Below are 57,671 nucleotides of genomic sequence, written 5' to 3'. Positions count from 1 at the left end.
GCGGGGAGCACAGGGCTGTTGTGATGCGATCGGCCGCGACTGGGGGCTCATCCCCGCGTCCGCGGGGAGCACGTGGTCACGACGCCCTACGGTTTCCGTCACGCGGGCTCATCCCCGCGTCCGCGGGGAGCACAATTACTACGTCGTGGTGAATGGCATCACAAAGGGCTCATCCCCGCGTCCGCGGGGAGCACCCGAGTCGTGTGCGGATGCGGTGGTCTTGGTTGGGCTCATCCCCGCGTCCGCGGGGAGCACGACCACGAAGGCACCTCACTGCTGTACGTGTCGGGCTCATCCCCGCGTCCGCGGGGAGCACTACAGTCTGAGCCATGTTCGCTCACCGATCGAGGGCTCATCCCCGCGTCCGCGGGGAGCACGTGTGCGACGGGCCGCTACCGGTCGCGGAAGCGGGCTCATCCCCGCGTCCGCGGGGAGCACCCGTTCTCTGCGTAGGAACCGACCTGCACACCGGGCTCATCCCCGCGTCCGCGGGGAGCACCCTCTTCGGCGCTAGCGATAGATCGGGCACCCTGGGCTCATCCCCGCGTCCGCGGGGAGCACACGGGCGAGTATCGGAAGAACCAGCGCGGCAGGGGCTCATCCCCGCGTCCGCGGGGAGCACTGCGACTGCGGCCCGACTGGGTGGACGTCGTCGGGCTCATCCCCGCGTCCGCGGGGAGCACAAGCCGCGCACCCCGGAACCCATCAATGCGGTGGGCTCATCCCCGCGTCCGCGGGGAGCACCAAGTGGCCCAAAGCTTCCGATGATGTGCCCAGGGCTCATCCCCGCGTCCGCGGGGAGCACACCGGGCGCTGTCTTTTCAAGACGCGAACGGGCGGGGCTCATCCCCGCGTCCGCGGGGAGCACGCTGCGACCACCCATCCGCTCGGCGAAATCCTGTGGCTCATCCCCGCGTCCGCGGGGAGCACCACGCAGCCGAGCTCGGCCACCCCACAATCGTGGGCTCATCCCCGCGTCCGCGGGGAGCACCGGCACATCTTCGCCCCTCGGATGCGATAGGTGGGCTCATCCCCGCGTCCGCGGGGAGCACCGGCACATCTTCGCCCCTCGGATGCGATAGGTGGGCTCATCCCCGCGTCCGCGGGGAGCACACATTCGCAACGGCACATCCACATAACGCCACGGGCTCATCCCCGCGTCCGCGGGGAGCACACGTCGGCGATGCAGGCGTGGCGGCAGCGGGCGGGCTCATCCCCGCGTCCGCGGGGAGCACTGGTGTCGCCCACCACCAGGTGACCGTCCACGGGGCTCATCCCCGCGTCCGCGGGGAGCACCTCCCGGTGTATGGGCAGCGAGTGAAATTGCTGGGCTCATCCCCGCGTCCGCGGGGAGCACGGCTTCCCTCGCCGACCAAATACGACACCATCGGGCTCATCCCCGCGTCCGCGGGGAGCACTCCTGGCGTGTCCCCCGTGAGCCGGTCCGGGTTGTTTTAGAGTCCTGATTGCCCTGATGAGGGCGGAGAAGGGACGATGAAGAACATGGCAGGACGGAAGCGTCACTCGGCGGAGGACATCGTGCGCAAATTGCGCCGGGCCGATGAGTTGACCGCGGAAGGCAAGACCGGCGAGGAGATCGCTGCCGATCTCGAGGTGTCGGCGGCCACGTTGTACAACTGGCGGCGCCAGTACGGCGGCATGGACGGCGACGCCGCCAAGGAACTCAAAGAGCTGCGCGAGCAGAACAGCCGACTCAAGCGACTGCTCGCCGATGCCGAACTCGAGAAAGACGCGCTGCGGGAGATCGCCAAGGGAAAATTCTGAGCCCGACCGCCAAACGCGCCGCCATCGACATGCTCAAGGACGTCAAGAGCATGTCAGAACGCATGGCGTGCAAGGTAGTTGGGCTTTCCCGTTCCGCCTATCGACGGCTGCCGCAAGCACACACCCCGGCCGACCCCGACGCCGCACTGCGCGAGCAGCTACGCACGTATGCCCGCAAGAACCCCCGGCACGGGTTCCGGCGCGCGTGGGCACACCTGCGCTTCGACGACGGCATCGAGATCAACAAGAAGAAAGTGCACCGGTTGTGGAAAGAAGAGGGCCTGCAAGTGCGGCGCGCTCCGCGCCGCAAACGCGCCGGCCAGTCATCGGTCCCGGTCGTTGTCGCGGACGCACCGAAAGTGGTATGGGCATTGGACTTTCAGTTCGATTCCACCGTGGATGGGAAGAAGATCAAGATCGCGTCCATGGTTGACGAACACACCCGGATGTCGTTGCTGAACATCGTGGACCGCTCGATTCCGGCTGAGCGGTTGATCGAGGAGTTGGAGAAGACGTTCGCGATCTGGGGTGGCCCGCCGATGGTGCTGCGCATGGACAACGGCCCTGAGTTCATCTCAGAAGCCCTGCAGGCGTTCTGTGCAGGGTCGGTCGGGATCTCCTACATTCCGCCCGGCACACCGTGGAACAACGGGTTCATCGAGTCGTTCAACAACCGGTTGCGCGACGAGTGTTTGAACCGCAACTGCTGGCCCACACTGATCGAGGCCCGCGTGGTCATCGACGACTTCAAAGACGACCACAACCACCGACACCGGCACTCAGCGCTGGGCTACCAAACGCCGGCCGAGTACGCTGCCGGATGCACCCACCAACATCACCCCGTGGGCTGCGAGATCGACTGACGATCACAACAAGGAACTGGCTCTAGAACTGCCTGGACCGGTTATCGGGGACCTGCCACTCCCCCAAACCCGCCGCGACGACACCGAACCCGGGCTCATCCCCGCGTCCGCGGGGAGCACAAGTTCGTCGGCATGGAGTCGATGTTCGGTCAGGGCTCATCCCCGCGTCCGCGGGGAGCACAGCCTGCGGTCCCGAGTTCTTGGCGGACGACGGGGCTCATCCCCGCGTCCGCGGGGAGCACTACACGGTCGCGGCGGCTGGCGCGGACACCTCGGGCTCATCCCCGCGTCCGCGGGGAGCACCGCATGCGGGCGCAGACGTTCACCAAGCCGCTGGGCTCATCCCCGCGTCCGCGGGGAGCACTGCCGACAGTCGGGGCGCTCATGCGCCTACCCGGGCTCATCCCCGCGTCCGCGGGGAGCACCGTCAGCCACGCTACAGCAGAGCATCATAAATGGGCTCATCCCCGCGTCCGCGGGGAGCACCTAGTCGGCGGGCAGCGCCAGCAGCTTCTCCAGGGCTCATCCCCGCGTCCGCGGGGAGCACGGCGACGGCGGATCAGCAGGCACCGGGTCCGTGGGCTCATCCCCGCGTCCGCGGGGAGCACCCGTACAGCACCCGCATCACCAGAATCAGCGACGGCTCATCCCCGCGTCCGCGGGGAGCACACTTTCTGAGCAGCAACTATAGCCCGAAGCGGTCGGCGTTTCCTTCAGACTCAGTTCGACGGTTCGTCTTTTCGCGCCTGCATTCTCCGCGCCTTTCGGTACCGGCTCGCCTTGCTCCATCCGGCCCGTGGTCGAGCCGCACCTTCCAACGACTCTCCCGTATGTGGCCGCCGAACCAAACGCACTCCATCAATGTCTATCGGCTGCCAGTCGTATCGATGGACGAGGAATTCGAGGCGCTGCTCGTTCTGAGCAGGGAACACCATCACTGCACGACCATCCTTGACAAGGTCTTGCACGCGCGCCCACACCAACTCCCGAACTCGCTGGTTGAGTACTCCGACGAAAACACCGGGGCTGATCTCTAGCAACCATCGCGTGAGATGGCCGCGCAGACCAGCTGGGCAAGCTGTAACGATGAGAACTACCACGGCACCTCGAACTCGTCGTCGCCGTGGCTCTGTCCGCTCGCGATGGCCTTGCCGCGGTCATCCCAGAGATAGACCACGTCGGCGTCGTAGTCGGACACCTCAGCGTCGTCACCGACCAGTAGCTGCTTCACATCGGCGGCGCAGCGCGGCAAAAGCCTTGCTGCAAAGACCGCGTCGCGGACCTTACGGCGCGTGACCGCAGGAACATCATCAACACCGTCGTCGGCGGCCACATCGAACGCCACCGGTATGGCAATCTCGGCCTTGTACAGATCCGCGACGTCATACACGAAAGACCGATCATGTCCGGTGTGCACGAATCCCAGCCCGGGCGAACATCCGAGCGCAACAATCACGGCGTGCGCCACACCGTACAAGCAAGTGGTGGCAGCCGAAAGCGCCTGGTTGACAACATCTGACGCCGCGAAGTCGTTGGGATCGTAGTCGCGCCGCTTCCACTCCACCCCCGTCCGTTCGGCATGCTCCCGATAGCTGCGCCGGACTCGCGCCCCTTCCTTCCCACGCAGCTGCTGCATGGTCAGCGCCGACGTATCCTCGCCGGGAAACCTCATCGCGTACATCTTGCGCGCGACGGTCAGACGCGCGTCGCGATTGCTCACCGCCCGTGCCTGAGCATCCAGCAGGCGACTCGAACGCCCCAACGGCCGTCCGTGCGCGTAGTAGCGGACGCCCTGCTCCCCCACCCAAACCGAAGTAGAACCGGATTCCGCCAGCAACACCATCGCCTGGTGGGTGACACGAGTCCCCGGCCCGAGCAGCAGTGCCCCGATTGTTGCCGCCGGGATGTGGATCACCCCACGCTCATCGGTTGCCGTAATAGCATTGTCCGCACGATGCACCGTGCAGCGTTCGAGGTAGATGAACGAAAGGCGATCCGCCACCCTCACCAGCTCCGTGGGTCGAACGGGCGGCGGTCCGGGTACCTCACCCATTACACACGGGAGCCTGTATGCGCCAACGTCATCAGACCGCAGCCATACGCCTTTGCCCGCCCGATTCCGCTAATCAGGGACCCGCGAAGGACATCAGCGTCAGACACCACGAGGATTCCCTCGTAGGTGGCGAACCCGATGGTCACGACCCCCTTGGCGCCAGGCGGCTGTCCCGACTTGCCGAACCGCATAGTGCCCCGCTCCACAATCCGCAATGCTCGGTCGCCGGCACTGTCGTCGGGGATCTCGAATCCGCGACTCTCCGCCCGATCCGTCAGCCATGCCAGTTGGTACTTCTCCGATACGTGCGCAACAGGTTTCGTGTCACCGTCCGGCGTCTTTCTGGCGCTGCGGACGGGATTGGCACGAAGGCGGAACGCGTATCGGCCTCCCGGACGTAAACCGTCCAGAACCGGTAGATAACTTCGCGTCTGCCACATGTCTCCGGTCTGCCATCCGGCCTGCTCTACGACGTGACTCAGGTCAGGTTCGGTGGCGCTGACGATGTACAGGTACGTTTCATCCCTTGTCGGCGAATCCACTCGCCACAGAGGGCGTGAGTCCTTCGGCCCCTGTGCTTTTGGTGGAAAAGCTGATTCGACGGCAGCATGCATGGCCTGCGGATAGGAGAGCAGCTTTCCGGCACCCCGTCGGCGGCGATTGATCGGCATCTTGGTCAGATACATCACGCACCGCCAAGAATTGCCATGGGATCGTGGACGTCTCTGCCGTCCGCGTTCTCCACCGTCACCCAGGTCTCCTCCACATGCCGCCACGCGTACTCACGTCGCCGCGGGTCGAAGCTCACGGGCACGTCGCGCACGGTATCTCCACTGCCCGGCCGGCCGTCGGAAGCGATACGGAGGCTCACCGACTTCCCCTGTTTGCGACGAAATTCAATGGACGCCTGCCACGGGGTGTCCGCCAGGACTTCCACGAGCGGGGCACCCCTCACTTCCAGAAACAACGGCCGACTCGGTGGGCAGGATCGCCGGCCGAGATACAGGGGGTACGTGGGTCGCCTAATTGCATCGGCCAGGGATCGCACCAGGTTTTCATCACCTTCGACGGCCGCGACAAAGATCGCGTCGGCAAGGTAGTACCGATTCGACAGCGGCATCGTGCGCTTGTCATCGAGACTCTTGGCTACTTGGAAGTCTCGCATCAACGTCCCCGGCTGGTCGACACGTACCGCGAATGAGAGGCCGAGAAGATGCTCGATACTCTCGGTACGCCGGATCCCCTGTGCCGCAGCAAGTAGGCCGAGGACACCGCTCTTCGTGGGCTCAGGCCTCGTCTCACGACTTGTGAAGCGGCTCGACGCTCCCCATGCCTGCATCGGGCCGGCGAGGCAGATCGACAACGTGGTCATGCCGATGCACTCAACTCGTCAAGCACGGCGCCCTCCACACGAGCAACAAGGTCACTCAACGCCACGGATTCGCCGAGCGAGGCGGCCCCGGCGTCCGCGTCCGCGATACCGGCACGGAACGTCACCCGGGCAGGACCGTAGGCAGCTGCGATCTCCGCTTCGCGACGCACCAGCTTCTCCGAGGCGAGCGATACCGCGCCCCGGTCCACGGTCGGTGACACGGCCTGCTCGAAGGCACCAACCAGATTCACCGGCTGGTCATCACGGATGGCGACTACCACCACCTCCGGTAGCGTCCTGTTGGCAAAGGTGTTCTGTTTGCCCGTGGGCATAGAGCGCACAAAGGACTCCAGGAACGTTCCGGCAGCGCGGGCGGCTGCAGACGCGTCGCCGAGATTGTCTTCCAGGCCCTTGACGTTGATAGTGGCGTAGCGGTATAGCGTCGACGAGTTGAACTCGATGGTGCCGATCATCCCGGCACCGGTCTCATGCTCAGATTCGTCGAAATCGTCGACGGCGGTGAAGTAGTCGAACTCCTGCTCAACGGCCTGCACACTGATCGCGTGGGCCACCTGCACCGCCGCATCCACGTTCAGCTCGGCATCGTCGGCGATCATCCGACCGAACAAAGCGACATCGATACTGTTGTCGGAGTTGATGATCGCCTTAACCCGCTTCTTGTCCAGCTCCCCGTCGCCGTCGAGGGAAGCGAGCGCAAGCTCGACCAGCGAATCCAGTTGCGTTGCACTGAGAAACAGTAGGTAGCCGGACTCATCAGCCTTCTTCGGCGCACCCTTTGCAACCTTCGGTGCGACCATCTTGATTCCAGCAGCAGTGAACACCTTGGAGGCAAGCTCTCTCGCGGCAGCATCATCGATGCCGTCCCTGCGGGCCGCGATCCGCCGACCGAGCACCTCGGCGACCTTGCGAGTGCGGTATCCGACACCGCTGTCGTCGAGGTTCTCGTTGAAGTGCTTTCGCGTGGCCCGCTTCCACGCCTGACTGGAAACGCGCGCACGTCGGGTTCCGCCAAAGATCGCCGTCTTCGGGCTACCCGTGTCGTCCCGGTTGATGTTGCTCGGCGGAACAGATTGGAGAATGTGGATATCGATGAACATGACGGGGTCAGCCTTCCGTGATCTGGGTTGCGGGAGTGGAGTTTTCTGACGAGTCCGGTTCTCGCCTGACCTGCCGGACGAAGTCTCGTCCCCATTGCAATCGAACCGTTTCGGCCCACCGCCCACCGCGATAGAGCGCAGCAAGGTCATCGGTGAGACGCCCATAGTCGAGTCCGATCGGGGTATCAGCCGACCGCAGCAGTGAGATCATCGACCGGAGGTGTCGTTCGACGCCTACCTCCGTGTCGGCGAGGGCGATCGCTTGAAGTCTTTTCCGGACTGCCGGCTCGTCGTCTGGGGTCATGGCCAGCCGCCGCGCTGCATGTCCCATCGAGACGCCTGCAACCTGCACCGGCACACGCCTCCCCTGTTGGTGGAATGCGTAGAGCCCCAATGCGATACACGTCGCCCGCTCACGCGGAGTCACATGGTCGTCGGATGGCAACTCGGGCACGAGAGCCAGGGTGTTCCCCCACACCTCGGGCGTGGTACCCGGCGGCCTGTTGAGTGACTGCCTCAACCGCGCCAGCCGACCGAGTATGTCGGCATCCCGGGTATCGCTCAGGTACCGCCTCTGTAGCGACGCCACTGAGCCATTCACCGCCATACCCAGATCAGAGAGGCGCTGAGAGGGCCCCTTACTCTCCGGCTGTGTCATTGTCGCCCTTTCCTGTGCTGGCAAATGCCTCTGAGAGTTCACGATTCAGCGCTCTTCGAAAGGTTGACTCGGCCCACGGCGCGTCAATCCATCGCGACTTGTCCTTGTGGTCCTTCACCGATCGCCCGATGAACGCGGGCCGCCCTGCGTCGCGGACCAGTTGATCGGAGAGCTCTCTTGCGATTCCATACAACTGGCGGTGCCAGTTGATAACCAGTTCGTCGGGATCGACCTCGCCGCCGAGTGCGACAACCCACCGTCGGAACGGTTGGTCAACGGCCGCCATGAATTGCATGATCACTCGCTGGCGGTCGCCGTCTCCATCGCCTCCCGATGCGAGCGTCAGATCGCGGGCGAGTGCCCCTAGTGCGCGCGACACCCGCTCGGCTGTGTCGGCAGCGTCGCAGGCCCGCTGCCGAAGCTCATAGGTGGTGAGCCCGGCAATCCGCATGCTCAGGGCGTCATCGACACCAGCACCGATCACACTGGCCTGGTTGTCGTAGCGAAGGCCGTAAACATGAACGACAATCAGTTCGTCGGAGTCGATGACGCTTTGCTGTACGAGGTAGTCGATCCACTTCGTTACACCTGGTGCGTGTCCCGCCGCGCTTCCCCGTGAGTAGTCGTCCACGTCCATGAGCAGACTTTCGACGCCCCGCCACACAGCTCGGCCGGGGTCGAAAGTTCGTGGGTAAAACCGAAGTTCTCCCGCCTTCTTGGACTGGATCTCGCTGTACCGCCACGGCGACCACAACTCGGTGGCGAAACGATTGAACGACTCGAAGGAGTCTCCGTTGCCGATGACGACTCCGGTCACGCGGCCGTCTTCGTAGCGAACGTGGATACGGCGGCTTTGCCAAGTGAGTAGATCGAGTGGCCCATGCGGCTCGATATCCACTCGGGGGAGAACACCGAGATGCTCACGCTCCCATACCGGCACATCGTTGTCGACCATGGTGGGCTCGCCATCGATCACCAACGCGAGACTCAGGAGAAGAGTCTGCGCCAGCGTGTGTCCCTCGACGAGCACTCCTCCGAATTGCCCGACCCACGCGATTCCGATGGGGTACCCCTTACCGCCTTTAGTCCGCGGATCGCGCTTGTCGCCGGTCTTGATGCCCGACGGGTCATACGCCTGCGCGTGCACGATCCATCGCGCGGCCTCCGCAAGTGACAAATCAGCGGCGCCGCTCCCCGCGCGCGTTGTGAAGTACTGGAACTTGGCCGGTACGTCGCTGACGAGGAGCCCGACCGGTTTAAATGCGTCGCTTGATGATTGGAAGTCGGGCACCTGGTAGAAGGGTTTCAGAGGATCCAGGAGGTCAAAACGCGACCGCACCTTTTCGAGGTAGGCCGCGAGTTCGGCAGCCGGCAGCTCTCTGGTGGCCCATAGCTCTTCCCACCGTTCGATCGGCCAATCGCCCCAGTCGACCGCGCGCCGAACGATTGCGAGCAATAGGCGGGTAATGGCGAACTGCTGAGTCGGTAGATCACCCCCGATGGTGGCCAACCGATGCGCGGACACCACAAGTTCCGCGATGGAGTACTCCCTGGTCTGCCCTTCCAGATCGGTCGCGATGATCCAGGGTTCGTCGACCAGATTGAAGGTGTCGATCACGTCAGTTGTTGAGCTTCTCATGTACCAGCCCTTCAGTGTCGTCGTAGCGTAGGCGATAGCCCTGCAATTCAGCTTCGTTATCCACGTTGAGCTCTAGGACCAATTCGCCTGCGAGCCAGCGAGAATCCTGCCATCCGAGGTACATGCGCTTCTCCAGCTCCGCGATCGTCCTCTCCGTTACCTCTGCATTAATGCACAGCGCACGCGGGAGTCGGACGGCCGAACCGAGAACCTTTCGCGCCACCTTCGAGCCGGGCTCGAATTCCGTGACCACCGAATCTCCGCCACATTGCGGTAACAGGTACACCACGTCGCCGACACGGCGGGTGACAAGAACTTCGATACTCTCCTCGGTATCACGAACTTTCGCAAAGCCTTTGGGGTCGTCAACGTCCCCGACGTTCGTGTCCAGCCAGGCGAGCAGGCTCGGTCTCTTCGACGGCCCGCTGATCCGCCATTGCTCGGCCCGCTGCTGCTGGGCGGCTACCTTTGCCCGCTGTTTCGCATCCGCAATATCCAGCGCCGCCCGCCAATCGTCGGCCACGTCGAATTGTTTTGCATATGCACGCTGTACGAGGACCGGGATATCTTGAGGCACAGCGATCACCGGCAGACCCCGGAGCACGGCCGCGGATCTCAGCAGACGCGCCTCGCCGTACACACTGCGCGCGCCGCTCTCCAATTCGGGTGGGCCGGCAAACCACTCACCGACGGCCGTTACCACCAACCGGGGATGCTGATGAGCACCGCGATTGGCCCGCTGGTGCCGGTGCAGTCGACCCAACCGCTGCAGGACCAGGTCGACGGGCGCGAGGTCGGAGATCATCAGGTCGAAGTCCAGGTCGAGGGATTGCTCGATCACCTGGGTGGCGACCACGATCAGCCGGTGGGGCCGCGAACCGTCTCGCCCCAACCTGGCCACCAGTCGCTTCTCGAGTTCTGCTCGATGGTGCTGGACGAACCGTGAATGCACCAGCACCACATCGTCGCCGAACTCCGCGCGCAGTAGCCGAGCTGTCGCCTGGGCTCGGCCAACGGTGTTCCGGATGATCGCGAGACATCCTCCGTCATCGAGGTTTTCGTGGACAAAGCGGACCAGGACATCGTCCTCGTCGTCGAGCCGTTCCAATGCCACCTCGACCGACCGACCAGGCTCAACCGGGTACGTCCGGCGGCTTTCGCCGACCGAGCTGATGATCGGGTACTCGGCGGTGGCCGCAAACTCTCCGGTTCCGTCCCAGCCCCGCCCACGTTCGTATGCCTCCGCCAACTCCAGCCGTTGCGCCGGCGGCAGTGTGGCCGACAGCAGGATGACCGGTACGCGATACGCCGCGAGCCATTCGAGCACTCGCACCAGGTACACCCGCATGTAGTCGTCTGCGGCATGCACCTCGTCGAGAATCACCACTTTGTTGGACAGGGCCAGATGCCGCAGGACAACATGCTTGGCCTTCAAACCGGCGAACAGCAACTGGTCGATGGTGCCGACGACGAAATTGGCGAGCATCGACCGCTTCCGTCCGAAAAACCACTGATGCGCAACGACTTCCACAGCACACCGCGCGGCGCGGGAGTGCCCGCCCGAGTCGATGTCCGTCAGACGCGGACGAAGCCGCGTGAACTCCTCGTTGAGATTCGACTTGCCATGCGCGAGTGAAATACTGGTGACCAGGTCGGAATCCTGGTGCAGTAGCCAACGGTGCACTCGATCGAACATCGCATTCGAGGTGGCCATTGTTGGCAGCGCAACGAATACGCCCGAGCAACCGAAACGGGCGGCGATATGCTCGGCCGCGGCGAGAGCCGCCTCCGTCTTTCCTGAGCCCATTGTCGCCTCGACAATCAACATCCCTGGCTCACTCATGGCTCTCGCCGCGTCAACAACCGTCTGCTGCATCACGTTGGGAGTCGCTCCGGCGGGCAGGTCGAATCGCTGTGTGAGCAGATGGTCCAGGCCGTCAATCGGGTGAGCGGACCACGGTTCGGGAAGCGCCAACAGGTCCCAGGCAGTCGCGGCGGCATCCTCCGACTCCGTCCGGTCCGTGAGTGGAAACAGATCACTACTGGCGATCCAGTCGCACATGATGACGAAACCCGTCCACAGCACCTGCGCGCGGGCCGAAGGCGGTAAGTCCCGCACCTTGTCGAGAACCGGGCCGGCATCAAGTCCCGTCGCGAGGTGGCTGATCAGCTCGTCGCGCGAGGAAGTCCACTCAGGCCCACCGAAATACGTGCTGTTTACGTCCCTGGGGCCGGCCGCACGGGTCGAGGGAGGCACTCCATGATGACCACCGGCAATGACGGCGACCTTCTCGGCCGCGCTGGGTCGATAACCACGGCGCTCGTTCAGAAACGTATGGATCGCGTGGTAGCTGATCACCGAGTGCGGAACCCCTGGACGCTTGCCGCATCCCGGCGGGAAACGCAGACCCGCATCGCGCATCGGGCCGACGAGGTCGATCCCACCCGGCGTGTTCGACATCGACTCGACCTGAATCGCGAACGTCGGGCTGAGCTTGCCGACATCGTGGGTCGCAGCCAGGAACTGCCCGAAAGTGCACGCCTCGTCGTCGGTGAGGCCCTCGCTCAAGAATCGCTTGGTCGACTCCGCCAGCCAACAATGCCAGAGGTAGCCCGCGACCTCGGCCGAGTCTTCACAATGGCGGACCAGCGAGAGCCACTCCCCGGACTCTCGGCGCGATTTCGCCCACGCGGATCGCACTTGGCGACTGAGCATCACACCTCCTTTGGACTCGACCGAAGAAATCTATCGAGGAGCAAAGCAGTCAGGTCTGACATAGCCGAGAAAGTGGTTCGTTCGGTGTACTGCCGATCTATATGCGGCACAGCATGGACACGTGCTGCGAGGCGACTCCGTCAGGACGCATGCGGTCGGCAGCAAGCGCGAACCGAAGTCGCGTCAAGTCCACACAATGACGTTCGGCCGCGAAACCCTCTGCGGTCGCCCAGCGTCCGCACTCGACACGCTTCTCGACAGCCGTGCGGATGGCGTCCTCGATCTCGGGTCTCATAGTTGCACACTAGCGCATGCCCAATTGACGTGCCAATGAGATTGTTCAGTTAGTGGTACTGGCACACCATCCGAGACCCCCGCGTACGCAGGGACAAAAATTTAGACCCTGACGTGCCCAGGAGATCGTTCAGGGTTCATCCCGCTCGGCCGGGAACTGTGCTGCGGTATTCAAGCCTGAGCAGCACGCCATCGATTATGACGTGGACCAACTGGTAACTCCACCAGCGCGTCTCCCCCGCCTCCGTGCCCACCTGCGATAGCAGCACCCACTCGATGTGAACGTGCGCTTCATCGACATAACGCCGAAGGCCGGCCACCCTCGCAGGTGACCGGCCTTGGCGTTGAATTGCGTTGGTAGGCGCGGGTTCTGATCGTCAGATCAGAAGCCCATTCCGCCCATCTCGTCGCCACCCGGCAATGCGGGGGCGGGGTTCTTCTCCGGCTTGTCGGCGACGACGGCCTCGGTGGTGAGGAACAGAGCCGCGATCGACGCAGCGTTCTGCAGCGCCGAGCGGGTGACCTTCACCGGGTCGTTGATGCCGGCGGCCAGCAGGTCCTCGTACACACCGGTGGCGGCGTTGAGGCCGGTACCCTTCGGCGAGTTGAGGATCTTGTCGGCGACGACGCCCGGCTCGAGCCCGGCGTTGACGGCGATCTGCTTGGCCGGAGCCGAGAGCGAGACGCGCACGATGTTGGCACCGGTGGCCTCGTCACCCTCGAGCGACAGACCGTCGATGGCCGGCTCCGACTGCAGCAGGGCCACGCCACCACCGGCGACGATGCCCTCTTCGACGGCAGCCTTGGCGTTGCGCACGGCATCTTCGATGCGGTGCTTGCGCTCCTTGAGCTCGACCTCGGTGGCAGCACCGGCCTTGATGACGGCGACGCCGCCGGCCAGCTTGGCCAGACGCTCCTGCAGCTTCTCACGGTCGTAGTCGGAGTCGCTGTTCTCGATCTCGCCGCGGATCTGGGCCACGCGACCGGCGATGGCGTCGGGATCGCCCGCACCCTCGACGATGGTGGTCTCGTCCTTGGTCACGACGACCTTGCGAGCGGTACCGAGCAGCTCGACGCCTGCACCCTCGAGCGAGAGGCCGACCTCTTCGCTGATGACCTCGCCACCGGTGAGGATGGCGATGTCGGCCAGCATGGCCTTGCGGCGGTCACCGAAGCCCGGAGCCTTGACGGCGACGGACTTGAAGGTGCCCTTGAGCTTGTTGACGACCAGGGTCGAGAGGGCTTCGCCCTCGACGTCCTCGGCGATGATCAGCAGCGGCTTGCCGGCCTGGATGACCTTCTCCAGCAGGGGCAGCAGGTCCTTGATGGTCGAGACCTTGCCCGAGACCAGCAGGATGTACGGGTCGTCGAGGACGGCTTCCTGACGGTCGGCGTCGGTGACGAAGTAGCCCGAGATGTAGCCCTTGTCGAAGCGCATGCCCTCGGTGAGCTCCAGCTGCAGCCCGAAGGTGTTGGACTCCTCGACGGTGATGACGCCTTCCTTGCCGACCTTGTCCATGGCCTCGGCGATGAGCTCGCCGATGGACGGGTCGCCGGCCGAGATACCCGCGGTGGCAGCGATCTGCTCCTTGGTCTCGACCTCCTTGGCGCTCTTGAGGAGGGACTCGGTGACGGCCTCGACGGCCTTCTCGATGCCGCGCTTCAGACCCAGCGGGTTGGCGCCGGCAGCGACGTTGCGCAGACCCTCACGGACGAGAGCCTGAGCCAGAACGGTGGCGGTGGTGGTGCCGTCGCCTGCGACGTCGTCGGTCTTCTTGGCGACTTCCTTGACGAGCTCGGCGCCGATCTTCTCGTACGGGTCCTCCAGCTCGATCTCCTTGGCGATGGAAACACCATCGTTGGTGATCGTGGGGGCGCCCCACTTCTTCTCCAGGACGACGTTGCGACCCTTGGGTCCCAGCGTGACCTTGACTGCGTCGGCAAGGCTGTTGAGGCCCCGCTCGAGGCCGCGGCGGGCCTCTTCGTCGAACGCGATTTGCTTGGCCATGGGTAAGTGATCCTCCGATAGGGGGTGACACCAGGTATTGATGGCCGGAACTTCGGTGCCCGCGACGGACGACCGGTGTGTCATTCGGTACCGGTCTCACCGTCCCGACCTAGCACTCACACTACGCGAGTGCCAATGACCGTTTTAGCACTCGGACCAGGCGAGTGCAAGGTCGGGACGCGGGCGTTCGCCGCCAGCCGAACGACAGTCGACGCGCATCCGATCCCAGGTCGGTTAGGGTCGGTCGGGTGGGGTATCTGCTCGTCATCATCGTCGCACTGCTGGCGATCATCGCCGTCGTCGTGATCTTCAACTTCCTGGGCAATCGCAAACTGCGCAAACTCGAGGAACAGGGCCTCCACCAGCGCACCCACGGCCCGGCCGACCCGTTTTCCTCGGCCGACGACGACTCCGTCTACGGCAACCCGCGCACCCTCAAGCCCGGCGACCTCGTCGAATTCCGCGGCCAGACGCATGCGGTTCGCGGAACCCTGGTGCTGACCCAGGGCAGCTTTCAGTGGACCGAGCATTTTCTCGACACCGGCCTCGGCTCCAAGGCATGGCTGTCGGTGGAGGACGACCCCGATCTCGAGGTCATCCTGTGGCGTGAGCTCAAGGGTGTGACCATGGTGCCGGGCCCGCAGACCATCGAACTCGACGGCGGCCGACGCTACGAGTCCGACGAATCGGGATCGGCGACGTTCACCTCGACCGGGACAACCGGGCTCAACCCGACCGGCTCCCTGCGCTACCACGACTACCAGGCAGGCGACGAGCGTCTGTCCTTCGAGGACTTCGGCGGCGGCTGGGAATGCGCGCGCGGCGAGGTGCTCGACGCGGGTGAGTACCGGATCTATCCGAGCAGCTCTGCTCCTGGAGCGCCGTGAGTCCCGCTTCACCGCCCGACGGCTCGACAGAACTCGCCGTCGCGTTCGCTGACACCAGCGCCGGACAGCTCGGGTATTCGCTGACCGCCCCGGAACAGCCGGCGCTCGCCACGAGCTCTGGCGAACTCGGCGGGATCACTGTCTCGTTGCGGTTGCTCGGTGCGAGTCACCAAGTGATCGTCGACGACGGGAATCAGCATCTGTGCGAGACCGTCGCCTGCTTGCCCGAGGTGACGTCCGCACTTCCCGAGTCCTTCCAGCACCTCGACTACTACTTCGCCTCCCGGGTCGACGCGGTGCATCCCGACGCGCTGGCCGACCTGGTCGACGACCTTCACCGTCGCGTCGCCGACCGCATCGCCGAAGGCATGCCGGCGCTGATCGGACACTTCCCGGGCGCGCCGCACGCGGTCACCGCGATCGTGGCCGACGACGAACCCGACGCGATCTCGTGGCACACCTGGCATACCTATCCGCAAGCCGGTGAAGTCGTGCTGACCACGAGCAGGCTGGGTCGGGGCGCGGTGATTTCGGCGTGAGTGTGTCTCCCCCTGGCGGTTTCGGCGCACCCGAGCCCGATCCGCTCCGCTCGCTGCGTCGTACCCGAAACATCATCATCGCCGTGATCGCCGGGGTGACCATCCTGATCCTGATCGGCTCCTGCGGCTACAACGCCTTCAAGCAGAACAATGCTCGCCAGTACGTCACGTCGAACTATCAGCGCGACGCATCGCTCGACGAGAGCGGAGTGCAGGCCTACATCGCCGACGGCACACCGTCGAAGGTCGCAGACGAGATCAGCGACGCCGAGAACCCCAACGACCGGCGCGAGGGTGATGCCGCCGCAGCGGGCGCCGTGGCCGGATCGCTGTTCATGCAGTACCCCGACTACCTCATCGGCCTCTTCCCCTACGGCAACGACAAGACACGCGTGATGGTCAGTCGCGATTACCGGTCGGGCTACAACCACTATCACAACTACGTCGGCGGATATTGGGTTCCCACACCGAATTTCGGCGGCAACGGGAGCGACAACCGCGGCGGCGGAAGCAACGGAGGCGGAAAATGACCTTCGACGACGATCACCCTCACAGCACGACGGACCACGAAGAACCGGAGAATACTCATGATCTCGATAGGTGACATCGCGCTCAACGCCGCCTACGCCGCGGCCTACTCGGGTGTCGGGGTCCTCCTGATGCTCATCTCCTTCGCGGTCCTCGACGTGCTCACGCCCGGCAACCTGCGCCACCAGTTGTGGGCCGACCGAAATCGCAACGCCGGCATCCTCGTTGCCACCAACCTGCTGTCGGTCGCGATCATCGTCACCGCGGCGATCGTGTCCAGCGAGGGACGGCTCGCGGTGGGGCTCACGTACACAGTGGTCTACACCATCATCGGAATGGCCGCAATGGCACTCACTTTCGTCATCGTCGACCTGTTCACGCCCGGCAAGCTCGGCGAACTCGTCGTCGACACCGAAAGTCACCCGGCCGTGTGGGTACACGGCGTCACCCACGTCGGCACCGCGTTGATCATCGCCGCCTCTATCTTGTGACGCCAACCCCTGAGCATGGATCGCCCCGAAATGCCGCTGCCTGAGCTCCTTCCGCTGCCTGAGGTGCGACGAGCGCTAGCGAGGAGCCTCGAAGGCCTGGTGAGATGACGTCGCCAGACCCTTCGAGGCTCGTCGCTGGCGCTCCTCACACCTCAGGGAGCGGGAGGACGACCGGGAGCGGGCAGGCTACCGGGAGCGAGAAGACGACCGCTACCCGCTGGTCCCGATCCGCGCTCCTGGCCGTCGTCTTTGTCTGCGCTGCTTGTGGTCTCGTCTACGAGCTGGCCCTGGTGTCGTTGGGGTCGTTCCTGATCGGCAACACCGCAACCCAGGCGTCGATCGTGCTCGCGGTGATGGTTTTCGCAATGGGTGTCGGGTCGCTCGCCGCCAAACCGCTTCAGCCGCACTCGGTCACCGCGTTCGCGGTGATCGAACTGGCCCTCGCGTTGCTCGGTGGATTGTCGGTGATGGCGCTGTACGCGGCGTTCGCCTATCTTGCGCTGTACACGCAGGCGCTCGTGGTGGTCGCGTTTGTGTTGGGTCTGCTGATCGGTGCCGAGATCCCGCTGCTCATGGTTCTGCTGCAACGGATTCGGCGGCAGGAGGCGGGCTCGGCGGTCGCCGACATCTTCGCCGTCGACTACATCGGCGCCCTCGTCGGCGGCCTGTGTTTCCCATTCCTGCTGTTGCCGTTCTTCGGTCAGCTGCGGGGTGCGCTCGTGGTCGGCCTGGTGAACGCCGCGGCTGGTTCGTTCTTGGTGTTCGTGGTGTTCCGGCGGTCGTTGAGCCCGATGCGGATGGCACTGCTCGGCACCGCCGCCGTAGCGGTGGTCGCGGCGCTGGTCGCGGCTCTCGTCTACTCGTCGAAGTTCGAGGTCACCGCCCGTCAGGCGCTGTACCGCGATCCGATCGTCGCGGCCGAACGCACGCCATATCAGGACATCGTCATCACCGAGCGTCGTACCGCCGAGGGACCGGACACTCGGCTCTACCTCAACGGCGACCTCCAGTTCTCGTCGATCGACGAGTACCGGTATCACGAGGCGCTGGTGCATCCGGCGATGTCGGGAGCACATGCACGGGTACTGGTGCTCGGCGGCGGCGACGGCCTGGCCCTGCGGGAAGTACTCACCTACCCCGACGCCGGGGACATCACCCTTGTCGAACTCGATCCCGAGATGATCCGTCTCGCCCGGAACGACGAGCGGCTCGTGCGCTTGAATCGCGGATCGATGACAGATCCGCGCGCGCGGGTGATCACCGCCGACGCCTTCACCTGGCTGCGGCAGGCGAACCAGCGCTACGACGCGATCATCATCGACATGCCCGACCCCGACGAATCCGCCACCGCCAAGCTGTATTCGACGGAGTTCTACGCACTGGCCCGCGCGCACCTGGCCGACGGTGGACGGATGGTGGTGCAGTCGGGATCACCGTACTTCGCGCCGAAGTCGTTCTGGTGCATACAGTCCACCCTGCGCGACGCAGGGCTCTGGACGCAGCCGTACCACGTCGACGTACCGTCCTTCGGCGACTGGGGTTTCCACCTCGCCGCGAACGAGCCGGTTCCACTCGCCGTGCACGCTCCCAGACCGCTGCGATTCCTCAGCGCCGACGAACTCGCGTCGGCCGCCGTCTTCCCGCTCGACCGCCCACCCCTCGACATGCCGCCGTCGACGCTCATGGACCCCCGCATCCTACGGTACGCCCAGAGTGAGTGGACTGTTTACTGATTCCCCACCGCCTGGACCCCCCTCCACCCTCCGCTCGCCGACCTTCCACCCACCCCACCTCCGCTCGCTGACCCTGCACCCGCCCCACCTCCGCTCGCTGACCCTCCACCCGCCCCACCTCCGCTCGCCGACCCTGCACCCGCCCCACCTCCGCTCGCCGACCCTGCACCCGCCCCACCTCCGCTCGCTGACCCTCCACCCGCTCCCTGAGGTGCGAGCTTGCGAGCCTCGAAGGGGCTTGGTGAGACAACGATGTCACCGCAGGCAGTGTCTTCGAGGCTCGCAGGCTCGCACCCCAGCCATCGGTAGGCAGGGGCTTCGAGGCTCGCAGCCGGCGGTGGTGAGTGTTTTCTGCCCGAGTCACAGCGCGACCGCGCCGCACCGTCGAAGATGGGTGCATGTCCAGCGGATTGGCGGTGTTGATCGCTGTGCTCGCGACGATCGTCGTCGTCGGTGTCATCATGCTGATCCGGACGCGGCGAGTGGTCGCGACCCCCACCGAGCGTGCGGTGCACACCACCCTGCACACGGCATCGCGGGCCGCGCGGTCGCTGCGTACCGGGCTGACCGCGGAGTCCGCCGCCGAAGCGCTGCCCCACCTCCGATCGCTCACCGCCGCCGACGCCGTGGCCCTCTACGACGACGAACCACGTCGCCTCGCACACGACCCCGTCGACGACGACATCTGGGACGCCGACATGCTCGCCCACGCCGACCGGGCCGCCGCGTCGGCCGCCGACAACCAGCGCCGCGTCCTGTCGACCGACCCGTCGTACTCCGAATCACCGGTCCGCGCACTCATCGCCCAACCCCTGGTCGCCGGGGATGAGCGGCTCGGCGTCCTCGTGGTCGCGACCACGCGCCGACCCGGGCCGGGCATGCTGGGCGCGGTTGCCGAGGTGGCCCGGTACGTGTCGAGCCAGGTCGAACTCGCCGACCTCGACGCCTCCCGCGCCCGCCTCGACCGCGCCGAGGTGCTCGCCCTGCGCGCACAGATCAGCCCGCACTTCATCTACAACGCCCTCAACACCATCGCGTCCTTCGTCCGCACCGACCCCGACCGCGCCCGCGAACTCATCCTCGAGTTCGCCGACTTCACCCGGTACTCGTTCCGCGCGGCCGGCGAGTTCACCCTGCTCGCCGACGAACTGCGCAACATCGACCGCTACCTCACCCTCGAACGCGCCCGATTCGGGCCCGCGCTCGAGGTGCGTCTACACGTCGCGCCCGAGGTGCTCAACGTGGTGGTGCCGTTCCTCGCCCTCCAACCCCTGGTGGAGAACGCCGTCCGACATGGTTTGGGCGGCAAGGGCGGTGGCGTCATCACCATCACCGCCCGCGACGAGGGCACCGACTGCGTGATCACCGTCGAAGACGACGGGGTTGGCATGGACCCGGAGATGCTGCGCTCAGGTGTGCTCGACGCGCTGGAACCGTCTGCGCCAACTACCTCGGGACCGGACCCTTCGGGAGAGACCTCCGAGGGTGCTCACGTGGGGCTCACGAATGTCGACCATCGTCTGCGCGCGGCCTTCGGCAACGATTACGGTCTAGTGGTCGAGACCGCGGTCGGTGCGGGCACCAAGGTCGGGATGCGAGTACCGAAGTTCCGCGCGGGCGTGCACGTTTAGGAGGTGACCGATGGACGATCTCGTGGTCCTCGCCGTCGACGACGAACGTCCCGCGCTCGACGAGCTGTGCTACCTCCTCGAGCGACAAGATGCCGTGGGGACCGTTCTCGCCGCGTCCGATGCCACTGGCGCGCTGCGCGAACTCAACGACCATCGCATCGACGCCATCTTCCTCGACATCAACATGCCCGGACTCTCCGGACTCGAACTCGCCGGCGTGCTGGGCCGCTACACCGAGCCGCCGGCCATCGTCTTCGTCACCGCGCACGACGACAAGGCGGTCGACGCCTTCGAGGTCGGCGCACTCGACTACCTCCTCAAACCACTGCGCGAGGATCGCCTGGCACAGGCCGTGGACCGCGTGACGAGCAATCGGGACAATGCAGATTCCACGCCACAACCGCAGAGCGACAACATGACCGGCACCACCGACACATCGGACGAGGTGATCCCGGTGGAGATGAGTGGCGTCACATCGCTGGTGCGACGCGACTCCATCTCGTGGGTGGAGGCCGTCGGCGACTATGCCCGGCTACACGCCGACTCCGGCGCACACCTTGTGCGAATACCGATGTCCACCTTGGAATCTCGCTGGCAGGATCACGGCTTTGCCCGCGTGCATCGCTCGTATCTGGTCGCTCTCAAGATGGTCACCGGGTTGCGCACGTCGGGGTCGACGACGGTAGTCAGCGTCGGCGAGAACGGCCGATCTCCAGCGGTGGAGCTTCCGGTCAGCCGACGTCAGCTGCGTGAGATCAAGGACCGCATCATTCGAGACCCGCTCCGCACCTACCGCTCTGGGGAACCAGGCGGGCGAACATGACCTCGAATCCGCCACCACGTGAACGGGTTGTCCTCGCGTCCCGACGCGGCGCACGTACCGTCCGGACCCGGGTGGAGGTGCAGGAACAGACCGAGGTCGGCGACACGCTGGTTCGTGGCCTGATGCGTGCCCAGCTCGGGCTCGCACTTCGGCTGGGCGGTAGTCTGCTGGTTCTGATCGTGGCAATTCCGTTGCTGGGACTGGCCTTTCCCTCACTTGGCGAGCTCACCGTGTTCGGCATCCGGTTGCACTGGATCGTCCTCGGTGTCCTCCTCTACCCGATCGTGTATCTGACCGGCTGGCTGTACATACGGCTCGCCGAACAAGCCGAACGCGACTTCATGGGTGTCGTCGACGACGACACCGATTCAGACAGTGACGGCCCGTGAGCCAGCACGTCGACGCCCTGACCGCGGCGGCCCTGCTCGTCGCGGCGGTGGCGACCATCGCGGTCGGCGCCTACGGCGGACGCTTCTCGCGAACCACGTCGGACTTCCTCGTTGCTTCGCGGACGGTCGGGTCGCGGTGGAATGCCGCCGCCGTATCCGGCGAATACCTCTCGGCGGCATCCTTTCTCGGCGTTGCCGGACTTGTCGCGAAGTACGGCGCCGACGCGCTCTGGTATCCGGTGGGGTTCACCGCGGGCTACCTGGGGCTACTGCTGTTCGTGGCCGCACCCCTGCGTCGCTCCGGGGCCTACACGGTGCCCGACTTCGCCGAGTTCCGATTGTCGTCGAAGCCGGTGCGCACCACGGCGATGATCGTCGTGGTGGTGGTCTGCGTGCTGTATCTGATCCCCCAATTCCAGGGCGCCGGACTGACCCTCAACATTCTGCTCGGCGCCCCGGTCTGGGTCGGCGCCGTTGCGGTCGGGGCCATTGTGATCGTCAACGTCGTCGGCGGCGGCATGCGGTCGATCACCTTTGTCCAGGCCTTTCAGTACTGGCTGAAACTCACGGCCATCGCGATCCCCGCACTGGTACTGCTGGGTGTATTCGCCGGGGATCGAGCCCATCTCGGCGAGCCCGCACCGCCTCGCGTCTCGGTCGCCACCACGGTCGACGTCACGACTGACGTGCTGGTCACCGTGAGTGATCCGGCCGGCATGCGCATCTCTGGGATTGTGGATGGCCGCGCGGTCGACGACGAGCCGATCCTCGCGCCTGGACATCACCACATCTCGGCGGGCAGCGTGATCGCTCTCGACGCCGGAGCCGCGACCCCGGTCATCGCCGGCGCGCCGGCCACCGGTTCGGAATGGATCTCCCCCGGCCACGGTCTCGGTGGCGATCACGCTCTCTACCAAGTGCTTTCGCTGATCATTGCGACCTTCCTCGGCACCATGGGCCTGCCACACGTCTTGGTGCGGTTCTACACCAACCCCGACGGCCGGACTGCGCGTCGGACGGCGCTGACCGTGATCGCGCTGCTGTCGCTGTTCTATCTGTTTCCGTTGCTGCTCGGCGTCTTTGCGCGCCTGTACGTCCCTGAGCTCCTGATCACCGGCACGGCCGACGCCGCTGTTCTGCTGTTACCGAGTGCTGCGGTAGGCGGTGTGGGCGGCCAGATCCTGGCGGCACTCGTGGCCGCCGGGGCGATCGCCGCGTTCCTGGCCACCTCGTCGGGCTTGCTCGTCAGCGTCGCCGGAGCATTGGCCACCGACGTTCTGCGCGGCAGGGTTCGTGACTTCCGGCTGGCGGCGGTGATCGGCGGCGTCATCCCGGTGGGACTGTCCCTGGCGGCGACTTCGCTGGAACTGTCACGGACCGTCGGCCTGGTGTTCGCGGTCGCAGCGTCGACGTTGTGTCCTCTTCTGGTGCTGGGTATTTGGTGGCGCGGGCTCACCGCGCCGGGCGCGATCGCCGGCCTGATCGTGGGTGGAGTGTCGGCCGGCGTAGCCACCAGCCTCGCGATCGCCGGGGTCGCCGACGACGACGCATTCAACGGCTGGCTCGCGGTCATCATCGGGTACCCGGCCGCAGTCACCGTGCCGCTCGCGTTCGGGACCATGATCGGCGTCAGTCTGGCCACCCGCAGCCGGGTGCCCGCCGATCTGTCACGCACGTTTGCACGAATGCACGTGCCCGAACGCCTCGGCATGGGCGTCGAGCGACTCCCGGGCGACTGACCTTCTGAACTGGGCAAATGCGATAGTGCCGTGGCCGCAAAATCTAGGGGAAGAACTTCTTCCCCGGGGTATGTAGTCGTCCGCGAGAGTTTTCTGGGGGAGGACTCCAAGGGTAGGGGAAGAAGTTTCTTCCCCTACTTTTGTGGGGCGCACCGGCGGATCGATGGTGCTTCTGCCGGGCCAGATGGACGGGCCAGCGCCACTCACGACGTCCAGACGGCGAGCCCGACATGTGGTGCGGCATGGACGAAGTCGTTGTCCGCGGTCAGCAATGTGAGCCCGTGGGCAATCGCAAGTCGCGCGATCAGAGCATCGATCGTGCCCAACTGGACCCCTGCACTGCGGCACAGGTTCTTCAGGTCGGCAGCGGCGACGTGGTCGTCGCGGTCGGGTGCAACAACCGGCACCGACGCGAACCGTTCGAGGATGACCCCGCGCGTGCGCTCCGGCACGAACCCCTGGAGTAGCTCCTGAATGATGAGTCCGGTGGTGACGACGAGGTCACCACCGACGAGTAGCCGTCGCAGTTCGACGACGTGCGGGTTGTCGAGCTGAGCGTCGCGCCGCAACGCCAGCGACCAGACGCTGGTGTCGACGAGAACGCTCATCCGCGCGAACGCTGCGCCTTGTAGTCGAAGGTCTCGTCGGGATCGAGCGAACCGAAGAGGTCGACGATCTTGGCTTGTTCACGTCGGGCGATGAACTCCTCGAGCGCGCGAGTGACCGTGTCCTTCTTGGTGCGTTCACCGCCGACCCGAAAAGCATGATCGAGCAGTTCCGGGTCGATCGCGAGATTTGTGGCCATCTGTGTACCTCCTTACACATGATCCCACACACTGCGAACGGCAACCGCTCGTCGGCACATTTCGACCGTCCGGCGCACAGCCGGTGGACTTCGGCGTGTGACCCGCGCCACGCATTGCGATGTGATCCACGCCTCAGCAAGTCTGACTCCAGTTACCCGTCACAGCTGGGAGGAAACCCGTGTCGACCGTCGACCAACCACCACCTCAGTCACACCTACCCACCGGCGAGGCCTATCTCGCCATGCAGGAGAGCGATCAGTTCCAGGACCTCAAGCGCACCCTGCGTCGCTTCGTGTTCCCGGTCTCGGCGTTCTTCCTGGCCTGGTACGCGATCTACGTGCTGCTCGGCGCGTTCGCGCACGACTTTATGGCCACCAAGGTCTGGGGCAACATCAACCTCGGACTCATCCTCGGACTGCTGCAGTTCGTGACCACCTTCGTCATCACCGGCCTCTACGTGCGGTTCGCCAACCGCGAACTCGATCCCAAGGCCGAGGCCATCCGCGACCAGATGGAAAGTGAGGTATCGGCATGACCGGCCAGAACACCATGGTGCTCGCCGCAACGGTCGGCAGCCCCGTCGCCAACATCTCGATCTTCCTCGCGTTCGTGGCGGTCACGATGTACGTCGTCATCCGCGCCAGCAAGAACAACAAGTCCGCCGCCGACTTCTTCACCGGCGGCCGCGGCTTCTCCGGGCCGCAGAACGGTATCGCCATCGCGGGCGACTACCTCTCGGCCGCAAGCTTTCTCGGTATCGCAGGCGCCATCGCCGTCTACGGGTACGACGGGTTCCTCTACTCCATCGGCTTCCTCGTCGCGTGGCTCGTCGCTCTCCTGCTCGTCGCCGAATTGCTCCGCAACACAGGCAAATTCACCATGGCCGACGTCCTCAGCTTCCGCCTGAAGCAGCGTCCGGTGCGACTGGCCGCGGCGATCTCCACGCTCGCGGTGTCGTTGTTCTACCTGCTCGCCCAGATGGCCGGCGCCGGTGGGCTTGTCGCGCTGCTGCTCGACATCGAGGGTCGCCTCGGACAATCGATCGTCATCGCCGTCGTCGGCGCCCTGATGATCGTCTACGTCCTCATCGGCGGCATGAAGGGCACCACCTGGGTGCAGATCATCAAGGCCGTGCTGCTCATCGCGGGTGCGGCGATCATGACCTTCATCGTTCTCGCCAAGTTCGGTTTCAACATCTCCTCGCTCCTGGGTTCGGCCCAGGACGCGATCAGCGACTCCGAGTCGAAGAAGGTCGCAAGCCGCGATGTGCTCGCGCCGGGCGCCCAGTACGGCGGATCGATGACCTCGCAGATCAACTTCGTGTCGCTGGCCATCGCGCTGGTGCTCGGCACCGCGGGTCTGCCGCACGTGCTGATGCGCTTCTACACCGTGCCGACCGCCAAGGAAGCCCGACGCTCGGTGGTCTGGGCCATCGCCCTGATCGGCGCGTTCTACCTGTTCACGCTGATCCTCGGCTACGGCGCGGCAGCCCTCGTCGGACCCGATAAGATCCTTGCCGCGGCCGGCGGTCAGAACGCGGCGGCACCGCTGCTCGCCTTCGAACTCGGCGGCGTGGTCCTGTTGGGAATCATCTCCGCGGTCGCCTTCGCGACGATCCTCGCGGTCGTGGCCGGGCTGGCGATCACCGCATCTGCCTCCTTCGCCCACGACATCTACGGCAGTGTCATCAAGCGCGGCAAGGCAAGTGAGGACGATCAGGTGCGGGTGTCGCGCTACACCGTCGTGGTGCTCGGCATCATGGGCATCGTCCTCGGTATCCTCGCCAACGGCCAGAACATCGCCTTCCTGGTGGCGCTGGCCTTCGCGATCGCCGCGGCGGCCAACCTGCCGACCATCGTGTACTCGCTGTACTGGAAGCGGTTCAACACCCGCGGCGCGCTGTGGAGCATCTACGGCGGTCTGGGCTCGACGATCATCCTGATCATCTTCTCGCCGGCGGTCTCCGGTGCGTCGACCTCGATGATCCCGGGCTCCGACTTCGCATGGTTCCCGCTCTCGAATCCGGGCATCGTGTCGATCCCGCTGGGCTTTGCCCTCGGCATCATCGGCACCTTCACCTCACCCGCCGACAAGGGCACTCCGGAGCGCAACGCCGAGATGGAGGTTCGTTCACTGACCGGTGTCGGCGCCGAAAAGGCGGTCGCGCACTAGGTCTCAGCCCGACACGCTGGATCTGCTCGCGTGTCTCTCGTTTGCTCGCAATGTATTGCGCGCGAATGGGAGACACGCGAGCAGTTGCCTTTTCGGCCTATCGCAACCCGACGACATCCACGCTCGTGACCTTGTAGCTGTGCGCGTCTGTCCGCATGCAGAGCACCAGCAGTGCGCCGGGGACTGTCATCACACCGCCCTCGTCGCGTCCGCACGGACCGGGTCGGCTCGTGACGCGACCGTCGGGCGCGATGGTCACGACGGCGTGGGAGCCGTAGTACCCCATGGCGGTCACCGCGGTGTTGCCGACGAGAGTCCACCACTGCTCCGGCGTCAAGTAGTCGCTGAACAACGGCACACGCGCTGAGTAGAGGCCGACGCGACCGGCGGGAAGGCGAAGGAGCATCGCCTGTTCCGACTGGCTCCCCAACGGTGTGATCGCGCCGGACAACGCCCATCCAAAGCGCTGGCGATCGGGGAGGAAGTACTCTGTCCTCGTCCCGTGCGGCACGACTGATCGCGCGTCGCGCGTATTGGTGTCGATGGCGACAATGCCCGTGTCCCAAGTTCTGCCATCGACATTTCCCATCGATACCTCGATGGCCACTGTCGAGCCGGATCGTGCCAACACCGTGACCAAGCGCCTCGTCCACTTCGATGATGGTGACGTCCACGCGGGCATCACGACGTAGCGTTCGGTTCCGTTGTACACGTTCACCATTCGCAACCACCGACCGCTCGCCGAGCAGCGGTCCTCGTGAACGATGACGTGTCCCACGACCGTGAGTTGCGTCGCGTCGGTGCAGTCCGACGCTCCCATCACCCAGCGAACCTTGCCGGTCCCGGGGTCCATCGCCGCCACCGCGGCGTGCTGGGAACTGCGGTCGTCCTTGGTCACCGAGATGACATCGGGGGTCGCGTCGTAGACGTCCCAACCCTCCGTATTCACCCATCGCACCGAGCCTGTCATCGCGTCGACGCCGAACACCCGGCGACCGCATGTCACAGCGATGATCGATGTGAGCCCAGCGCCAGTACTGCGCACTGCCGTACCCGGAACCCCACGAGACCACCAGTAGTCCTGCTGCCTGCCGCGTGATAGCTCGCCACCGCAATTCCCGCCGAGAGCGGCGAACTCGATCGACCACCGACGTTCCCCGGTCGCACCGTCGTAGGCCGCCAGACCGTGGTCGCCGCGCACCACAAATCCGGGACCGGCCGGCAGGACGTCGGTTGTCTCCCGCGCCGGTATGGAATAGGCGACCGTGCCCTCGACGGTCACGGGAGGCGGAGGAACCGGAATCGGCTCCACGACCGTAAAGGCACGCGTGGTGTGCGCTCCGATGACCAACCCGATCCCGAGAAACACAACCGACGTGAGGGCAACGACCATTACGGCGCCACTGACTCGGCGCTTGCGCGGGAGCGACGTCGGGCGCACGGCTCCGATCAACAGCACCAGCCAGGCGGCCACCAGAATGGCGCCCGACCATCGAATCCACGTCACGACCGGCGGCAGGAGCGGAGCGTCGAACTCGCCGGCCGCGGTCGAACTCATCTCACCCAGCCACAGCCACCCGAGGCCCAACGAAGCCACGAGCAGCAACCCGAGAACGAGTCCCGCGAGATCGCGGTCGGCCGACCGACGCCACCACACCACGCCCGCAGTGACCATGACGGCCAGAGCCACCAGTGGCATCGCCACCGCGGCAATCACCAGGTAGACGTCGGTCTGATGCGACGTGAAGTCACCGACCCAGCCGTCGGGATGCCGGTGCGCCACTGCATAACCGGTGAGCACAACGCCCGCCACGGCCAATCCTGTCGCCACGGCGATCGACGCCGGGGTTCGCCACCCGTCCCGTGATCGGTTGCTCGTCGTCGTGATGGCATCGATGATCGAGTCGTCCCCCGGCATCTGCATAGACTAACGGCCGCAGGCGGTTCGGATCACTGCCGAGTCCTCGCTGTGGACAACTCAGAACCGTTGTGCAGCGAGCTCTCCGGAGCCATCCCAACGAAGGTACGCTCTGCTCGTGCAGGACGGGGCAGACACGGAAACATCCATCGCCGATGACGTCTGGGAACCGACCGATACCGACAGAGACATCGAACGACCATGGTCACCGATCCTGTCGGCGTTGGTGATCGGATTCCTGGGCGCATCACTGACATGCCTCGCTTACGCGATCATCGCGCGGCCGACCGGGATGCCTGGTCCGGTGAACGTGGCCATGGACGATGTGCTTGTCCGGACGGGGTGGATGGTCGGTACGGCCACCGTCCTCGTCGGCCTCTACTACTTCGTCGGCAGGGTGAACATGTGGTCGAACAGGACTCGCCACCGAATCGCCGCGCTGTCCACGCCGATCCTGGCCGTCGCGGGTGTCTGTGTCATCATCACCCGATTCCGCGGCACAACCATGGCCGCATTCACCGATACCTTTGATGCCCAGCGAAACTCCGCATCGACGTTGGCTACGGCCGCGGCGACAGCAGCTTGGTTGTCTGCCTGCGCGGCGCTGGCTGTGCTCGTCGTGGTCGCTCTGTTTTCCTACGGTCCGGCACGAGAGGCGATCGGATTGGCTGTCCAACCACCGCCGCGTGAGCACCACCGGCACCGCACTCCTGGCCACCGGCCGCGCTGGACGGTTGCGGTGGCTGTCGCTGCGGCGATCCTCATCTCGATTCCGGCGATCGTCGTTGCCGCCACACAGAGCTCGTCGTCGAATGGGCCGTTGACCGGTGAAACCGCCGCTCCGACAACGATTGGCGGCCGCATTGGCCTCGAAGTCCAGGAACGCTATCGCATTGCTGTCGGCGACGCGGACCGGGTCGTTCCGGCCGGCGCCGGGTTCGTCCGAGTCGAGTACGACTTCACCATGTCCGGAAGACCCGACACGATCGAGGGCTACGACGGCCGCACCGGGGAGCGGCGCTGGTGGCTGTCAGCCCCACAGGTGTCCCCGTACCTACCACGGAGCACCGGCGTCGGTCACGGATCGGTGGTGATCACCGCGGTGACGACGAAACTCGCCCGGAATGTCGCCGAGTCCGAGTCGGTCATCGGCATCGACGCGATGACTGGCCGGGTTCTCTGGACCAGAACTTCCGAGGCACCGGCCACCGTCTTCGGGACCTCACCGGACGTGGCCTTGATCGCCGACTCTGTGCCAGAACCGCCGGGCGTCACAGCGTCGGCGCGTTCGCAGCGTTGGACGGCGATCAATCCTCGCACCGGCGAAGTTCTGTGGCAGCGCATATTTCGGTACGGATGCAATTCCAGCGGTACCCTCACCACCGATGCGGTGATCATCACCGCATGCGACAGCAGCGATGTCGGCCGCAGCGGCGTGCTGCTGGGCGATTCGAGCGAACTGGCGACGATTCTCGATCCCGTCACCGGAACCCGGCGCGGCACGATCACACGCGCGATACTCGGTGCGCGACAGTCAGATCGGGTGTCTTTCGTCGACGCGCGGGGCCCACACGCCCTGCTGACGGTTGGTCGACGCGACATCCTTGTCGACGTGAACACGCTGGACACCAAGTCCGTTGCGGGTGCCGCACAGTTCATCGACGACCAATCGATTCTCTTGGTGACCAGGCGATCGGACCGGAAGGACACTTCATCGATCTACTTGGTCGACTCCGCGCGGACGGTTCGCACACCGCTACAGGCAGAGTCCGCCTGGGCAACCACGCTGGAGGCGTCGTGGACCTCGGTGAACGGCGGTTGGTTCGCACTGGGCGACGTCAGTGTCGGGACTCGGCCGACACCGGAACCACCGCACTGGCCCGGTCTCGTGGCGATCGGTATCGACGGACACGCGCACGCACTGCCGGCGCCCTGCGAGGACCCGCTGCAGTATGTGACATCGGTGCCGGGGGCGCTTGTGGTGAAGTGCCTCAACACCATCGTCGGTATGGCGTGAACCCGACGTCAGCGGCCTGACGCATCCTGAATCCGCGCAAACGGTTGCGCCGCTTCGAGTTCGAAGGCCAGCTCGAGCAGTGAGCGTTCCTTGCCGAGGTCGGCCATGAAGTGGATGCCGATGGGCAGGCCGGTGGCGGTCTGGCCGAGCGGGAGACTGATCGCCGGGGTGCCCGAGGTGTTGTTCGCCGGGGTGAACGCGACGTAGCGGGTCAGCCGTTCGAAGGTCTCGGCGAAATCGCCTGCGGGGTCGAGGTATCCGATCTTGGGCGTGGTGTGGGCGAGCGTCGGTGTCAGGGCCAGGTCGAAGCGGTCGAACATGCCGCGGAAGGCAGCCGTCGAGCGTTTGAGTCCGCGGATCGCCGACGGCATCCGCCAGAATCGTCGCAGCGCCATCCGGGACAGACCACGCGTGAAGGGGTCGAGTTGCGAACGGTCGAACCCCTTGTCGATGACTCGCTTTCCGAAGTGGTCGAGCGAGAAGGCCAGCAGCGCCCAGTAGTCGGTGAAGTCCTGGATGTAGTCCCGGTCCACCGGCAGCGGAACCATCTCGGTTCGATGGCCGAGCTTCTCCACCAGCTCGGCCACCTCGGTCACCGCCCGCTGGGTCTCCATGTCGAGAAGCTGGCCGGTCAGCGGCTCCGTTATGAGTGCGATCCGCAGTCGACGCTGACTCGGGCCCTCGACGAGTCCAACCTGCTCGAGATCCGGCGCGGCCGCGAACCGCTCGGCGTCGGCGATGAAGTGCGCGGTGTCGCGGACCGACCGGCTGATGATGCCGTTGGAGATGATGTCGATCGGTGCCGCTTCGCCCTCCCGCGATGCGACGACCCGATCGCGGGACGGTTTCAAACCGACCAGCCCACACGCGGCCGCCGGGATACGGATCGAACCTCCGCCGTCGTTGGCGTGCGCGATCGGTAGTGCTCCGGCGGCAACGAGTGCCGCTGAACCGCCCGACGACGCACCCGAGGAGAAGTCGGTGTCCCAGGGGTTGCGCGTAGGGTCGCCGTCGACGAACTCGGTGGTCGCGGTGAGGCCGAAGGCCGGCAGCGTCGACGCCCCGACGACGTTGACGCCGGTCGAGAGCCACTGGTCGGTGAAGGCCTCGTTGATCTCGGCCGGACGCTCCGGCACGGCAGCGGACCCGTGCCGCGTCGGCAAGCCGGTGAACAGGGTGTTGTTCTTGATGATCGACGGCACACCGGTGAACGAGCCGGCCGGGAAGTCGTTGTCGACGGCACGTTTGCGGGCACGTTCGCGGTCGTCGTAGACGACGGCGTTCAGGTGCGGATTGACCGCGTCGATGCGGGCCAGCGCGGCCTCCACGGCCTCGGTCGCGGAGAACTCGCCAGCCACAATCCCCCGTGCGACGCCGACACCGTCGAGATCGCCGAGACAGTCATCACCAAACGCATGCACATGCTTCATGCAGGCCGAGCATAGCGTCAACAACCCCAGCCGCAGCGATGCACACCCTTGATGTGCCCGTCCAGGCCGGCCACCAGATGCGAATCGAGGCTGATGTCGTTGACGCCCATCCAGATCTCGCCGCCGTCGTCCCCGCCGATCGTCACCCGGAACTTGGCTTGTCCTACAGTGGCTGCGCTGATGCCGAGCCGAGCCGGGGCCGATGCGATGAGGTCGGCCACGCTGTCGGCGTCGACGTCGGCAAGATAGACGACCACGTCGGGCGATCCGGTCGAGTTCACCGATAGTCCGCTGTAGACCTGCGGATTGTGGAACTCACCGCCGGGCGAGAAGTCGTAGTGCACAGCGCCGGTGGGAGACTTCGGATCGAGGACATGCAGTACGGCGTCGTCGCGGTACAGGTGGACACCTTGCACGACAGTCGTCCCGAATCGCTGACGGGTGGCCTCGATGATCCCGCGTATCCCGCCGGCGGTGAACATTGCACCCTCCACCAGCGGATCAGATGGGACCGGCGCGCCGGCCTCATCGTCGGACGAGGCGCGGGTCACGACGACCACCCCCACCTGCAGGGCCACGACTGCGAGGATCGCCACGATGCCGAGGATCACGCGCGGGTCCACCGACCGCGTCGACGCCGAATCCGCGGGCGACTCCGTGCCACGCTGCAGGTCAGAGACGATGGAATCGAGTTGCGCCAGTGTTGATGCCGACTTGGCGTCCTCGACACGTTGGCGATGCTCACCGATACTGAGCTGCCCGTCCAGAAGGGCGTCGTCGAGGATCTGCATCGACGTCACCCGGTCGACGTCGCGCGCCCGTGTACCCGCCTGCGTTCTCCCCCGACCCGACTCATGGTCGGCCATGGCGCCAGGTTACGCCGCCTACGGTTCAGCGCGCCGTCATCGACAACACGTCGCGCACCAACCGCTCTGCCCACGCCTCCTCGACCGGCATCCCGAAAGCGCAGTGGTGGTAGAGCGGAGCGACGACGTGGTCGAGGACGAGGTCGACGGCCGGTACTGATTCGCCGCGTTCACGCGCGTGAGCGAGCATCTGTTCCACCTGGTCACGCCGGATTTCCCAGCGCGGGTAGGCGTCGACGATGTCGGTGCGGGCCCACACCATGGCCCGCAGATAGTTGCGACGACGAGGAGTGGTGAGGTCTGCGGCGATGCGCTGGGCCCATGCGCGCAGATCGTCGGCGAACACACCGGTATCGGGGACTGGTTCTTCGGCGGTGAGCACCTCGATCGCGACCTGCTCGAGCAGCACGTCCATCGACCCCCAGCGCCGGTAGACGCTGGACGGGTTGACCCCGGCCAACTCGGCGACCTGCGGGATGGTCATCGTCTCCCGCAGCCCCTGATCCAGGAGTTGCCCGACCGCGTCGAAGACGGCCGCCTTCACACGCTCGCTGCGGCCGCCGGGACGTTTGGCGATGCCGGTCGCTGTTGTCGGTTTGGTCATGATCGGGCCATTATTGCAAAGATCGTTGCTTTTGTGACCCCGTTTCGCGTACCGTCATGGTCGAGACGGCTGTCACAGCATCCCCCAAATCACTGCGACAGCCTGCGGTAACCCCCAAAGATCGACCGCGCGAACCGTTTCCGAGGTCTGCGCGTCAGCACCCGCCGGTGAGGAGTAAGACGGAACCATGCATCTCAAGTACAGCCCCGAAGAAGAGGCGTTCCGCGAGGAGCTGCGCAGCATCTTCTCGAAGGTTCCCGAAGAGATCCGGCAACGCAACGAGGCCGGCAAGATCAGCTATCCCGACGACATCGTCACCACCACGCGCATCCTCAACGAGCACGGCGTCGCGACGCCCGCGTGGCCGGTCGAGTGGGGCGGCAAGGACTGGACCCCGATCCAGCACCACATCTACCGCGAGGAGATGAGCCTCAACTTCGTGCCGGACCTGCTGCCGTTCAACGTCGGCATGATCGGCCCCGTCATCGCGCAGTTCGGGTCGCAGGAGATCAAGGAGCGGTTCCTCGCGAAGACCGCGAACGCCGACATCTGGTGGTGCCAGGGGTTCTCCGAACCCGAAGCCGGCTCCGACCTCGCGTCGCTCAAGACCAAGGCGGTCCGCGATGGCGACCACTACGTGATCAACGGCCAGAAGACCTGGACCACACTCGGTCAGTACGCCGACTGGATCTTCTGCCTCGCCCGCACCAACCCGGACGTCAAGAAGCAGGCCGGCATCAGCATGTTCCTGTTCCCGATGGACACCCCGGGCGTGGAACTGCGGCCGATCCAGCTGATCGACGGCGGTTTCGAGGTCAACGAGGTCTTCTTCAACGACGTCCGGGTGCCGGTCGAGAATCTCGTCGGTGAGGAGAACGACGGCTGGACCCAGGCCAAGTTCCTGCTCGGCAACGAGCGCAGCGGTATTGCACGCGTCGGCTACACCAAGACCAAGCTCGCGCGCGCCAAGGAATTGGCCGCACAGACACCGACCGCCAACGGCACCCTCCTCGATGACCCGTTGTTCGCGGCCCGTCTCGCCGAGATCGAAAATCAGCTGCTGGCACTGGAACTCACGCAGCTGCGGGTGGTCGCATCGTCGGCCGACGGCAAACCCAACCCGGCGTCGTCGCTGCTGAAACTGTTGGGCAGCCAACTGCAGCAGGCCGCCATGGAGCTGATCGCCGACATCGCCGGCCCCGACTCCCTCCCCGTCGCCGAACTCGACGCCGCGGCCGCCAACGGCAGCGCCGACATCGAATCCCCCGAATGGGCACAGCGCAGCGTCCCGACATACCTCAACTACCGCAAGGTCACCATCTACGGCGGTTCCTCCGAGGTTCAGCGCCAGATCATCGACAAAGCCGTTTTGGGCCTGTAAAGCCCTACCCGCCACAACCCAAGGAACATCATGGATTTCGAGCTGTCCGAAGAGCAGCAGATGTTGCGCGACACCGTCCGCGACGTCCTCACCAAGAGCTACGACGTGGAAACCCTGCGCGCGGTCACCGACACCGAGCGCGGCTGGAGCGAGAAGGTCTGGAAGTCGCTGGCCGACATCGGAATTCTCGGCATGACCTTCCCCGAGGCCGAGGGCGGCATGGACGCCGGCCCCGTCGAATTCACCAGCGTCATGACCGAGATCGGCCGCGCGCTGGCTCCCGAGCCATACCTGGATTCGGTTCTCGTACCGGGGTCGCTGCTCGCGATCGCCGACGACGAGACCCGCGTCGAGTTGCGTGAGGGCCTCGCATCGGGTGAGCTCATGATGGCCTTCGCCCATCATGAGGCCGGAAACCGCTGGCCGGAAAGCACCATCGAGACCACCGCGGATGCCGACGGCAACCTCACCGGACTCAAGAGTCTTGTCGGACACGGCGATTGCGCCCACAAGCTCATCGTGTCGGCAAAGGACGCCGACGGCGTGGGTCTGTACCTCATCGACGCCGACGCCGAGGGTGTCACCCGCACGCCGTACCGCACGCACGACCGTCGTCGTGGCGCCCAGATCGAGTTCGCCAACGCCGCCGCCCGACGCCTCGGCAGCGGCGACGCGTCGGACCTCATCGCCGACGCCGAGGTCGGGATCCAGGCCGCGCTCTGCGCCGAGGCGGTCGGCGCGATGGAGCGTTCGCTGGAACTCACCACCGAATACCTCAAGACACGCAAGCAGTTCGGCGTCACCCTGTCGACCTTCCAGGCACTGAGCCATCGCGCCGCCGACATGTACGTGCAGCTCGAACTCGCACGCAGCATGAGCCTGTACGCCACCACCTCACTAGCCGACGGTGTCGCCGACCCGGTCGTCGCGTCCCGTGCGAAGCTGCAGATCTGCACCTCGGGCCGCGCGATCGGCCAGGAAGCGATCCAGATGCACGGCGGTATCGGCATGACCGCCGAATACCCTGTCGGGCACTACGTGAGCCGCCTGACCGGCATCTCGCACACCCTGGGCGATGCGTCGTCGCACCTGAGCCGGTTGTCGGCGAACGTGGGCACCTACGAGATGGTGTCCGTCGGCTGAGCCTTCTCCCGCGTGACACCCCACTCGGCCGCCAGGAGCTGGTGCGATCGCTTCCTCGCCTCGAAATCGTGTGTGACGCTGGTGATCACGAGCTCGTCGGCGCCGGTGGCGTGGGCGAGGGTGTCGAGCCCATCGGCCACTGCCGACGGTGAGCCGACGAACTGGGTCCGAATGCGATCGTCCACCACGGCACGCTGTTCGGTGGTGAGCGGGGGTGTCGACGCCGGATCGGGATACGGAGCTGCGCCACCGCCGGCCCGGATGCTGTGCACCCAGTGACCGTAGGTCGACGCGAGTTCGCGTGCGGCGGCGTCGTTGTCGGCGACCACCACGTCGGCCGACACCACGACGTAGGGCCGGTCGAGCCGCCCCGAAGGGCGGAATGCCGCACGGTAGGCCTCCACGGCCTCGAGAACCGTTGCGGGACTGACGTGATAGTTCGCGACGAACGGTAACCCCTCGGTACCGGCCACCTGTGCGCTCTGGCCTTTGCTGCTTCCGAACACCCACACGTCGACATCAGCGCCTTCGCCCGGAACAGCGTGCAGTGCGATGTCGTCGACACGGTACGAACCGCTCAGCAGCGCAAGGACATCCGCGACAGCGTCGGCGAAATCCTGCGGAGCTGCGCCCTCGAACTCCAGAGCTTGGGCGGCCGCTATCCGCGGCGAGGCCAACAGGGTCTCGACCGGGAAGGCACGTGGGATCAACAGCCCGTCGACCACGCGTTCCGGTTCGGACCGCGTGACGGTGCCGCCGGTACGTACCGTGGCGATGGCTTCGGTCCGTCGCTGGCCCGACCGCCCGAGTCCCAGGTCGAGCCGACCGGGATGGACCGCATCGATGGTGCCGAAAGCCTCCACCACCGACGCCGGCGTGTGGTGCCCGAGTTGAACTGCCGCACTGCCGACCCGAATGCGTTGGGTGGCGGCGGCGATCAATGCGATGAGAGTTGCCGTCGACGATGACGCCACCGACACGAAATGGTGTTCGGCCAACCAGAATCGGCGATAGCCCGCGCCCTCCGCGACGCGCGCCAGTTCGATCGATCGTCGGATCGCCTCGGCCGGCGAGGATCCGTCCGCGATCGGTGCAAGATCAAGCACCGACAACGGGATCCGCGAATACCCACTCATCTCTCGCCACCGGGCTGTGCCGCGTAGGCCACATCGGGCAACACCCGTTCGCCTGCGCATCGACAGGATGAATCCGGACACAGCGTCGTCGCTCCCGTGGCTTCCGGCATCAGGCTTTCCGCGCCGCGAAGCAGCCACCGGTGCTCGCGTTCGAGAACACGCGCCAACCACGCCACCACAACACCTCCTCACCGTCGCCGACATCCCAGTCAGACGCAGATCGGCCGACGACGCGAGGGTTTGGCTCAGGGTGATCGATTCCCCGCACGGCGGAGTTGTCGGGTGCATGCCCGACGTTGTCCGGTACATGCCCGCACCCACTCACGAGCCGACGCAACCGCTGGTGGCGATCGCACTGACCCCGACCGGTCGCCATCCCGGGGCCTGGCGCGAGCCCGACGTGACGCCCGCGACGTTACTCGGGGCCCGACACTGGCGTTCGGTGATCGCCGCCGCCGAAGACGCACGTGCCGATTTCGTCACGTTCGACGACGGTTTCTCGGTGCACCGACTCGATACGGACGAGACCGACATTACGCGCACCGATGTCGTTGCGGGACAGCTCGACACGCAGCTTCTCGCCGCGCGGCTGGCGCCGATCACCACTGGTGTCGGCCTGCTGCCCACCGTGGTGACCACGCACACCGAACCCTTCCACGCGTCGAAATCGATTGCCACACTGGACTACATCAGCCGAGGGCGTGCCGGAGTGGTGGTGACGACCGACCCACGGCCCGAACACGCGGCGCTCTTCGGCCGACGCACCCTCGATTCGGCGTCGCACGCCGATCTGCTCGCGGAGGCAGCCGACTACGCCGAGGTTCTCCGTCGACTCTGGGACAGCTGGGAGGACGACGCGGAGATCCGTCACACCGCGACGGGCCGCTTCATCGACCGAAACAAGCTGCACTACATCGACTTCGAGGGAAGCCAGTTCTCGGTGCGCGGACCGTCGATCACCCCGCGACCGCCGCAGGGACAGCCGATCATCGCCGCCGACCTCGACAACCGATCCACATCCTTCGTGGGCACGACCGCTGACATCGGCTTCGCCGTCGGCAGCGACGACTCGGCGATCGCCGACACCATCAACGCCGCACGGACAGCCGAGGCCCGGGCGGAGCGTGCCGGCAGTCCGCTCGCCATCCTCGTCGACCTGCTCGTCGTCGTCGACGACACCGCTGCGCAAGCCCGCGCCCGCCGCGCACGCTTCGACGAGTCGGCCGGCGGCGTCTACACGGGTGGCATCCCGGTGGTGGCGGGCACCGCGTCCGACATCGCAGATCGGATCGCCGAACTGCTGGATCTGGGAGCCGACGGAGTTCGCCTGCACCCCGCCGCAATTCCGCACGACCTCCATCGGATCGCCACCAACCTGGCACCCGAACTTCGCCGTCGGCACCGCCTGCGGGAGTCCTACATCGACGGCGAGTCGCTGCGTTCCCGACTCGGACTCGGTCGACCGGAAAGTCGTTATGCCATTTCGGAATTGGTGGAGGCTTCCCGATGACCAAACAGGTCCACCTCGCCGCACACTTCCCCGGCGTCAACAACACGACGGTGTGGAGCGATCCCGCGTCGGGCAGTCACATCGAGTTCGATTCCTTTGTTCATTTCGCGCAGACCGCCGAGCGCGGCCTGTTCGACTTCCTGTTCCTCGCCGAAGGTCTGCGCCTGCGGGAACAGAACGGTCAGATCTACGACCTCGACGTCGTCGGCAGACCCGACACCTTCACCGTCCTCGCCGCCCTTGCCGCGGTCACCGAACACCTCGGTCTGGCCGGCACCATCAACTCGACGTTCAACGAACCCTTCGAAGTGGCACGGCAATTCGCGACACTCGACCATCTCTCCGACGGTCGAGCCGCCTGGAACGTGGTGACCTCGTGGGACGAGTTCACCGGGCAGAACTTTCGACGCGGCGGCTACCTGCCGCAAGACCAGCGCTACGTGCGCGCCAAGGCATTCCTCGAAGTAGCCACCGCACTATGGGATTCGTGGGAGCGCGACGACATCCTCGGCGACCAGGCGTCGGGCCAGTTCGTGGCCCGACCCGACGCGGGCGCATTCACTCACCGCGACACCCAGTTCGACATCGCCGGCCGGTTCCCCGTCCCGCGCAGCCCACAGGGGCGGCCGGTGATCTTCCAGGCCGGCGACTCCGACGAGGGCCGCGAATTCGCCGCACAACGCGCCGACGCCATCTTCTCCCGACACTCCACCCTCGACGCGGGCACCCGCTTCTACGCCGACATCAAGCGGCGCCTCGGCCGGTACGGCCGCGCACCGTCGGATCTGCTGATCCTGCCGGCCGCGACCTTTGTTCTCGGCGACACGGACGCCGAGGCCGCCGAGCTCGCACACGAGGTGCGCCTCGCGCAGGTGAGCGGGCAGACCGCGATCAAGTTCCTTGAGCAGCTGTGGAACCGCGACCTCTCCGACCACGATCCGGACGGCCCGCTACCCACCGTTGACCCGCTACCGGGCGAGAACACCGTCGCCAAAGGTCGTGCGAGCGTGCGGATTCACCGCGACCCGCGCGACGTCGCCAATGAGTGGCGCGATCTCGCCGCCGCCAAGAACCTCACCACCCGCGAGGTGATCATCGAGGTGACGGGCCGCCAGGCGTTTGTCGGGTCGCCGATCACCGTCGCACACGCGATCAACGACTTCGTACAGGCGGATGCGAGTGACGGATTCATTCTCGTGCCGCACATCACGCCCGGCGGACTCGACAGATTTGTCGCCGACGTCGTCCCCGTGCTGCAGGAACTCGGCGTCTATCGGCGCGAGTACCCCGGTTCGACGCTGCGTGAGAATCTCGAACTCCCCTTGCTCGCCTGACGCGGCGCGCCCATCGGCGGCAAAGCATCCCGTCGGGGTTCCATGCTCGATAGCATTTCTGGAGTCCGCCTTACCGCATGGGAGAGATCGACATGGTCGCATTGCTGCGCGACAACCTCGGCCACGCCGCCGCGTTCAGCCTCGCCGGCATCGTCCTGCTGATCGTCGGCTTCCTCGCGCTGGATCTCGTCACCCCCGGACGCCTGCGCAATCTGGTGTGGCTCGACCACAATCGCAACGCCGTGATCCTGACGACGTCGATGGTGATCTCGGTGTCGCTGGTGCTGATCTGCGCTGTCGTCGACACTCGGGAACTCATCCTGTGGCGGGCCGTGCTCTACACCGCCGCCTACGCGGTCCTCGCGATTGCCGTGATGATGTGGTCGTTCGTCCTGATCGACTGGCTCACCCCGGGCAAACTCGGCACGCTGCTGCTCGAGGGCGGGGCCCACCGCGGCGACGACCATCCGGCCGGCTGGATCACCGCGGCCGTGTTCGTCGGGATCGGCGCGGTCATCGGGGCGACCCTGCTCGTCTGACGTCACCCGCTTATTGACGGGTAGACAGTAGGCCCATAGGGTGACCACAAATCGCACCCATGGAGGGGAACAGCATGCCTGCAGAACTCATCGAGGAATCCGTCGACATCGACGCCACGCCGGAGAAGGTGTGGGCGGTGATCTCCGACCTCAAGCGGATGGGCGAGTGGAGCCCGCAGTGCGTGAAGATGATCATCCGCGGCGGCGACGTCGACCTCGACACCAAGACGATCAACATCAACCGGCGCGGCGCGCTCGTGTGGCCGACCACCTCGAAGGTCGTGCGCTTCGAGCCGAACAAGACAATCGGCTGGCGCGTCACCGAGAACAACACCGTGTGGAGCTACTCGATCACACCGTCGGAGAATGGCGTCAAGCTCACCGAACGGCGCGAAGCACCGGGCGGCAAGACCAGCAAGATCTCGTTCACGCTCGTCGAGCGCTTCATGGGCGGCAACGACAACTTCGACGTCGAACTCAAGGCCGGCATGGCCGAGACGCTCGGGAAGATCAAGAAGGCCGCAGAGGCCTGACCCGAACAGTACTGCCTTGGGCCTCCTGACCTGCGGTAACGCGTTCGACGCCCTCCGCTCCCGGAGGTGCCCGAGGCGCTAGCCGACTGCTTCGAAGGGCTGGTGAGACCACAATGTCAGTTCGCCTGCCTTCGAGGCTCGCTCCGCTCGCACCTCAGGCAGCGTGGGGTGGCTCTTCCCGCGTCCATGACGTCGGCAACGCCGACGGAGGGACGCTGACTCGAGAGTTACGGGACCACCGCGCTGACCTGGGGAGATGCAGTCTGCCGCGGAGGCGCTCCGGACACTCTGTGTCCTGTCGGAGAGTCTGTGTGCTGCAGCACCCAGTTGACCCGATTCGACACAGGGTGTGGGCGGGCCGGGGTGCGGTGGCTATCCGCTGATCTTGTCCAGCAACGCCGGGAGATCGGCGAGCGAGTCGATGATGTGGTCAGGCACCGGACCGAATTCGTCGCGCTGCAATGCCCGGAGCGCTTCCTCGCGAAACTTGCCGGTCTTCACGAGCACCCCGATCAGCGCCGACGCCTGGGCGCCGAGGACGTCGTTGTGCATGTCGTCGCCGACCATCACCACCTGGGTCGGTTCGAGCGCCATCAGTTCCACAGCGGCCCGAAAGCCGAGGGGCGACGGTTTGCCGATCGCCTTGATCTTGCGGCCGACCGCTTTCTCGAGGCCTTCGAGGTACACGCCGGTGTCGATCTTGAGGCCGTCGGCGGTCGACCACGTCATCGACCGGTGCATGGCGATCGCCGGCACGCCGTCCATCATCATCTCCAGCACCTTCGACAACGCGTCGTGGCTGAAGACCGGACCGGCGCCGCCGAGCACGATCACCTCCGCGGCGGACGGGTCGTCGGTGAGTTCGACGTCGGACATGTCCTCGGCGATCGGACCTTGGTTGAGCACCCACACGCGTTTGCCGGGAAAGGTCGACGACACGTATTCGGCGGTCAGCTTGGCCGCCGTGAGGATCTCCTTCGCGTCGACCTCGAACCCGCACTCACCGAGCGCCTCGGCGATCTCCCCGCGCGACCGGGACGTGGTGTTGGTCAAGAACATTCGCGGGATGCCGCGGTCGGCGAGTTCGGCCACCGCGTCGACAGCGCCGGGCAGCGCCTTCCACGAGGTGACCATCACCCCGTCGATGTCGAGCAATATGCCCAAAGCCATGGCACCGAATGTAGTGCGACGCCCGGGGAGTTGCAGCGCGGCGGACGGAGCTCACCCCAGCCGGAGGACCTCGACGTCGTCATCGGGAGCCAGCTCGGTCACCTCGGGAGGAATGTCGATCAGCGCGTCGGCCGCTGCGAGATAGCGGAGATGATGCGACGCCGGCGGACCGATCGGATCGACGATCGGCGCAGCGCCGTCGTCCGAGCGGATCACCCCGCGCAGGAACTGCCGCTTGCCCGGCGTCGAGCGCACCGCCGAGCCGAGCCGAGCATGCACGCGCGGTCGGTGTGGTGACATCTCCGCGGCCGCCCGCAGCGGAGGCCGGATGAACACCTCGAACGACACGAGCGCGCTGACCGGGTTGCCGGGCAGCGTGACGATCGGCACCCGACGTCCACCTGGCGCGGCGATGTGACCACAGCCCTGGGGCATGCCGGGCTGCATCGCGACCTTCACGAACTCGACGTCCGGGTTGCGTGACAGCGCATCCTTGACCACCTCGAACGCGCCCGCACTGACGCCACCGGAGGTGATGATCGCGTCGGCGTCGTCGGCGACGGTGTCGAGCCGGGCGAGGAAATCGTCGACGTCGTCCGGGACGAAATGCAGATGACGCGCGATGGCCCCCGCCTCGGTCACCGCGGCCGTGAGCATCGCGCCGTTGGATTCGTAGATCTGTCCGTGCTCGAGTTCGGTTCCGGGAGCGACGAGTTCGGACCCGGTGGACAGCACCACGACCCGGAGTCGCCGAGCCACCGTCACCTCGGCGATCCCGAGCGCAGAAAGCAGCCCCACCTGCGACGCTCCGATCACGGTGCCGCTCGGCAGTGCTCGTTCGCCGTGCAGGATGTCGGAGCCCGCAGCTCGAATGTGCTTGCCGACCTCGACAGCAGCGGTGATCGACACCGTGCTGGTCGAGCCGTCGGTGAGCTCGACCGGTACCACCGCATCCGCCCCCTCGGGCAGCGGCGCACCGGTCATGATCCGATGTGCGGTGCCGGGCGCGAGGACCAGCGAGTCGGTGCGGCCGGCAGGGATGTCGTGGGCCACCGGTAGTGCGACAGGATGCTCTGGGGTGGCCGACGCGATCTCTGCAGCACGGACGGCGTAACCGTCCATCGCGGAGTTGTCGAAACCGGGAAGCGAGATGGGCGCATGAACGTCGCCCATCGTGACCAGACCCAAGGCATCGGGCGTGGGCAGGCGGACCGCTTCCGGAGCCGGAAACAGTGCCGCGACGACAGCTTGGTGCTCGACGACCGAACGCATGATGCTCAGCATGCCACCCCGCCCCGCGGACACCCACGGGATCTAAGCTGTAGCCGTGCCCGTTGGCACATTCATCGACGCAACAGGAGGCAGTGGTGGCCAGACGTCCGCGACCGGACGGATCGACCAACAGCCCGGCGGGTGAGATCAACCCGTTCGCCCACCTGCTCGACCTGGCACGCGAGACGATCCCGCCGATTCATCGCGCCGGACTGCCCTTCGTTCTCGGACCCGCTGCGGTGGCACTGCTCGGGCGGCGACATCCCTGGATCGCCCGGCCCGCCGCCCTGACCGCGGGGGCGTGCGCCGCGTTCTTCCGGCATCCGAGTCGGGTGCCGCCGACCGGGAACGGCATCGTCGTGGCACCCGCCGACGGAACGATAGCGCTGGTCGACGAAGCGGTGCCGCCCGCCGAGGCCGACCTGGGGACCGAACCGCTGCCCCGGGTCTCGACCTTCCTCTCGATCTTCGACGTCCATGTCCAGCGCGCCCCGATCGCGGGCACCGTCACGTCGGTCACCCACACTCCCGGCGCCTTCCTGTCCGCGGACCTCCCGGAGGCGAGTTCGGACAACGAACGAACCACGATGACCCTGCGCTGCGCCGACGCGACCGGCGGTGAAACGGAGATCGCGGTCGTGCAGATCGCCGGGCTCATCGCGCGTCGGATCGTCTGCGAGCCGGGGGTCGGGGATCAGCTCGCGATCGGTGCGACCTACGGCCTGATCCGGTTCGGCTCCCGGGTCGACGTCTACTTCCCGCGCGGCACTCGACCCCTGGTGTCGGTGGGCCAGCGCGCGGTCGGCGGCGAAACCCCACTCGCCGTCCTGGCGGGATGACGCGGACGCGATGACGACTACACGATGACGATTTCACGATGACGGGCCCCAAGCCGGATCGCACCAAACGGTCGTCCCGCACGCCGACCAGCCGTTCCGCCGGTCGCGCGGCGCGCTCGACCACCAAGGTCACCGGCGGGCCGACCCCGGCCGAACGCAACCGGCTACGACGGCAGGCCGCGGCCGGCCGCATGTTCGTGCCGTCGGCCCTGACGATCCTGGCGATCTGCGCAGGCCTGACCGCGATGCGCGCAGCGACCACCGGCGACATCAACGCGGCCATGGGTCTCGTCGTCGCGGCTGCACTGCTCGACGGACTCGACGGTCGGGTCGCGCGGATGATGGGCGCGACCACCCGCATCGGCGCCGAGATCGACTCGCTGGCCGACGCGATCAACTTCGGCGTCGTACCGGCCATGATCGTGTATTTCCACCTCATGGACGGGCAGGATCTCGGTTGGGCGCTGGCCCTGATCTATTGCTGCGCGATCGTGCTGCGGCTGGCCCGGTTCAACACCCTGCTCGACGACGACGAAGCGCCCGCCTACACACGCGACTTCTTCGTCGGCGTTCCGGCGCCCGCCGCGGCCATCTGTGCGCTGCTCCCCATCGGTCTGGCGCAACAGTTCGGCGACGGGTGGTGGACCTCGCTGCCCGCGGTCGGCGGGTGGCTGGTGCTGGTCGCGTTCCTCGCGGTCAGTCGCATCCCGACCGCATCGCTCAAGGCCGCGTCGGTTCCTCCGCGTGCGCTGGCAGCTGTGCTCATCCTGGTCGCCATCGGCGCTGCTCTCCTGCTGACCTTCCCGTACGTGCTGATGATGATCGCGATCGCCGGGTACGCCGCACACATCCCGTTCGCCTGGCGGTCCCGACGCTGGGTGGCGTCGCGGCCGGAGTTCTGGGAGGACCGTCCGGCCGAGCGACGCGCACAACGTCGGGCCATCCGCGCGACCGGCGGTCGTCGGCGTCGACCGGCGATCAGGAAGTCGCAGGCACGGCTCGGGCTGAACCGACCGACGGCACCGGCACCCGCCCAGGCGCCGACCGATGCGGGTGAGACGCCGTGAGCGCACCGAACGGCCTCACCCTCACCGCGCGCCTGAACACCTCGGCAGCCGATTCCCGCCGCGGTCTCGTGCGCGTACACCCCGAAGTGCTGACCGCGCTGGCGCTGCGCGAATGGGATGCGGTGTCGATCATCGGTGCCCGAGTCACCGCGGCAGTGATCGCGGCGACCGAGTCGAGCACCCCGACCGGCGTCGCGCTCCTCGACGACATCACGTTCTCCAACGCCGGGGTCAAAGAAGACGCTCCCGTGGTGCTCTCACGAGTGATCGTGCACGGCGCAAGTCGCGTGGTGGTCACCGGTTCGGCGCTGGCGACGCGGTCGGTCGACGAGGCGACGCTGCGCCGGGCGCTACTGGGCAAGGTGCTGTCGGTCGGCGACGCGGTGTCGTTGCTGCCGCGCGATCTCGGCCCGGAACTCGCCGCCACCGAGGCGACCCGATCGCTGGCTCGCTCGGTCGGCATCACGTGGACCAACGAGTTGCTGACGGTGTCGGGCACCGACCCCGCGTCGCCCGTCAGCGTGCAGCCCAACACCGCGGTGCTGTGGTCCACCGGTTCGGAAGTGCCGGATACACAAGGCTTTTCGCCGAGCATCCCGGGTCTGGGCATAGTTCCAGCGGGTTCGACACAGCGCGCGGCGACCGCGCCTGCCGACCGCGTGCCGGTGCGTCCGGTGTCCGAACTCGTCGGCGTCGACATCCAGATCGGCAAACTCACCGAATGGCTGCAGATCACCCTCGACGAGCCCGAGGTCCTGCGCACACTCGGCGCGGCACCCCGACTCGGCGTGCTGATCTCCGGGCCGGCCGGCGCAGGTAAGGCGACAATGGTGCGTTCCGTATGCGCCGACCGCCCGCTCGTCAGCGTCGACGGTCCGACGACCGGCGCCATGGAGTCCAACGCCCGACTCCGTGTGGTGACCGACGCCCTCGCACAGGTCCGCGGCGGCGGTGGCGTACTGCTCATCACCGACGTCGACGCCCTGCTGCCCGCCGAACCCGACCCGGTGGCGACGCTGATCCTCGACGCGTTGCGGTCGGGCATCGCCGACGGGGCGGTCGCGCTGATCGCGACGACCGCCGAACCCGCTCGCCTCGACGTCCGACTCCGCGACCCCGACCTCTGCGACCGCGAACTCATCGTCGGCCTGCCCGACGCGGCGACCCGCGCCCGTCTGCTGTCCGCGATACTCAAAGGCGTTCCCACCGACGGCGATCTGGATCTGGCCGCAGTCGCCGCCCGCGCCCCCGGCTTCGTCGCCGGTGATCTCGCGGCGCTCACCCGCGAGGCCGCGTTGCGTGCGGCGGCCCGCGCAAGCAACGACAAGTCGTCGCCCGCCCTGCGCACCGACGACCTCCTCGGCGCTCTGTCCGTGATCCGGCCGGTGTCGCGCGGCGATTCGCCGGAGGTCGCGCTGGGGTCCATCACGCTCGACGACGTCGGCGACATGGTCGAGACCAAACAGGCCCTCACCGAGGCCGTGCTGTGGCCGTTGCAGCATCCCGACACCTTTGCCCGGCTCGGTGTCGAACCTCCGCGCGGCGTGCTGCTGTTCGGCCCACCCGGGTGCGGCAAGACCTTCGTCGTGCGGGCCCTCGCCGCGTCGGGCCGGCTGTCGGTGCACACGGTCAAGGGCGCCGAACTCATGGACAAGTGGGTCGGTGCTTCGGAGAAGGCCGTTCGTGATCTGTTCGCGCGCGCACGGGAATCTGCGCCGTCGCTGATCTTCCTCGACGAGGTCGACGCCCTGGCTCCGCGTCGCGGTCAGTCCACCGACTCCGGGGTCGCCGACCGGGTGGTTGCGTCGCTGCTCACCGAGCTCGACGGTGTCGAACCCCTGCAGGACGTGGTGGTCCTCGGCGCCACCAACCGTCCCGACCTCATCGACCCGGCGCTGCTGCGGCCGGGTCGTCTCGAACGACTGGTGTTCGTCCCGCCGCCGGATGCCGCGGCGCGCGCCGACATCCTGCGCGCCACCGGTAAGAACGTCCCGCTCGACGGCATCGACATCGACGACCTCGCCGCCGACCTCGACGGCTACTCCGCAGCCGACTGTTCGGCATTGCTCCGCGAGGCAGCGCTGTCGGCGATGCGCCGCGACATCGACACCGCGACCGTCACCGCCGACGACGTCACCGAGGCCCGTAGCCGGGTGCGGCCGTCGCTGGACGCCGCCCAGGTGGAGAACCTCCGCGCCTACGCCGAGCGTCGCGTGGAGTAGGCGGCGCTCCAGCGCCGAGCGGGTCGCGTCAGCCCCAGGTCCCCGACTCCAGCAATTCCTTGGCCTCGAGTCGGCGGAGTTTGCCCGACGTGGTTCGGGGCAAGGTTCCGGGGTCGACGAACACCACGTCGGTCGGCAGCACCCCGCACTCTGCGGCCACGGCGGTACCGACGTCGGCCCGTGCCGCGTCGGCATCCCGGCCGCGGAACTCGGCGATCACCACAAGCCCTGGGCGCGAAGATGATTCCGCGCGGGCCACGGCGACGACACCACCACTGCGCACGCCCTTCACCGTCGCAGCTGCCCGTTCGACCTCCACCGGATACAGATTGCGGCCGGCCACGATGATGATCTCCTTGGACCGCCCACAGATCACCAGTCGCCCGTCGATCAGATAGCCGAGATCGCCGGTCGCGAACCACTCGCCCGGTCGCAGCGGTGGCTGACCGAGGTACCCCGACATCATCGATGTCCCGCGGATCTCGACGGAACCGACGTCGCGTCCGGCGATCGCCTGGACCGCCACATCCGCCGTCACCACCCGAATCTCCATGCCGGGCAAGGGCTCACCGAGGATCGCGTAGCGTCGTCGAATTGCCTCACCACCGCCCGGCGGTGTGACGAGGACGTCGTCGTAGTTGGCTCCCTCACCCGCCGACGGCATGGTGACCGCGCACGCCGATTCAGCCATCCCGAACGCGGGAGTGGCGGCAGCAGGGTCGAACCCGACCTTGGCCGCCTCCGCGAGGAACTTGTCGAAGGCGTCCGGATCGATGGGTTCGCCGCCGCTGATCGCCACCCGCAAATGCGACAGGTCGGCATCGCGCAGAAGACGCCCGTAGCGGCCGAGCAGGTCGTAAGCGAAGTTGGGTGCTCCGGTGACCGTTGCGCGGGTCTCGGTGAGCCATTTCGGCCAACTGAACGGCGATGCCGCGAACGCCGTGTTGGGGACGACGAAGATGGGTCCGCCGACCCCCATCGAGCCGAGCAGGAACATCAGGCCCATGTCGTGGTAGAGCGGCAACCAGCTGAACCCGACGTCATGCTCGGCACTCAGTCCCAGCCGTTCACCCATCTCGACGGCATTGGTGAGGGCCGCGGCCCGCGAGATGACCGCGGTCTTGGGCTCGCCGGTCGAACCAGCGGTGCCCTGCAGGATCGCGGGATCCTCAGGGGAGGCGGGGACCGGTTCGAAATCGGCGGCATCCGCGTCGACGCCGTAGGTTCGTGCATCGGTCACCCGCAGCGTCCCGTCGATCTCCGAGAGTTGGGCGAGTTCGGTGCCGCCACCGAGGACGGTGGTCACCCCCACGCCGACGAACCTCTCGTAGGTGGTTTCCGCCCAACGGTCGCGGTCCGCTCCACGCACCGGACCGGGCAGGATCGACACCGCGACCCCCGCGAGGAAGGCGCCCTGAATTGCTGCGATGAGATCAATCGTCGGGTCGCCGATGAGGCCGAGGGCACCGGGTCGCGCCGGGCCGGTCGCTGCCGACGACGCATCGTCGAGCAGTTGCTTTGCGATCTGCGCCGAGCGGGAATGTACCTGCCGCCAGGTTCGCACTTCCCATTGCTTGCACTCGCCGTCCAGCACCGACACCTCCGCGACCGATCGCATCGCGTCGCGGAAGTGCCGTGCCAGCTTGTCGGTATCGGTGAGGCTGTCAGTATCGGCGAAGTTGGGGCTTGTCTGAGTCACGCTCGGTCCTCCGGTGGGTGGTCGAAGGTCGAGCCCTCAACTGCTTTGGCAAGCCTCACTTTACCCGTGGGAAATACGCACTGCGAACTGATTAGTTGGCTGCCGTCGGCGCCTGCGGCTGGTTCTGGCCTCCGGATTGTTGCCCGTTGGGCATCTGACCCTGACCCATCTGACCATTCGGCATCTGACCCGGCCCCATCTGACCGTTCATGCCACCCGGCCCCATCTGGCCATTCATGCCACCCCGGCCGCCCGGTCCGTTCATCTGGTTCGAGTTGCTCGAACTGTTGTCGCCGACGATGTAACCCGCCCCGAATCCGAGCAGGCCGGCGAGCACGGCGATGCCCACCCCGCCCGCGACGATCGCGTTCTTGACCTTCGACGGCAGATTCACACCGCCGCGATCGACGGGTTCGGTGGGCTGTGGTGTAACCGGCGCCGGTTCGGTCAGCGTTGCCGTCGCAGCGGTGCCGGTGTCGTGCGTAGGTGTGGTGTCGGACATCGGTGTCGATCTCACTTTCTCAGTGGCCCGACGATCGCCGGGCTCGGTGAATGTGAGACCACGGTGCCCGCGGGCGCTATGTCCGGACTGCCGGGCGCCTGCCAATCGGCTGTGAGCACAGAGTCCGGGCGTCAGAAGCCGGCGGCCGGGGTCAGGCAGCGGTGACCTGGTAGATCACCGACGACGCCCCTGCAGCGGCCTGCGGCGAGGTCCCGACCGTCACCACGTACTTGGTGCCGTCCTTGTCCGCGGACAGGATCACCACCATCTGGCCGCCGACGGAGTTGCGCGACGATTCGACGTACCCGTCGTCGGTGAGCTTCTTCACGGCCACGTCGAGTTGATTGCCACCGTTGGCCGGGCCCTGGATCGTCACCGTCCAGCCCTGCTCCTGGGTGCCCGACGCACTGAGCACGGTCCCGTCGAGGAGGGGCACCTGGTCTTTGGGGAAGTCACCCGGCAGGGCGACCCCGTCGGGCGCCGACTCCTCGGCGGTTCCGCAAGCACCGAGAACACCGATCGCGGTGGCCATCGCGGCGATCGCGAGAGCGGTACGAACGAGCCACCCGAACCTGAACATGGGAGCAACGGTAAGCTAGGTCGCGCGGGCAGACGTCCGTGACACCCCGCCGATCGAGAAGACGGAGTGCCCTTTTGATTTCTGTGTTGGCCGCGCTGGCAGTGTGTGCTGTCGTCGCACCCGCAGTGATCCACGCGATGGGCACCAAGGGTTTCTACGTTCTCGCCCTCGCCCCCGCCGGAGCACTCGCCTGGGTCGTCGCCGAATGGCCGGACGCCGACCCCGCACAAGCGCGCACCGAAACGCTCGAGTGGGTTCCGTCGCTGCAGATGGACATCACCACCCGGTTCGACACACTCGCCGCCATCATGTCGGTGCTCATCCTCGGCGTCGGCGCGCTGGTGCTCTGCTACTGCGCCCACTACTTCGACGACGCTCGTCCGCGGGTCGCCATCTTCGGTGGCGAGATGATCGCGTTCGCCGCCGCGATGTTCGGTCTGGTCGTCTCCGACAACATGCTCGTGCTCTACGTGTTCTGGGAGCTCACGACCGTCCTGTCGTTCATGCTGGTCGGCTTCTACGCGGTACGCGCGACCTCCCGCCGCGCAGCGACGCAGGCACTGCTGGTGACCACCGCGGGCGGCCTGGCGATGCTGGTCGGGATCATCATGCTCGGCGAACGCAGCGGCACCTACCTGCTCTCCGAGATCATCGCGAACCCACCCGCGTCGGGGTCCTACGTCGACGTCGCGGTGGTGCTGCTGCTGATCGGCGCCCTGACCAAATCCGCGATCGTCCCGTTCCACTTCTGGTTGCCCGGCGCGATGGCGGCGCCCACCCCCGTCAGCGCGTATCTGCACGCGGCCGCGATGGTGAAGGCCGGCATCTACCTCATCGCCCGACTGGCCCCGGCGTTCGCGACGACGATGAGCTGGCACGTGGCGGTCGTCGTGCTCGGGTGCGTGACGATGGTGATGGGCGGTTGGCGTTCGCTACGTGAACTCGACCTGAAGCTGATCCTCGCGTTCGGCACGGTGTCGCAGCTCGGTTTCATGGCCGTCCTGGTCGGCATCGGCGACGCGAACGTCGCGATGGCCGGTCTGACGATGCTGGTCGCGCACGCCATGTTCAAGGCGTCGCTGTTCATGGTGGTCGGCATCATCGACCACTCCACCGGTACGCGCGACATCCGCAAACTCGCTCGACTCGGCCATCGGCTGCCGGCGTTGGCCTTGATCGCGGCGATCGCGGGCGCAAGCATGGCCGGACTCCCGTTCACCTTCGGTTTCGTCGGCAAGGAGACGGCCTTCGGTTCGGTGTGGACCACCGGATCGTTCACGTCGTGGCAGGCCGAGACCATCGACATCGTCCTGCTGGTCGGCTCGATCATCACCTTCGCCTACACGTGCCGATTCCTGTGGGGTGCCTTCGGCCGCAAGGTCCGTGCGACGCCGAGTCCGGCGGTCGCCAAGATGCATCCGCCCGCCACCCTGTTCTTCCTGTCTCCAGTTGTGCTTGCCATCGGCGGTATCGTCGCCGCGCTGGTCAGCCCGCAGATCGGCAACCTCTTCGAACCGTACGCCGAGACCCTGCCCACCTACGGTCACGAGCTCGAGCACCTCGCGATGTGGCACGGTTTCGGGCTGCCGGTGGTGTTCTCGATCGTCGTCGTCGTCGCGGGTGCCGGAGTCTTCCTGGTGGCCCGGCAGCTGCGCGGACGCCTGTTCCGCTACCGCCAGCCGGTCAACGCCGACCGCATCTACGACGCCACGCTGCGCGGCGCCGACACCCTGTCGCTGATGCTGACCCGCAACACCCAGCGCGGATCGCTGCCGGTGACCCAGGGTGTGATCCTCGCGACGTCGATCCTGCTGCCGGTCGTGGTGCTGTTCCTGGGCGCCCGCAACAGTCTGGACATCGACGGCCTCGGGTCGCCGCCACAGGTGGTGATCGGCGGGATCATGATCGCGTCGGCGCTGGCAGCGACCGTCTTGCGCAACCGTCTTGCCGGCACGCTGATCGTCGGCGTCACCGGCTACGGCTGCGGCATGCTCTTCGCGCTCTACGGCGCACCCGACCTCGCACTCACCCAGTTCCTCGTCGAGACCCTCACGCTGGTCATCTTCGTGCTGGTGCTGCGCAAGCTGCCCGCCGAACCCGAACCGCGGCATGCCACCGGCTTCAAGCCATTGCGCGCGCTGATCGGCGTGGCCTTCGGCGCGATGCTCGTGGCCGTCGGCTTGTTCGCCGCGGCAGCACGTTCCACGCAGCCACTGCACGTCGACATCCCGGAAGCCGCCTACAAGTTCGGCCACGGCGCGAACGCGGTGAACGTCCTGCTCGTCGACATCCGCGCGTGGGACACGCTCGGCGAGGTGTCGGTGCTCATCGTCGCCGCGACCGGCGTGGCGTCGATGGTGTTCCGCAACCGCCGGTTCGGTGCCGCACCCCGCGTCGCCGACGCCGCCCGACTCAACGGCAACACCCTCAACGGACACACCGACACCGCCGAGGACGACGATCCGATCCCGCCCGACCGCACCACCTGGTTGCTCGGCAGCGGCCTGCGCGATCCGCGACACCGGTCGATGGTGCTCGAGGCCACCACCCGCCTGATCTTCCCGACCATGGTGGTGCTGTCGGTCTACTTCTTCTATGCCGGCCACAACGCGCCGGGCGGTGGTTTCGCCGGCGGCCTCACCATGGGGTTGGCGCTGGTGCTGCGCTACCTCGCCGGCGGACGCTACGAACTCGGCGAGGCGCTGCCCGTGGAGCCGGGCCGCATCCTGGGTGCCGGTCTCGCGATCTCGGCGACCACCGCGGTCGTCTCGCTGTTCCTGGGTGCGCCCGCGCTCTCGTCGGCGGTCTTCACCATCACGCTCCCCGTACTCGGCGACATCAAGCTGGTCACCGCCCTGTTCTTCGACCTGGGCATCTACCTCATCGTCGTCGGTCTGGTGCTCGACGTGCTGCGCAGCCTGGGCGCACGCCTGGATGTCGAGACCGCCGTCGAGGCGAATCAACCGCTATCGGATCAGCGGGTGAGCCGATGAGCGTCAACCTGTTCCTGCTGATCGTCGTCGGCTCGATGGCGGCCTGTGGTGCGTACTTGCTGATGGAACGCAGCGTGGTCCGGATGCTGCTCGGGCTGCTGCTCTGCGGCAACGCCATCAACCTGCTGATCATCACGATCTCGGGTGGCATGGGCAATCCGCCCATCATGGGACGGTCGTCGGATAACCGGCCCGCCGACGCCGACCCCCTCGCCCAGGCGATGGTGCTGACCGCCATCGTGATCACCATGGGTGTGGCCGCTTTCGTGCTCGCCATGGTGTACCGACTGTTCGTCCTCAACCGCGACGACGACGACCTCGATGACGACACCGAGGACGTCAAGATCCAGTCGACCACGCTCGACACCGCACCCGACCGCGACCGCACCGACGACCCGGTCACCCACGCCGACACGAAGGCCGGCGACTTCTTCGACGACGACGGCAACCCACTCACCGCAGAAGAAGCGGCCGCACGGCACCGGGAACTGCTGGAGACCGACATCATGCCGGAGGACGCCGACGTCATCGACGAGATCGGTGACGACGACTCCGACGATGCCAACCCGGTGACCACGGGAGGTGATGGTCGATGACACCGCAGGAGTCCTGGTTCCCGGTCCTGATCGTCCTCCCGACACTGGTCCCGATGATCGCGGCGGCACTGACGCTGCTGCAGAGCCGTAGCCCGCGCTTCCAGCGTGCGGTGACGACCGGCGCGATCGGCACCGCGTTCGTCGCGTCGTGCCTGCTGCTCTACCTCACCAACCGCTACGGCACGTGGTCGCTCACCATCGGCGGGTGGGGAGATAAGGGTTATCCCAACGGACCGCTGGGCATCACCCTGGTGGTCGATCAGCTCGCCGCGCTGATGCTGGTGGTGTCGACGAGCGTGCTGCTGTGCGTCGTCGTGTACGCGATCGGGCAGGGTATCCGGGACGGGACCGAGCAACAGCCGGTGTCGATCTTCCTGCCCACCTACCTGATCCTGACCGCGGGTGTGTGCAACGCCTTCCTCGCCGGCGACCTGTTCAACCTCTACGTCTCCTTCGAGGTGCTGCTGGCCGCTAGCTTCGTACTGCTCACCCTGGGTGCCAGCGCCGAACGCGTGCGGGCCGGGGCGTCGTACGTGATGGTCTCGATGGTGTCGTCGCTGATCTTCCTGGCAGGCATAGCCTTCGCGTACGCGACCACCGGCACGCTGAATCTCGCGGAGATGGCCCTACGGCTCGACGACGTTCCCAGCGGCACCCGCAACGCGCTCTACGCGGTCCTGCTGGTCGCCTTCGGCATCAAGGCGGCGGTGTTCCCGCTCTCGACGTGGCTGCCCGACTCCTACCCGACCGCGCCGGCCCCGGTGACCGCGGTGTTCGCCGGTTTGCTGACCAAGGTCGGTGTGTACGCGATCATCCGCGCGCATTCGCTGCTGTTCCCTGGCGGGTCAATGGACAACATGCTCCTCGTAGCCGGGCTGCTGACGATGCTGGTGGGCATCTTCGGTGCCATCGCCCAGTCCGACATCAAACGTCTGTTGTCGTTCACCCTGGTCAGTCACATCGGCTACATGATCTTCGGTATCGCATTGTCGTCGGAGATCGGGATGTCGGCGGCCATCTTCTACGTGGCACACCACATCCTCGTGCAGACGACGCTGTTCCTGGTGGTCGGGCTGATCGAGCGGCAGGCCGGGTCGGCGTCGCTGCGACGGCTCGGTGGCCTGATCGCCAGCCCGGTGCTGGCGGCCCTGTTCCTCATCCCGGCGCTGAATCTGGGTGGTATTCCGCCGTTCTCCGGGTTCATCGGCAAGGTCGCGTTGCTCGAGGCGGGCGTGCAGGACGGTTCGGTGCTGGCCTGGGCGCTCGTCGCCGGGTCGGTGGTCACCAGCCTGCTCACCCTGTATGTGGTGGCCCGCGTCTGGACCAAGGGCTTCTGGCGACCGCGCGCCGACGCCCCCGAGGGTGACATGGCCGATCGCGGGCCGTCTGCGCTGATCGACGAGAGCTCCGACATCGCCTTCGACGACCGTCCCGACGTCGGCCGCATGCCGATCACCATGGTGGTCCCCACCGCACTCATGGTCGCCGCCGGATTGGTCCTCACCCTGTGGGCCGGTCCCATCCTGGGCTTCACCGATCGCGCGGCCACCGACATCGTCGATCGCAATGTGTACGTCGAGGCCGTGCTGGGAGAAGGTGCCGCGAAATGAGTTCAGAATCGCGGCCACGCGCGCCGGTGGTCTCCACGAAGGGACCGGTGCGCTCTTTCATCATCAACGCGTGGCGCGTCTCGCTGCTGTTCATCTTCTGGCACTTCGTCGGAGCCCTCGTCTGGGTTCGCGGTCATGTCCGCGTACCGCGCTGGTTAGGCACCGACAGCCGCGAGGTCGCGGTGCGCCTCTGGACCATCGCGTGGCTGACGTTTGTGTGGGTCCTGTTGTGGGGCACCATTTCCTGGGCCAACATCCTGGCTGGACTCCTTCTCGCCGTGCTCATCCTCACCGTGCTGCCGTTGCCGCGGGTGCCGGTGGAAGGCCGCATCCACCCACTCTCTCTGCTGCGTCTGCTGATCAGCCTGTTCTTCGACTTCTTCGTGTCCAGCGCGCAAGTCGCCTGGATGGCCATCCGACCGGGCCCACCGCCGCTCGGTGCGGTCATGCGGGTGCGGGTGGCGATCAAGTCCGACATGGTCCTCACGCTGGCCGTCGACTACCTGAACCTCGTACCGGGCACCATGGTCGTCGAGATCGATCACCGGCGTCGCATGCTCTACATCCACGTCTTCGACGTGCGCACGGAGAAGCAGGTCCGCGCCTTCTACGACGAGATCGCCTACGTGCAGCGCATCTTCATCAAGACCTTCGAGCGTGACGCCGAATGGCATCCGAGCCCCTATCACGGCATCGACGACGATTTCCACGGCGTCCGGCCCGGCGATCGCGAACGGCTCATGGAAGCCAAGGGAGGTGAATCGTGACGGTCGTCTGGTTGTTGTGCGCGGGCATGCTGCTGATCTCCGCGGTGTTGACGACGATTCGTGTTCTGCGCGGCCCCACCACCCTCGACCGGCTGGTGGCGCTCGACGTCATCATCGCCCTGTGCATGTGCGGCCTCGGCCTGTGGGCTGCCTACAGCCTTGATTCGACGGTGGTCCCGGCGATCGTCGCGCTCTCGCTGCTGAGCTTCACCGGTTCGGTGGCCATCGCCCGTTTCCGAGTCCGGGACGACCAGACATGATCATCGACATCGTCAGCGGCGTACTGATGTTCCTCGGAAGCGCGCTGGCGCTCACCGCCGCCATCGGCATCCTCCGCTTCCCCGACACACTCAGCCGCATGCACGCCGCGACCAAGCCGCAAACCTTGGGCCTGCTCCTTTTGCTCCTCGGTGCGATGCTCCGTCTCGGCCACAACGTCGACGTCGGAATGCTCATCCTCGCAAGCCTTTTCGCCCTGATGACCGCGCCGGTGGTCGCACATCGCATCGGCCGCCTCGTATACCAGGAACAACGCGCACGGGACGGCCTGATAGACCGTGCGGACATGGAAGCGGGAGATCGGGACTGAGCCCAGCTTCCGCCGCCGCCTTCCGCTGATCGAGCCGACTCCGAGCCCCCCGTCACGCTGATCGAGCCGACACCGAACCCCACGCTGGTCGAGCCCACCGCCGGCCTCGTCACGCTGATCGAGCCGGTACCGAGCTCCCTGGGGCGAGGCACCGTGTCGAGATCCGCCGGATCGAGCCGGTACCGAGCCCCCTGGGGCGAGGCACCGTGTCGAGATCCGCCGGATCGAGCCGGTACCGAGCCCCCTGGGGCGAGGCACCGTGTCGAGATCACTGTTGATAACCAGAACCGCCGACAACACTTCTTGTCGTACCCCTCTGAGATAGTGGACACATGTTCGAACCGGGGCGGGACACCAGCGAGGCCACACTGGCCGACGCGGGTGAAACCGATCTGGCCACAGCAGCTTCGGCGTTCACGCATATCGAGTTCGAGGTGATGGCCCGCAAAGTCCTGGCCGCCTACCACCTGGGCCGCAAAGTGTTCGACCGCGTCCAGGCCGCCGACTCCGACCGCTACCGCAAACGCATGCCCGACAAAGCCGCCCTCCGCGAAGTGGCGTTGCACTTCGCCGTCCCACCGGCCACCGCCGGACGGTGGATGACCCTGGGCGGGCTGCTCCAAGACCTCCCACAAGTACGGGCAGCGTTCCTGGCCGGCGACCTCTCCGAATCCCGCGCCTCGCTGGTGGCGCACGCGGTGTGCGGCGTGGATGCCGACCAGCGGGCGGCAGCCGAAGAGGCCGCCCTCATTCTGGCCGCCGATGCGTCGACGAATGCGGTGCTGTCGGACAAACTCGACGAACTGGTGATCGCGCTCGATCCGGAGGCGGCCGCGCAGGTGCGCGAGGAGTTCGCCGAGCGCTACCAAGACGTCCGCTTCGGCAAAGCCCCCTACGGGCAAGTCGCCATCTCAGCCACGTTGGGACTTGGCGACGCCCGCTATCTGCAATCCCGGATCACCGGGCTGATCAATCACTTCCTGTGCGGCGACGACCCGCGTCTGCCCGGCCAACGACGCGCCGACGCGCTGGTCGCCATCACTCGCGGCCGCACCGAGTTGGACTGCCGGTGCGGGTCAGACACCTGCGGCGCCCGCGCGAACCAGATAC

Annotated in this window: 51 protein-coding genes and 2 CRISPR repeat arrays (1 of these 53 running past the window's edge); of the genes, 29 read left to right on the top strand and 22 right to left on the bottom strand. The window is 66.3% G+C overall.

Going from position 1 to position 57,671, the window contains the following annotated elements; genetic code table 11:
• A CRISPR array of direct repeats spans window positions 1–1,418; the repeat unit is 29 nt; unit sequence GGGCTCATCCCCGCGTCCGCGGGGAGCAC; it reaches 4,291 nt to the left of the window's first position.
• An 85-nt stretch (window positions 1,419–1,503) separates the two neighbouring features.
• Window positions 1,504–2,648 (top strand): IS3 family transposase gene (locus ACWDTF_RS21300; RefSeq protein ID WP_449755029.1). Its coding sequence is split into 2 segments (ribosomal slippage): window positions 1,504–1,771 and window positions 1,771–2,648, totalling 1,146 coding nucleotides; the frame shifts between segments, so codons are not numbered across the junction.
• 90 nt (window positions 2,649–2,738) lie between these two features.
• A CRISPR array of direct repeats spans window positions 2,739–3,317; the repeat unit is 29 nt; unit sequence GGGCTCATCCCCGCGTCCGCGGGGAGCAC.
• A gap of 50 nt (window positions 3,318–3,367) precedes the next feature.
• Here the strand turns inward: ACWDTF_RS21300 and cas2e are convergent.
• The 10 genes from cas2e to groL form a co-directional block, all read right to left on the bottom strand.
• Window positions 3,368–3,748, bottom strand: a complete 381-nt coding sequence (gene cas2e, locus ACWDTF_RS21295; RefSeq protein ID WP_355276882.1) for a type I-E CRISPR-associated endoribonuclease Cas2e — start codon at window positions 3,746–3,748, stop codon at window positions 3,368–3,370.
• Window positions 3,742–4,701 carry a type I-E CRISPR-associated endonuclease Cas1e gene (cas1e, locus tag ACWDTF_RS21290; protein WP_355276884.1) on the bottom strand — a complete coding sequence of 320 codons (960 nt, stop codon included), beginning with the start codon at window positions 4,699–4,701 and terminating at the stop codon, window positions 3,742–3,744. Before cas1e ends, cas2e begins: the two co-directional genes overlap by 7 nt.
• Entirely contained in the window at window positions 4,701–5,387 is a 687-nt protein-coding gene (gene cas6e, locus ACWDTF_RS21285; protein WP_355276886.1) for a type I-E CRISPR-associated protein Cas6/Cse3/CasE, read from the bottom strand. Before cas6e ends, cas1e begins: the two co-directional genes overlap by 1 nt.
• Window positions 5,387–6,073 carry a type I-E CRISPR-associated protein Cas5/CasD gene (cas5e, locus tag ACWDTF_RS21280; protein WP_449755028.1) on the bottom strand — a complete coding sequence of 229 codons (687 nt, stop codon included), beginning with the start codon at window positions 6,071–6,073 and terminating at the stop codon, window positions 5,387–5,389. The genes cas6e and cas5e overlap by 1 nt, the downstream gene beginning before the upstream one ends.
• On the bottom strand, window positions 6,070–7,191 hold the full coding sequence (cas7e, locus tag ACWDTF_RS21275) for a type I-E CRISPR-associated protein Cas7/Cse4/CasC (RefSeq protein ID WP_355276890.1): 1,122 nt from the start codon (window positions 7,189–7,191) through the stop codon (window positions 6,070–6,072). The genes cas5e and cas7e overlap by 4 nt, the downstream gene beginning before the upstream one ends.
• 7 nt (window positions 7,192–7,198) lie before the next feature.
• Window positions 7,199–7,798 (bottom strand): type I-E CRISPR-associated protein Cse2/CasB, encoded by a 600-nt coding sequence (gene casB, locus ACWDTF_RS21270; protein WP_449755027.1) that lies wholly within the window; start codon window positions 7,796–7,798, stop codon window positions 7,199–7,201.
• A 31-nt stretch (window positions 7,799–7,829) separates the two neighbouring features.
• Window positions 7,830–9,488, bottom strand: coding sequence for a type I-E CRISPR-associated protein Cse1/CasA (gene casA, locus ACWDTF_RS21265; RefSeq protein WP_355276894.1), 1,659 nt, complete (start codon window positions 9,486–9,488; stop codon window positions 7,830–7,832).
• Entirely contained in the window at window positions 9,469–12,204 is a 2,736-nt protein-coding gene (gene cas3 / locus ACWDTF_RS21260; protein WP_355276896.1) for a CRISPR-associated helicase Cas3', read from the bottom strand. The genes casA and cas3 overlap by 20 nt, the downstream gene beginning before the upstream one ends.
• A 97-nt stretch (window positions 12,205–12,301) precedes the next feature.
• Window positions 12,302–12,499: a hypothetical protein gene (locus ACWDTF_RS21255; protein ID WP_355276898.1), complete on the bottom strand. Its 198-nt coding sequence runs from the start codon at window positions 12,497–12,499 to the stop codon at window positions 12,302–12,304.
• A gap of 381 nt (window positions 12,500–12,880) precedes the next feature.
• Complete coding sequence (groL, locus tag ACWDTF_RS21250) at window positions 12,881–14,506, bottom strand: chaperonin GroEL (protein WP_449755026.1); 1,626 nt, start codon at window positions 14,504–14,506, stop codon at window positions 12,881–12,883.
• Between the two features lie 248 nt (window positions 14,507–14,754).
• On the opposite strand from groL, the gene ACWDTF_RS21245 reads away from it, so the two are divergent.
• From ACWDTF_RS21245 to ACWDTF_RS21205, 9 genes are all read left to right on the top strand, one after another.
• Window positions 14,755–15,393, top strand: coding sequence for a DUF4178 domain-containing protein (locus ACWDTF_RS21245; protein ID WP_355276900.1), 639 nt, complete (start codon window positions 14,755–14,757; stop codon window positions 15,391–15,393).
• Window positions 15,390–15,932, top strand: coding sequence for a DUF2617 family protein (locus ACWDTF_RS21240; RefSeq protein WP_355276903.1), 543 nt, complete (start codon window positions 15,390–15,392; stop codon window positions 15,930–15,932). Before ACWDTF_RS21245 ends, ACWDTF_RS21240 begins: the two co-directional genes overlap by 4 nt.
• A complete protein-coding gene (locus ACWDTF_RS21235; RefSeq protein WP_240859827.1) occupies window positions 15,929–16,462 on the top strand; it encodes a DUF4247 domain-containing protein in 534 nt (177 codons plus the stop codon). Before ACWDTF_RS21240 ends, ACWDTF_RS21235 begins: the two co-directional genes overlap by 4 nt.
• A gap of 57 nt (window positions 16,463–16,519) precedes the next feature.
• Window positions 16,520–16,951 carry a DUF350 domain-containing protein gene (locus tag ACWDTF_RS21230; RefSeq protein ID WP_240859829.1) on the top strand — a complete coding sequence of 144 codons (432 nt, stop codon included), beginning with the start codon at window positions 16,520–16,522 and terminating at the stop codon, window positions 16,949–16,951.
• Between the two features lie 104 nt (window positions 16,952–17,055).
• A complete protein-coding gene (locus ACWDTF_RS21225; protein ID WP_449755025.1) occupies window positions 17,056–18,684 on the top strand; it encodes a polyamine aminopropyltransferase in 1,629 nt (542 codons plus the stop codon).
• Between the two features lie 398 nt (window positions 18,685–19,082).
• A complete protein-coding gene (locus ACWDTF_RS21220) occupies window positions 19,083–20,315 on the top strand; it encodes a sensor histidine kinase (RefSeq protein WP_449755024.1) in 1,233 nt (410 codons plus the stop codon).
• A gap of 10 nt (window positions 20,316–20,325) precedes the next feature.
• Window positions 20,326–21,138: a LytR/AlgR family response regulator transcription factor gene (locus tag ACWDTF_RS21215; RefSeq protein ID WP_240859831.1), complete on the top strand. Its 813-nt coding sequence runs from the start codon at window positions 20,326–20,328 to the stop codon at window positions 21,136–21,138.
• Window positions 21,135–21,527, top strand: a complete 393-nt coding sequence (locus tag ACWDTF_RS21210) for a hypothetical protein (protein ID WP_240859833.1) — start codon at window positions 21,135–21,137, stop codon at window positions 21,525–21,527. Before ACWDTF_RS21215 ends, ACWDTF_RS21210 begins: the two co-directional genes overlap by 4 nt.
• Window positions 21,524–23,266 carry a sodium:solute symporter family transporter gene (locus tag ACWDTF_RS21205; RefSeq protein WP_433257778.1) on the top strand — a complete coding sequence of 581 codons (1,743 nt, stop codon included), beginning with the start codon at window positions 21,524–21,526 and terminating at the stop codon, window positions 23,264–23,266. Before ACWDTF_RS21210 ends, ACWDTF_RS21205 begins: the two co-directional genes overlap by 4 nt.
• A gap of 203 nt (window positions 23,267–23,469) precedes the next feature.
• Here ACWDTF_RS21205 and vapC read toward each other — a convergent pair whose 3' ends face one another.
• Window positions 23,470–23,874 (bottom strand): type II toxin-antitoxin system VapC family toxin, encoded by a 405-nt coding sequence (gene vapC / locus ACWDTF_RS21200; RefSeq protein WP_433257776.1) that lies wholly within the window; start codon window positions 23,872–23,874, stop codon window positions 23,470–23,472.
• Window positions 23,871–24,071, bottom strand: a complete 201-nt coding sequence (locus ACWDTF_RS21195) for a type II toxin-antitoxin system VapB family antitoxin (RefSeq protein ID WP_240859844.1) — start codon at window positions 24,069–24,071, stop codon at window positions 23,871–23,873. The genes vapC and ACWDTF_RS21195 overlap by 4 nt, the downstream gene beginning before the upstream one ends.
• 179 nt (window positions 24,072–24,250) lie before the next feature.
• Here ACWDTF_RS21195 and ACWDTF_RS21190 point away from each other — a divergent pair, with 179 nt between their 5' ends.
• A complete protein-coding gene (locus tag ACWDTF_RS21190; protein ID WP_240859845.1) occupies window positions 24,251–24,607 on the top strand; it encodes a DUF485 domain-containing protein in 357 nt (118 codons plus the stop codon).
• On the top strand, window positions 24,604–26,244 hold the full coding sequence (locus tag ACWDTF_RS21185; RefSeq protein WP_240859846.1) for a solute symporter family protein: 1,641 nt from the start codon (window positions 24,604–24,606) through the stop codon (window positions 26,242–26,244). The genes ACWDTF_RS21190 and ACWDTF_RS21185 overlap by 4 nt, the downstream gene beginning before the upstream one ends.
• Window positions 26,245–26,341: 97 nt before the next feature.
• On the opposite strand, the gene ACWDTF_RS21180 is transcribed toward ACWDTF_RS21185, so the two are convergent.
• Window positions 26,342–28,162: a hypothetical protein gene (locus ACWDTF_RS21180; RefSeq protein WP_449755023.1), complete on the bottom strand. Its 1,821-nt coding sequence runs from the start codon at window positions 28,160–28,162 to the stop codon at window positions 26,342–26,344.
• A 118-nt stretch (window positions 28,163–28,280) separates the two neighbouring features.
• On the opposite strand from ACWDTF_RS21180, the gene ACWDTF_RS21175 reads away from it, so the two are divergent.
• Window positions 28,281–30,179, top strand: a complete 1,899-nt coding sequence (locus ACWDTF_RS21175) for an outer membrane protein assembly factor BamB family protein (RefSeq protein WP_449755022.1) — start codon at window positions 28,281–28,283, stop codon at window positions 30,177–30,179.
• A gap of 8 nt (window positions 30,180–30,187) precedes the next feature.
• Here ACWDTF_RS21175 and ACWDTF_RS21170 read toward each other — a convergent pair whose 3' ends face one another.
• Genes ACWDTF_RS21170 through ACWDTF_RS21160 form a run of 3 tightly spaced genes read right to left on the bottom strand, consistent with a single transcriptional unit; the run spans window position 30,188 to window position 33,079 of the window.
• Window positions 30,188–31,609 (bottom strand): amidase, encoded by a 1,422-nt coding sequence (locus ACWDTF_RS21170; protein ID WP_449755021.1) that lies wholly within the window; start codon window positions 31,607–31,609, stop codon window positions 30,188–30,190.
• Between the two features lie 17 nt (window positions 31,610–31,626).
• The gene (locus ACWDTF_RS21165; RefSeq protein ID WP_449755020.1) at window positions 31,627–32,475 is read right to left on the bottom strand and encodes a DUF1707 SHOCT-like domain-containing protein; all 849 of its coding nucleotides are present in this window, start codon (window positions 32,473–32,475) and stop codon (window positions 31,627–31,629) included.
• 25 nt (window positions 32,476–32,500) lie between these two features.
• Window positions 32,501–33,079, bottom strand: coding sequence for a TetR/AcrR family transcriptional regulator (locus ACWDTF_RS21160; RefSeq protein ID WP_355276936.1), 579 nt, complete (start codon window positions 33,077–33,079; stop codon window positions 32,501–32,503).
• A 187-nt stretch (window positions 33,080–33,266) separates the two neighbouring features.
• Here ACWDTF_RS21160 and ACWDTF_RS21155 point away from each other — a divergent pair, with 187 nt between their 5' ends.
• Entirely contained in the window at window positions 33,267–34,460 is a 1,194-nt protein-coding gene (locus ACWDTF_RS21155; protein WP_240859860.1) for an acyl-CoA dehydrogenase family protein, read from the top strand.
• 30 nt (window positions 34,461–34,490) lie between these two features.
• A complete protein-coding gene (locus ACWDTF_RS21150) occupies window positions 34,491–35,603 on the top strand; it encodes an acyl-CoA dehydrogenase family protein (protein WP_355276940.1) in 1,113 nt (370 codons plus the stop codon).
• Here ACWDTF_RS21150 and ACWDTF_RS21145 read toward each other — a convergent pair.
• Window positions 35,579–36,739, bottom strand: coding sequence for an LLM class flavin-dependent oxidoreductase (locus tag ACWDTF_RS21145; protein ID WP_449755019.1), 1,161 nt, complete (start codon window positions 36,737–36,739; stop codon window positions 35,579–35,581). The genes ACWDTF_RS21150 and ACWDTF_RS21145 overlap by 25 nt on opposite strands.
• A 286-nt stretch (window positions 36,740–37,025) precedes the next feature.
• Here ACWDTF_RS21145 and ACWDTF_RS21140 point away from each other — a divergent pair, with 286 nt between their 5' ends.
• The 4 genes from ACWDTF_RS21140 to ACWDTF_RS21125 all read left to right on the top strand — a co-directional run bounded on the left by ACWDTF_RS21140 (window position 37,026) and on the right by ACWDTF_RS21125 (window position 40,655).
• Window positions 37,026–38,249, top strand: a complete 1,224-nt coding sequence (locus ACWDTF_RS21140) for an LLM class flavin-dependent oxidoreductase (RefSeq protein WP_449755018.1) — start codon at window positions 37,026–37,028, stop codon at window positions 38,247–38,249.
• A complete protein-coding gene (locus tag ACWDTF_RS21135; RefSeq protein ID WP_449755017.1) occupies window positions 38,246–39,583 on the top strand; it encodes an NtaA/DmoA family FMN-dependent monooxygenase in 1,338 nt (445 codons plus the stop codon). Before ACWDTF_RS21140 ends, ACWDTF_RS21135 begins: the two co-directional genes overlap by 4 nt.
• 92 nt (window positions 39,584–39,675) lie before the next feature.
• A complete protein-coding gene (locus ACWDTF_RS21130) occupies window positions 39,676–40,122 on the top strand; it encodes a DUF350 domain-containing protein (RefSeq protein WP_449755030.1) in 447 nt (148 codons plus the stop codon).
• 74 nt (window positions 40,123–40,196) lie between these two features.
• The gene (locus ACWDTF_RS21125; protein WP_449755016.1) at window positions 40,197–40,655 is read left to right on the top strand and encodes an SRPBCC family protein; all 459 of its coding nucleotides are present in this window, start codon (window positions 40,197–40,199) and stop codon (window positions 40,653–40,655) included.
• 372 nt (window positions 40,656–41,027) lie between these two features.
• Here the strand turns inward: ACWDTF_RS21125 and ACWDTF_RS21120 are convergent, their stop codons facing one another.
• Window positions 41,028–41,825: an HAD-IIA family hydrolase gene (locus tag ACWDTF_RS21120; RefSeq protein ID WP_240859871.1), complete on the bottom strand. Its 798-nt coding sequence runs from the start codon at window positions 41,823–41,825 to the stop codon at window positions 41,028–41,030.
• A gap of 51 nt (window positions 41,826–41,876) precedes the next feature.
• Window positions 41,877–43,097 carry a molybdopterin molybdotransferase MoeA gene (moeA, locus tag ACWDTF_RS21115; protein ID WP_240859872.1) on the bottom strand — a complete coding sequence of 407 codons (1,221 nt, stop codon included), beginning with the start codon at window positions 43,095–43,097 and terminating at the stop codon, window positions 41,877–41,879.
• Between the two features lie 95 nt (window positions 43,098–43,192).
• Between moeA and ACWDTF_RS21110 the strand changes: the two genes are divergently transcribed.
• Genes ACWDTF_RS21110 through ACWDTF_RS21100 form a run of 3 tightly spaced genes read left to right on the top strand, consistent with a single transcriptional unit; the run spans window position 43,193 to window position 47,225 of the window.
• Complete coding sequence (locus ACWDTF_RS21110; RefSeq protein WP_240859874.1) at window positions 43,193–43,936, top strand: phosphatidylserine decarboxylase; 744 nt, start codon at window positions 43,193–43,195, stop codon at window positions 43,934–43,936.
• A gap of 38 nt (window positions 43,937–43,974) precedes the next feature.
• Entirely contained in the window at window positions 43,975–45,003 is a 1,029-nt protein-coding gene (locus tag ACWDTF_RS21105) for a CDP-alcohol phosphatidyltransferase family protein (RefSeq protein WP_355276330.1), read from the top strand.
• On the top strand, window positions 45,000–47,225 hold the full coding sequence (locus ACWDTF_RS21100) for an AAA family ATPase (protein WP_355276332.1): 2,226 nt from the start codon (window positions 45,000–45,002) through the stop codon (window positions 47,223–47,225). The genes ACWDTF_RS21105 and ACWDTF_RS21100 overlap by 4 nt, the downstream gene beginning before the upstream one ends.
• A gap of 28 nt (window positions 47,226–47,253) precedes the next feature.
• Here the strand turns inward: ACWDTF_RS21100 and mbtM are convergent, their stop codons facing one another.
• The 3 genes from mbtM to ACWDTF_RS21085 all read right to left on the bottom strand — a co-directional run bounded on the left by mbtM (window position 47,254) and on the right by ACWDTF_RS21085 (window position 50,006).
• The gene (gene mbtM, locus ACWDTF_RS21095) at window positions 47,254–48,867 is read right to left on the bottom strand and encodes a long-chain-fatty acid--ACP ligase MbtM (RefSeq protein WP_355276375.1); all 1,614 of its coding nucleotides are present in this window, start codon (window positions 48,865–48,867) and stop codon (window positions 47,254–47,256) included.
• Between the two features lie 148 nt (window positions 48,868–49,015).
• A complete protein-coding gene (locus ACWDTF_RS21090) occupies window positions 49,016–49,426 on the bottom strand; it encodes a hypothetical protein (RefSeq protein ID WP_355276334.1) in 411 nt (136 codons plus the stop codon).
• Between the two features lie 151 nt (window positions 49,427–49,577).
• On the bottom strand, window positions 49,578–50,006 hold the full coding sequence (locus ACWDTF_RS21085; RefSeq protein WP_240859885.1) for a hypothetical protein: 429 nt from the start codon (window positions 50,004–50,006) through the stop codon (window positions 49,578–49,580).
• Window positions 50,007–50,080: 74 nt separating this feature from the next.
• Between ACWDTF_RS21085 and ACWDTF_RS21080 the strand changes: the two genes are divergently transcribed.
• From ACWDTF_RS21080 to ACWDTF_RS21050, 7 genes are all read left to right on the top strand, one after another.
• A complete protein-coding gene (locus ACWDTF_RS21080; RefSeq protein WP_355276336.1) occupies window positions 50,081–52,999 on the top strand; it encodes a Na+/H+ antiporter subunit A in 2,919 nt (972 codons plus the stop codon).
• On the top strand, window positions 52,996–53,595 hold the full coding sequence (locus tag ACWDTF_RS21075) for a Na(+)/H(+) antiporter subunit C (protein WP_240859890.1): 600 nt from the start codon (window positions 52,996–52,998) through the stop codon (window positions 53,593–53,595). Before ACWDTF_RS21080 ends, ACWDTF_RS21075 begins: the two co-directional genes overlap by 4 nt.
• On the top strand, window positions 53,592–55,205 hold the full coding sequence (locus ACWDTF_RS21070; protein ID WP_449755014.1) for a Na+/H+ antiporter subunit D: 1,614 nt from the start codon (window positions 53,592–53,594) through the stop codon (window positions 55,203–55,205). The genes ACWDTF_RS21075 and ACWDTF_RS21070 overlap by 4 nt, the downstream gene beginning before the upstream one ends.
• A complete protein-coding gene (locus ACWDTF_RS21065) occupies window positions 55,202–55,972 on the top strand; it encodes a Na+/H+ antiporter subunit E (RefSeq protein WP_449755013.1) in 771 nt (256 codons plus the stop codon). Before ACWDTF_RS21070 ends, ACWDTF_RS21065 begins: the two co-directional genes overlap by 4 nt.
• Entirely contained in the window at window positions 55,969–56,232 is a 264-nt protein-coding gene (locus ACWDTF_RS21060) for a monovalent cation/H+ antiporter complex subunit F (protein ID WP_240859895.1), read from the top strand. Before ACWDTF_RS21065 ends, ACWDTF_RS21060 begins: the two co-directional genes overlap by 4 nt.
• Entirely contained in the window at window positions 56,229–56,561 is a 333-nt protein-coding gene (gene mnhG, locus ACWDTF_RS21055) for a monovalent cation/H(+) antiporter subunit G (protein ID WP_433257752.1), read from the top strand. The genes ACWDTF_RS21060 and mnhG overlap by 4 nt, the downstream gene beginning before the upstream one ends.
• 332 nt (window positions 56,562–56,893) lie before the next feature.
• The coding region (locus ACWDTF_RS21050; RefSeq protein ID WP_449755012.1) for a DUF222 domain-containing protein at window positions 56,894–57,671 on the top strand (778 nt) is incomplete at its 3' end.

The sequence above is a fragment of the Gordonia sp. NPDC003422 genome (assembly GCF_053588675.1).
This window is presented reverse-complemented; position numbering and strand designations above follow the sequence as displayed.

Coding starts and splice junctions, on each gene's coding strand:
- cas1e (WP_355276884.1), bottom strand. CDS start 4,701: ATGGGTGAGGTACCCGGACCGCCGCCCGTTCGACCCACGGAGCTGGTG.
- cas6e (WP_355276886.1), bottom strand. CDS start 5,387: ATGTATCTGACCAAGATGCCGATCAATCGCCGCCGACGGGGTGCCGGA.
- cas5e (WP_449755028.1), bottom strand. CDS start 6,073: ATGACCACGTTGTCGATCTGCCTCGCCGGCCCGATGCAGGCATGGGGA.
- cas7e (WP_355276890.1), bottom strand. CDS start 7,191: ATGTTCATCGATATCCACATTCTCCAATCTGTTCCGCCGAGCAACATC.
- casB (WP_449755027.1), bottom strand. CDS start 7,798: ATGGCGGTGAATGGCTCAGTGGCGTCGCTACAGAGGCGGTACCTGAGC.
- casA (WP_355276894.1), bottom strand. CDS start 9,488: ATGAGAAGCTCAACAACTGACGTGATCGACACCTTCAATCTGGTCGAC.
- cas3 (WP_355276896.1), bottom strand. CDS start 12,204: ATGCTCAGTCGCCAAGTGCGATCCGCGTGGGCGAAATCGCGCCGAGAG.
- ACWDTF_RS21255 (WP_355276898.1), bottom strand. CDS start 12,499: ATGAGACCCGAGATCGAGGACGCCATCCGCACGGCTGTCGAGAAGCGT.
- groL (WP_449755026.1), bottom strand. CDS start 14,506: ATGGCCAAGCAAATCGCGTTCGACGAAGAGGCCCGCCGCGGCCTCGAG.
- ACWDTF_RS21230 (WP_240859829.1), top strand. CDS start 16,520: ATGATCTCGATAGGTGACATCGCGCTCAACGCCGCCTACGCCGCGGCC.
- ACWDTF_RS21225 (WP_449755025.1), top strand. CDS start 17,056: ATGACGTCGCCAGACCCTTCGAGGCTCGTCGCTGGCGCTCCTCACACC.
- ACWDTF_RS21220 (WP_449755024.1), top strand. CDS start 19,083: ATGTCCAGCGGATTGGCGGTGTTGATCGCTGTGCTCGCGACGATCGTC.
- ACWDTF_RS21215 (WP_240859831.1), top strand. CDS start 20,326: ATGGACGATCTCGTGGTCCTCGCCGTCGACGACGAACGTCCCGCGCTC.
- ACWDTF_RS21210 (WP_240859833.1), top strand. CDS start 21,135: ATGACCTCGAATCCGCCACCACGTGAACGGGTTGTCCTCGCGTCCCGA.
- vapC (WP_433257776.1), bottom strand. CDS start 23,874: ATGAGCGTTCTCGTCGACACCAGCGTCTGGTCGCTGGCGTTGCGGCGC.
- ACWDTF_RS21195 (WP_240859844.1), bottom strand. CDS start 24,071: ATGGCCACAAATCTCGCGATCGACCCGGAACTGCTCGATCATGCTTTT.
- ACWDTF_RS21185 (WP_240859846.1), top strand. CDS start 24,604: ATGACCGGCCAGAACACCATGGTGCTCGCCGCAACGGTCGGCAGCCCC.
- ACWDTF_RS21180 (WP_449755023.1), bottom strand. CDS start 28,162: ATGCCGGGGGACGACTCGATCATCGATGCCATCACGACGACGAGCAAC.
- ACWDTF_RS21170 (WP_449755021.1), bottom strand. CDS start 31,609: ATGAAGCATGTGCATGCGTTTGGTGATGACTGTCTCGGCGATCTCGAC.
- ACWDTF_RS21165 (WP_449755020.1), bottom strand. CDS start 32,475: ATGGCCGACCATGAGTCGGGTCGGGGGAGAACGCAGGCGGGTACACGG.
- ACWDTF_RS21160 (WP_355276936.1), bottom strand. CDS start 33,079: ATGACCAAACCGACAACAGCGACCGGCATCGCCAAACGTCCCGGCGGC.
- ACWDTF_RS21155 (WP_240859860.1), top strand. CDS start 33,267: ATGCATCTCAAGTACAGCCCCGAAGAAGAGGCGTTCCGCGAGGAGCTG.
- ACWDTF_RS21150 (WP_355276940.1), top strand. CDS start 34,491: ATGGATTTCGAGCTGTCCGAAGAGCAGCAGATGTTGCGCGACACCGTC.
- ACWDTF_RS21145 (WP_449755019.1), bottom strand. CDS start 36,739: ATGAGTGGGTATTCGCGGATCCCGTTGTCGGTGCTTGATCTTGCACCG.
- ACWDTF_RS21140 (WP_449755018.1), top strand. CDS start 37,026: ATGCCCGACGTTGTCCGGTACATGCCCGCACCCACTCACGAGCCGACG.
- ACWDTF_RS21135 (WP_449755017.1), top strand. CDS start 38,246: ATGACCAAACAGGTCCACCTCGCCGCACACTTCCCCGGCGTCAACAAC.
- ACWDTF_RS21130 (WP_449755030.1), top strand. CDS start 39,676: ATGGTCGCATTGCTGCGCGACAACCTCGGCCACGCCGCCGCGTTCAGC.
- ACWDTF_RS21125 (WP_449755016.1), top strand. CDS start 40,197: ATGCCTGCAGAACTCATCGAGGAATCCGTCGACATCGACGCCACGCCG.
- ACWDTF_RS21120 (WP_240859871.1), bottom strand. CDS start 41,825: ATGGCTTTGGGCATATTGCTCGACATCGACGGGGTGATGGTCACCTCG.
- moeA (WP_240859872.1), bottom strand. CDS start 43,097: ATGCGTTCGGTCGTCGAGCACCAAGCTGTCGTCGCGGCACTGTTTCCG.
- ACWDTF_RS21105 (WP_355276330.1), top strand. CDS start 43,975: ATGACGGGCCCCAAGCCGGATCGCACCAAACGGTCGTCCCGCACGCCG.
- ACWDTF_RS21090 (WP_355276334.1), bottom strand. CDS start 49,426: ATGTCCGACACCACACCTACGCACGACACCGGCACCGCTGCGACGGCA.
- ACWDTF_RS21085 (WP_240859885.1), bottom strand. CDS start 50,006: ATGTTCAGGTTCGGGTGGCTCGTTCGTACCGCTCTCGCGATCGCCGCG.
- ACWDTF_RS21075 (WP_240859890.1), top strand. CDS start 52,996: ATGAGCGTCAACCTGTTCCTGCTGATCGTCGTCGGCTCGATGGCGGCC.
- ACWDTF_RS21070 (WP_449755014.1), top strand. CDS start 53,592: ATGACACCGCAGGAGTCCTGGTTCCCGGTCCTGATCGTCCTCCCGACA.
- ACWDTF_RS21065 (WP_449755013.1), top strand. CDS start 55,202: ATGAGTTCAGAATCGCGGCCACGCGCGCCGGTGGTCTCCACGAAGGGA.
- mnhG (WP_433257752.1), top strand. CDS start 56,229: ATGATCATCGACATCGTCAGCGGCGTACTGATGTTCCTCGGAAGCGCG.